The sequence below is a fragment of the Providencia sp. PROV236 genome, from assembly GCF_033676985.1.
GTDB classification, from domain to species: domain Bacteria; phylum Pseudomonadota; class Gammaproteobacteria; order Enterobacterales; family Enterobacteriaceae; genus Providencia; species Providencia manganoxydans.
This window is the reverse complement of the sequence record NZ_CP096297.1, coordinates 4,090,632-4,148,302: the sequence shown is the minus strand read 5'-3', so window position 1 is coordinate 4,148,302 and position 57,671 is coordinate 4,090,632. Positions and strand designations below refer to the sequence as shown.

The following is a 57,671-nucleotide window of genomic DNA, read 5'->3' as shown; positions in this document are numbered from 1 at the left end:
TACTCAAAAATTTCCGATTGGACTTCTTCATATTCAACCCAAGTGGTTGAACGGGTGAAACAATAGATTTCGACAGGTAGTCCATTGGGTGTTGGTGGCATGGTACGTATGACTAAATACATATCGGTTCTGACATCACCGCGCATTTTTATCCAATTCAAAATATATTTTCGAAATAGCTGTAGGTTAGTGACGCCATTATTCATTATCCAGTCATTTATATCACCGATATCACCTCGTTCTTCTAGCATATTTTCTATACTCTGACGTAGCGGAGTGGTATTTTTTAATTCGCTGATCAGATCTTCAGTTGCAAAGCAGATAGATGATTGGTCAATATAAAAGCTGCGCTTAATGCGACGTCCTCCTGAAGAAAACATCGGTTGCCAGTTAGTATATTTTTCGGTCAAAAAATCTTTGGTGGGAATACGTGAAATAGTGTTATCCCAATTTCGAACCGTAATAGTATGTAGTGCTATATCAATGACTTCTCCGCTGATATTACTGCTGGGTAATTCGATCCAATCATACAGTTTTAATACCTTTCCATTTGATACCAAAATATTGGCGACAAACGATAACAGCGTATGCTGAAATACAAACATTAATACTGCCGCGATAGCACCGAAGCTGGAAATGATAATGATTGGAGATTGTTCGGTCATCAATGCGATGATCAAGATAAAGGAAATTATCCAAACGACAATTTTAGCTATTTCAATATAGCCCTTGATCGAATTATTGCGATGTAGCACTTTTTTTGATTGGCGCAGGATAAATACATCTAGCCCATCATTCACTAATGCGGCAACATTAATAATAATCAGCGCCCAACAGATAGTTTTAAAGGTAATGTTCACTTCATCAGAAAATGAAGGCAGCATCTGATTGATATAAAGTACCAACGTCACAGCAACGATCGACGCTATTTTTCGCGCAACTCCATCAATTAATTCATCATCACTTAAATTAGTGAGTAATGGTAATAATCTTCTAGCAAACCGCAAAAAAATCACTTTTCCAACAAACCATGTGAGTAGCAATATGGCCACTAGAAGGGAAGTCATTAAGAAGGTGTTCCCTGATATATAATTATATATTTCAATAATTTGTTCCATAATTTCCTATGTCACCTCTTTATGGTACTAACCGTTCATTGTAAAGCAGATCAAATTAAAAGATTTGATATTAAAAGTGGATCCAGCAGTATCTATTCCGTTATGACTCTTTCTAAACAGTATAGATAAACTAAGGTAAGCTCAAGAAACACGAGTCGCTAAAAAATATGTGCTATTATGTGTTCGATTGTTCTTTGATATTCTTTGTTGTCAAGGTAGAGCGAAAAAGGGTGACAACTAAACACCCTATAATGGTAATTGCTGATCCTACTATCTCATGATAGAGCCATTTTTCTTTGTTGATAAGTTAAGTTAAACGCTATTTTGCGATGTCAAATTGAAGCGAAATTAGTTCCATTATCTTATTGTTAGGGTGAGTTTATTCATTTGAGAATAGGATTACTGATACTGAGTGACTGTAGCGCGAATACCAATAACGTGAAGTCTAGTGGTGATTAAGGTATTGGCCTCACGCAACACGTCGACAATAATTTTTCTATAATTTGAGATTGAAAAGGCACAGATGGTGAGATTGCCATTGGCCTAGCCAAAAATTTTGAGGTGATTGTGCAGCTAACAAGTTTTACGGACTATGGATTACGTGCATTGATATACTTGGCATCGCTCCCTGAGGGGAAAATGACCAGTATCACAGAAGTCACTGAAGTTTATGGTGTCTCGCGTAATCATATGGTTAAGATCATTAATCAGCTCAGTCACCTTGGCTATATTAAAGCAACACGTGGTAAGAATGGCGGGATTACATTAGGCCAAGCAGCAGAAACAATACGCATTGGCGATGTTGTTAGGGCACTTGAACCCTTAACATTAGTTAACTGTAGTGGCGAATTTTGTCATATAACACCAGCCTGTCGATTGAAGGGTGTGCTTCATCAGGCGATACAACAATTTTTACAAGAACTTGATAAACATACGCTGGCTGATATGGTCAAAGACAACAGCCCGCTTTATCAATTACTGCTTGATTAGATAGGCAGTAATAACAAATTCTGATGACAACGGAGGTAACGATGTCACATGATCCTTTTCAGGAAAGAGAAGCAGAAAAATACGAATCCCCTATTCCGAGCCGAGAGTTTATTCTTGAACTCCTGACCAAGCGGACTGCACCCGCAAAACGTGAAGAAATTGCACAGCTATTAAACCTTTCTTCAGAAGAAGAACTCGAAGCCTTGCGCCGCCGCTTGCGGGCAATGGAACGCGATGGACAATTGGTCTTCACTCGCCGTCAATGTTACGCCTTACCAGAGCGCTTAGACCTACTGAAAGGTAAAGTTATTGGTCACCGTGATGGTTATGGTTTTTTGCGCGTTGAAGGTAAAAAAGAAGATTATTATCTCTCACAAGATGAAATGAAACGCGCCCTGCACGGTGATGTCATTTTAGCGCAAGCTTATGGCCAAGATCGTAAAGGGCGTACTGAAGTTCGAGTCGTTCGTGTACTTGAACCACGTAATAATCAAATTGTGGGTCGCTATTTTATTGAATCAGGTATGGGGTTTGTGGTGCCTGATGATAGTCGCTTAAGTTTTGATATTTTAATTCCTAAAGATCAAATTAATGGTGCTCGCATGGGCAATGTAGTGGTGGTTGAACTGGTTTCAAGACCTCAGCGCCGCGCTCAAGCAGTAGGTAACATTATTGAAATTTTAGGTGAAAGCATGGGCACAGGTATGGCGGTTGAAATCGCTTTGCGCACCCATGAAATTCCACACACATGGCCTCCTCAAGTTGAGAAGCAGGTTGCTGATTTAAGCGAACATGTACCTGAGTCAGCTAAAAAAGGTCGAGTCGACCTGCGTGATTTACCATTAGTGACCATTGATGGTGAAGATGCTAGAGACTTTGATGACGCAGTACATTGTGCACCGAAAAAAGGTGGTGGCTGGCGTGTATGGGTCGCGATTGCGGATGTTAGCTATTATGTACGTCAACAAACAGCCCTTGATGATGAAGCTCGAAGCCGTGGTAACTCCGTTTATTTCCCATCACAGGTAGTGCCGATGTTACCAGAGGTACTATCCAATGGCCTCTGCTCATTAAATCCAGGGGTAGATCGCCTGTGTATGGTCTGTGAAATGACCGTATCAGCATCGGGGCGTTTGTCATCCTTTAAATTCTATGAAGCGGTGATGAATTCACATGCAAGGCTGACTTACACAAAAGTTTGGAAAATTTTGCAGGGTGATGAAGAGCTGCGTGAACATTACAAAACATTAGTTCCGCATATCGAGCAGCTACATGCACTGTATAAGACATTAGATGCTGCGCGTATTGAGCGAGGTGCAATTTCGTTTGAATCAGAAGAGGCGAAATTTATTTTTAATGCCGAGCGACGCATTGAACGTATTGAACCTGTCGAGCGTAACGATGCTCACAAGTTAATTGAAGAGTGCATGATTTTAGCCAACATTGCAGCAGCGCGTTTTGTTGAGAAAAATGAAGAACCTGCGCTATATCGTGTGCATGACCGCCCGAAAGAAGAGAGCGTGATGAACCTGCGTTCGGTGTTCAGTGAACTGGGACTCACATTACCGGGTGGCATGAAACCAGAGCCAAAAGATTATGCACAAGTGATGAATGATGTGGCAGAGCGCCCTGATCATGAATTGCTGCAAACGATGATTTTACGCTCCATGAAACAAGCGATTTATGATCCTGAAAATCGTGGCCACTTCGGGCTGGCACTAAAATCCTATGCGCACTTTACATCACCAATTCGTCGTTACCCTGACCTTACTTTGCACAGGGGGATCAAATATTTACTGGCGAAAGAACAGGGGCATTCGGATCATCGTTGGACACCAACAGGTGGCTGGCATTCTGATATGGATAGCATGTTACAACTCGGTGAGCATTGCTCAATGACTGAACGTCGTGCTGATGAAGCTACTCGCGATGTCGCCGATTGGTTAAAATGTGACTTTATGCAGGATCAAGTGGGTCAAGTGTTTACAGGCTTGATCACCAGTGTTACCGGTTTTGGCTTCTTTGTGCGCCTTAATGACTTATTCATTGATGGTTTAGTCCATGTCTCGACATTAGATAACGATTATTATCGCTATGATGCAGTCGGTCAGCGTTTGATTGGTGAATCATCAGGTACCACTTATCGTCTTGGCGATGAAGTGGAAATCCGTGTTGAAGCAGTACACATGGATGAGCGCACCATTGATTTCGCCTTGATCTCAACAACGCGTAAGGCGAAAAATCCGGGCAAAACAGCTCGTGATAAAATGAAAAAAGAAGTTAAAAATGCCACGAAATCAGCGCGTGGTAAGCGTGATGTCAGCAAAGAAAAGAATTTTGAACCTGATTCAGCGTTCCGTCGTTCAGAGAAGAAAGGCAAGAAAACGGATAAAAAAACCGATAAAAAAGCGGATACCAAGGCAAAAGCGAAAAAAGCCTCTGATAAGACGAAGAAGATCACTGCAAAATTAAAAGCAAAACGCGCAGCAAAAAAAGCTGAGAAGCAAGCAGGCTAATATAAGTAAAGGGGGTAGCGTAGGCTACCCCAAACTGTGAGCCAACAAATTAGGTTAGGTGACGTGATGTCACCTTGAATTCCATCAACAAAAAAGATATTTATGAGCGAAATTATTTACGGCATTCATGCGGTGAAAGCCTTACTTGATCGTGATGCGTCACGGATCAAAGAAGTTTATATTTTAAAAGGGCGTGAAGATCGCCGTTTGATGCCGATTATTCATGAAATCGAGGCGCTTGGCATTGTTGTGCAAGTTGCTAATCGCCAATGGATGGATACACAAACGGAAGGGGCCGTGCATCAAGGCATTATTGCAAAGGTGCTGCCGGGTAAACAGTATCAAGAAGGTGATTTACCTGATTTTCTGGAAAGTACAGAAGCGCCATTCTTATTAATTTTAGATGGTGTGACAGATCCCCATAACTTGGGTGCTTGCCTACGTAGTGCCGATGCGGCAGGCGTACATGCGGTGATTGTGCCTAAAGACAAATCCGCACAATTGAACGCAACTGCCAAAAAAGTGGCGTGTGGTGCAGCAGAAAGTGTACCACTGTTCCGTGTGACTAACTTGGCAAGAACATTGCGTTTGTTGCAAGAGTATAATATTTGGATTGTCGGCACTGCTGGCGAAGCAGACCATACGCTTTATCAAAGTAAACTGACAGGGGCAATGGCTCTAGTAATGGGCGCTGAAGGTGAAGGAATGCGTCGTTTAACCCGTGAGCATTGTGATGAGCTAATTAGTATTCCAATGGCGGGCACGGTTTCTTCATTGAATGTCTCTGTAGCGACAGGTGTTTGTTTATTTGAAGCTGTACGTCAGCGCAGTGCAAAATAAATAATTTGCCGCCATCCCTTGAGTTTTTCCTCTGGGATGGGTATAGTTACGCGTCAATTTTTTAGCCGCACTCAATAAGTTCCTTGCCTCCGCGGGCCGCGGTTAACCCTGACAGGAGGCTGAATAATCCGTAAGGAGCAACTACTAATGCGTCATTACGAAATCGTTTTTATGGTCCATCCTGACCAAAGCGAACAGGTTCCGGGTATGATCGAGCGTTACAGTGCTGTTATCACTAACGCACAAGGTCAAATCCACCGTCTAGAAGACTGGGGCCGTCGCCAACTGGCTTACCCAATCAATAAACTGCACAAAGCTCACTATGTTCTGCTGAACGTAGAAGCTCCACAGGAAGCGATTGATGAGCTGGAAACTAACTTCCGCTTCAACGATGCCGTTATCCGCAGCATGGTTATGCGCTTAAAACACGCAGTAACAGAAGCTTCTCCAATGGTTAAAGCTAAAGACGAACGTCGTGGCCGTGACCTGTCTGATGAATATCAGGATGAAGAAGCTGAAGAAGCTGGGGATTCTGAAGAGTAATTGCGCAGGTGTTCACTAATCGTTTGGTGCTCACAGGCACAGTCTGTAAAGCATTGATTCGAAAAGTGAGTCCATCGGGCATCCCTCACTGCCAGTTTGTTTTAGAACATCGTTCGGAACAACAGGAAGCTGGGTTGACTCGGCAAGCATGGTGCAGAATGCCCATAATTGCTAGCGGACAAACCTTACAAGCCCATACTCACAGTATAACGGTCGGCAGTCGGATTACAGTCACTGGTTTTATTAGCACCCACCAAGGGCGCAATGGCCTAAGTAAACTGGTCCTTCATGCCGAGCAGATTGATTTGATAGATTCTGGAGACTAGCCATATGGCACGTTATTTCCGTCGTCGCAAGTTCTGCCGTTTCACAGCGGAAGGCGTTCAAGAGATCGACTATAAAGATATCGCAACGCTGAAAAACTATATCACTGAAAGTGGTAAAATTGTACCAAGCCGTATCACCGGTACTCGTGCAAAATATCAGCGTCAGCTCGCTCGTGCTATCAAGCGCGCTCGCTACCTGTCTCTGTTGCCATATACTGATCGTCATCAGTAATTGGTACAGTCCATTAACGACTTTAAGAGGATAAGGTAATGCAAGTTATTCTGCTTGATAAAGTAGCTAACCTAGGTAGCCTGGGTGATCAGGTTAACGTTAAATCGGGCTATGCTCGTAACTACTTAGTTCCACAGGGCAAAGCTGTTCCTGCAACTAAGAAAAACATCGAATTCTTCGAAGCTCGCCGCGCTGAACTGGAAGCTAAATTAGCTGACGTTCTAGCAGCAGCTCAGGCTCGTGCAGCATCTGTTACTGCACTGGGTTCTGTCACTATCGCTTCTAAAGCGGGTGACGAAGGTAAACTGTTCGGTTCTATCGGTACTCGTGACATCGCTGATGCAGTAACTGCAGCTGGCGTTGCAATCGCGAAAAGCGAAGTTCGCCTGCCAAACGGCGTTCTGCGTACTACTGGTGACCACGAAGTTCACTTCCAGTTACACAGCGATGTTTTTGCAGAGCTGAACGTTATCATCGTTGCTGAGTAATCAATAATGATGGTAGTGCCATGAGTTTACTGATGGCACAAAAAAACACCGGCTGGTCCGGTGTTTTTTATTGTCTGTAATAAATGATTTTCGACTAAAACTAAGGTGTACGGTAGTAACTACCATCGCTTAAACGAGCAAAACTAAAGGTTTTTCCATCTGGAGTGGTGATCTCCAACACCTCTACTTCACCTTTGGCATTCGCTTTTAAGCGAACTTTTTGGCCTTTATGTAAGTTGCTTAAGGGTTTTTCTGCCCCTTCGGCTCGTGCCATGACAAAGGCATCATTAGCCTGCAAATTATTATCACGAAATAGCTGCGCGAGTGTTTTTCCTTTCTGTATTTGATAATTCCGCCACTCATTTGCCGATGGTTGAGATGCTGTCGTCGGCTGCTGCGTTTGTTTTGGTGGTGTCGTTGTCGCTGGTGGAGTGGTATCAACTGGCGCAGGATCCTCTGGAGGCTCTTGAACTATTTCAGGTTCAGTCGGTAAGCCTATTTGTGGTTGATCAGAGTCCCCGTTACTGACAGGCTCTTCTGGTGTTGAGGTGATGATTTCAGGCGTTGTCGGTGGTGGTACAACAATAGGTTGAGGCTGATTTTGCGTAATTTGGCTTTCGGTGTTTTTTTCACCTGTAGGCCAAAATAGTGCCGCTATAATGATAATGGCTAAAATAGCGATACCAATACGATGAAATACCGAAAGTTTAAACATGGCTCCTCCTTGATTGAGGAATAATAGCTGTGAGTTGAATATATTGTTATACGAATACTAGCATTGATTCTTAGTAAATTGATTACTCGATGTTATTTTTCAGAGAACACTTAACTATGCAGCAACATGAAAGATGATGAGCTAATCGTTTAGGTTTACCCATAAGTGTAAGGCTGTTATCCTTGGTTTTTTCTTAAAACCATACAGGTATTTTCATGGCAAACCAAAATTTTGATTCAGTAGAAGCACAAGCAAGCTATGGGATTGGCTTACAAGTGGGCCAACAACTATTAGAGTCAGGCTTAGAAGGCTTAGTGCCTGAAGCGATCCTTGCTGGCTTGACTGATGCACTAGAAGGTAATATGCCTTCAGTTCCTGTTGAAGCACTACATAAAGCGCTACGTGAAATTCATGAACGTGCTGATGCCGTCCGTGTTTCTCGCCAAGAAGCAATGGCAGCCGAAGGCCGTGCGTTCTTAGAAGAAAACCAAAAACGTGAAGGTGTTTCAACCACAGATTCAGGTTTGCAATTCTCTGTTATCAATCAAGGTGAGGGGGCTATCCCGACTCGTAGCGACCGCGTTCGCGTGCACTATACTGGTCGTTTGGTTGATGGCACTGTATTTGATAGCTCAGTACAACGTGGTCAGCCAGCCGAATTCCCTGTTAGTGGCGTGATCCCTGGTTGGATTGAAGCTTTGACTCTGATGCCTGTTGGTTCTAAGTGGGAGCTCTACATTCCTTCTGAACTCGCTTATGGTGAGCGTGGTGCGGGTGCATCTATTCCACCATTTAGCACTTTAGTTTTTGAAGTTGAATTATTAGATATCCTGTAATTCGTTTTATTGCTGGATTAAGAAATAGCGGGTCTAAACACCCGCTATTTTTTTATCTCTACTTTTTGTTGTTTAGGTTTATAGGAAAAAGGTGCATCAATGGCTTATGACTGCTAACCTAGTTTTAACAGTTAGCGGGAGAGAGGTGAATTATGTTAAAACAAATTTGCGAACTGGCTATAGACGCGGGTTCTGCCATCATGAGTTACTATACCGCCGAAGAGCCGCTACAGGTTGAACGGAAAAGTGATGATTCACCTGTAACTGCTGCCGATATTGCTGCTCATAATATTATTACAACAGGATTAACGCAGATCGCGCCTGAAATTCCTCAAATATCAGAAGAAGCACCACCATCGTGGGATGAACGTAAGAATTGGCAACGTTATTGGTTAATTGATCCGTTAGATGGTACCAAAGAATTTATCCACCGTAATGGTGACTTTACCGTTAATATCGCATTGATTCAAAATGGTGTTCCTGTCATGGGCGTGGTTTATGCACCAGCAAAAAACTTACTTTACTATGCTGAAGGTAATCAAGCATGGAAGGAAGAAGGCGGCCATAAGCAATCTATTCATGTCAAAGAGATGACGCCACCTACAATAGTCATTAGCCGTTCCCATCAAGACGGTGAATTACGTGATTACCTCAATCAAATGGGGAGCCATGAAACCGTTACTGTAGGGTCATCATTAAAGTTTTGCTTAGTCGCTGAAGGCAAAGCACAACTTTATCCACGCTTTGGGCCTACCAATATTTGGGATACAGCCGCGGGCCATGCAGTGGCAATTGCTGCGGGAGCGAAAGTGCTAGATTGGAATGGAAAGACATTAGATTATACACCACGTGAATCCTTTTTAAATCCAGGGTTTCGCGTGACATTGTTTTGATGTGGATAAAATAAAGAAGGGTGGAAAAATGATTATTTTCCACCCTTATTGAATTAATTATCCAGTTTTAATACTTTTGCCGTAGCAGCTCGAATATCAAGACAAGCTTTGGCATCAACTTTTAAGTCAATTCCATAAGTTGGAATAATATCTTTCAAGCGTGCTTCCCAGCCATCTGAATTTAATTGCTCTGCAAAGCAGGTTTTCAATACATTCAAGGCGATGAAGGCAGCTGTAGAAGCTCCCGGTGACGCACCCATCAAGACAGTAAATGACTTATCGGCACTGGTGATGAGTTCGGTACCAAATTCTAAAACACCTTTTTTGTCGTGATCTGGTTTAATGATCTGCACGCGCTGGCCTGCGACCACTTCTTTCCAGTCTTCATGCTGCGCTTCTGGGTAGAATTGTTGCAGCATGGCAAATTGGTGAGCAGATGTTTGCAGCACTTGGCCTACTAGGTATTCTGCTAGCGACCAGTTATCTTTTGCAACCGCAAGCATTGGCTCAAGGTTATTCAATTTAACGGATTCGAACAGATCTAAATAGGAACCATGTTTAAGGAATTTACTCGAAAAACCTGCATAAGGTCCAAATAATAGGGAGCGCTTACCACCAATAATACGTGTATCTAAGTGTGGGACAGACATTGGTGGTGAACCTTTATCTGCTTTACCATACACTTTTGCGTGGTGACGAGAGGCAATTTCTTCGTTGTCGCAACGTAGCCAGATACCACTGACTGGGAAACCACCATAGCCTTTGCCTTCAGGGATCCCTGATTTTTGTAGTAATTCGATCGCACGGCCACCTGCACCTACGAACACGAATTTTGCAGAGGTAATGGTTTTTTCATGGGTAAGTAGGTTTTTAACTTCAATATTCCATCTACCATCGGCTGCTTTTTTAACGTCGATGACTTCATGTTTATAGTGAACTGAAAAACCGGATTGTTCGCTGAGTTGCGCCATTAATAAATGCGTTAGTGCACCGTAATCGACATCTGCACCGGTATTAACACGGGTAACGGCAATCGCTTCTTTAGGATCACGGCCTTCCATGATCAGTGGAGCCCACTCATTGATCTGTTTTGGATCATCACTGTATTCCATATTGTGGTAACAGTGGTGAGCAGACATCTGCTGGTAGCGTTGCTTTAAGAATTTTACGTTGTCTTCGCCCCAAACAAAGCTCATATGTGGGCATGGATGAATAAAGTCACGTGGATCTTTAATTTTACCTTTGGTGACGAGATAAGACCAAAGCTGGCGAGAGAGGTCAAATTCAGTATTGACTTCAAGTGCTTTACTGATATCTACCGTACCATCTGGATTCGGTGGCGTGTAATTCATTTCACAGTTAGCGGCGTGGCCTGTACCTGCGTTGTTCCATGGATGAGAACTTTCTTGTGCGCAATCATTGAGTCTTTCAAATACGGCGATGTTGAGTGATGGCTCGAGCTCTTTTAAAAAAGTTCCCAATGTTGCACTCATGATACCGGCACCAATTAGCGCGATATCGACTTGTTCAGAAATAGGCTTACTCATTAAAAACTCCTACTGCTTAGTGGGCTTAAAACACAGTTCAGTGCCTTCTTGATACACAACATAAGCACGGCGCCATGGGTCATCACCGATTAAACGCCATTTGTGGCCAGTGCCTGTATTATCTTGTGCTAATAAAACATCACCGGGTTTGATGATAAATGTTGAACCATCTTTGGTTTCAAATTCTAGCGTACCCGTCAGCGTCAGCACATAACGTGGAACAGGATCTTTGTGCCAATCCCATGATCCGCCTGATGTGGTTTCGCGAAATGAAAGTTCACTCACTGCAATCGCGGGTGTTTCATTGTCACCTCTTGCTTCACCACTTAATTCTATCGTGCCTTCTTCAAAAAGAGAGTTACCATCTTCACCGGTCCACATACGAACACAACGTATCATATTATTAACCCCTTACTTTGTATTTTGCACTATTGAATGGATAAAAAATCGATAAAAGATATTCATAAAAAGACATTTCCTAAATTGGTAAAAGCCAAATGAATATATTTTGTTACCTTTTAAAAGAGATAATTCATTAATACATTGTAACTTATTCTAATTAAAATAAATACTGTAGTAATTAGCGGGATGTTTTTAGAAGATAATGGTAGAAAAAAAAGAAAAATATATATGTTATTGATTCAAAATGATTATTTATCTTGATTGGCATACTTGTAAAAAATGTAACATAATGAAAAATCTATAAATCCAAATAAACATGATTTAATTTTCCTTCTCAATTCGTATCGAGAAGGAAAATAGAGAAATATAAAATGTGATATTAAGTGTTTTTTAATATATTATTTAATGCTACGTGTTGTATGAGCATAATTGTCTTACCATCGACAATTTCACCGTTTTTGATCGCTTGTAATGCTCTGGGAAATTCCCACTCTAATACTTCAATATCTTCCCCTTCATCAGCGAGTCCGCCACCTAAATTTAAGCGATCTTGATCATGGTATTCAGCAATATAAAAATACAGCTTTTCGGTGACTGAGCCGGGGCTCATATAAGCTTCAAAAACTTTTTCGATTTTTTGTACCTTAAAGCCAGTTTCTTCTTCTGCTTCAGCGATAATTCTTTCTTCGGGGGAAGCATTGTCGAGTAACCCAGCAGCAGCTTCGATAAGAAATTGATTGTAGCCGCTGATATATAAAGGAAGCCGAAATTGGCGGATCAGGACAATGGTATTTTTACTGCGATTATAGAGCAAAATGACAGCGCCATTGCCTCTATCATAAGATTCTCGGCTCTGCTCTTGCCAGTTTCCATCGCTACGTTGTAGCTCATAAGTGTATTTCTTGAGGGTGTACCAATTATCAGAGAGTAAAGTTTCACGGATATTGCGCACTTTGGGATGTTTAGCGGACATGATATTACCTTCATAATGGTGGTAATAATTAATCTAACATTATCGTTAGTGCCCGAAAATAAGAGTCTATGACAGTTTGCATGATAAATATTGAGGGGAAAAATGTTAGCGAAAAGGGGGCAAGGCCCCTCTTCGTATTTTTTAAGGTTTATTGAATGATTTGAATTTGCTTAACTTCGACTTCGCGAGAATTCCAATCTTTATCAATTTTACCACGGATTTCTACTTTATCTTTTGGGGTCACATTGAGGCCGTTCCAACGTTTTGGACTAATCTCAAGATTGATAGTGCCTGTGCCATCAGTAAATTCATAATGCTTCTGATCTAACTGTTTTACGATGTTTCCACGTAAAATCACCCAGCTGTCATCTGATAGTTCAAGTGCTTTGGCAACAGTAGTTTCACCGCTATTCGGGCCATTAAAGCCACCTGCTTGAGTGGATGAAGTTTGTTGTGCTGATCCTGGGCCGTCAAATCCACCTGTTGCCGCAAATACAGGTGCAGAAGCAAGAGCAGCGATCATTGCAATAATAGGTAGTTTTTTCATCGTGGTTCTCTCCATTGATTACTTAAATTTGTTGACGGAGGCTATTAAAACAAAAAGTTCTTAACAAGATCTTAAGAAGTCGTAATAAAAGAATAGTTTTTTAATTTAGCTAATTATAGCTAGTCATCGGCCTATTAATTAGATAAATATATTAATATTCGAATGAGGGAGATGGCCATGCGTATTTTGCTGATAGAAGATGACAGGTTAATTGGTGATGGTTTAAAGGTGGGTTTAAGCCAACTTGGCTTCACGATTGACTGGTTTACTGATGGTAAGCAAGGGCAAACGGCATTATTCGATGCACCTTATGATGCCGTGATCTTAGATCTCTCTTTGCCTAGTTTAGATGGTATGGATATTTTAAAACATTGGCGCAAACAAGGCCGAGAGGAACCTGTTTTAATTTTGACCGCAAGGGATGCGTTGGATCAACGCGTACAAGGCCTACAACAAGGGGCCGATGATTATTTGTGTAAACCTTTTGCATTAGTTGAAGTTGCAGCCCGTTTGCAGGCTCTGATCCGTCGGCGTAGTGGTCAATTAACACCGACCTTGAAGCATGGTGATGTTGAATTAGATCCTGTAGCGATGACCGTGACATGTCACGGTGAGTTGGTTGAGCTAAAAAGCAAAGAATTAGCATTATTGTCTCTATTTTTACACCATCCAAATAAAGTATTGTCTCGAGCAGCAATCGAAGAAAAACTGTATAACTGGGATGATGACGTTTCAAGCAACGCAGTCGAAGTCCATATTCATCATTTACGTCGTAAGTTAGGTACAAACTTTATTCGTACAGTCCATGGGGTCGGTTACCGCTTAGGTGAAAATGCATGAAAACTTTTAGCTTGCGCTTAAAATTGACCTTGATGTTATTACTACTTGCGTTAATGACGTGGGGAGTGGCCAGTTTACTGGCGTGGCACCAAACCTATAAGACCATTAATGAGTTATTTGATACTCAGCAGATGGTATTTGCGAAACGTTTATCTGTTCTCCCTTCAGACTTAGATTTTGCTGGCTCTTCATTAGCCAAAACGAAGAAAATATTACGTAAAAACCGTGGTAATCAAGATGATGATGCATTGGCCTTTGCTATTTTTAGCCCACAAGGTGAAATGTTACTGAATGATGGCGACAATGGCCGAAAAATAGCCTTCGACTTTCGTCGTGAAGGTTTTAGCGAAGGCAAAGTGAAGGGCAGCGATGATGAGTGGCGATTTGTTTGGCTAAAATCGTCTGACGGGCAATACATCATTGCGGTAGGGCAAGAATGGGAATATCGGCAAGATCTGGCAAAAGATATTATGGTCGCCCAGTTTTTACCTTGGCTAATAGCATTACCTGTGATGTTAGTTTTATTTTTATGGTTATTGACCCGTGCACTTCGTCCTTTACGCCAAGTGGCTGCCCAGCTCTATCGACGGCAGCCTAATGAGCTCAATGCGGTTAACGTAAAACGATTACCCTCAGAAGTGAAACCGTTGTTAGATGCGCTTAATAGCTTATTTGAGCGCATCCAAATCATGTTTACGCGAGAGCGGCAATTCACCTCTGATGCGGCACATGAATTACGTAGCCCATTGGCAGCGTTGAAAGTGCAAGCCGAGGTGGTGCAAATTGCAGGACAAGATGCGGCGATCCGTCAGCATGCGGTGGCCAATTTATCTGAAGGTATTGATCGAGCAACACGCCTCGTTGACCAATTGCTGACCTTATCCCGTTTAGAATCGTTATCACAGCTTGATGATATCGAGCAGTTACAATGGTCTGCATTAATCGAATCATCAGTACAAGAGGCTGACTCAGAAGCGAAAGCAGCACAAGTCACCGTTGAAGTTTCAGTACTCAATGAACCGCCACCGATTATGGGACAGCGGTTACTGCTAGCCATTTTGCTACGAAATCTTCTTCATAATGCTATTCGTTATGGCAAAACGGGTGGGAGAATAGATATTGAACTGAATTACCGTTATCTTGCCATTAAAGATGATGGGGAGGGGGTCACCAAAGAGGTATTAGCGCGGTTAGGCGAACGCTTCTATCGACCTGCTGGGCAAGAAAAAACAGGAAGCGGTTTAGGCCTCTCTATTGCGAAACGTATTGCGGAGTTACACCATTTAAGACTTGAATTTTCTAATAGAGAAACGGGTGGATTTTGTGTGACGGTCTTTCTGGGAGAAAACAAAAATAGTGTGATATAATATCATACTATAAAATAACATATTGATAATAAACTACACTATAATAACCATATATATGAAATTTAAAAATGAAAACAGAAGAAAAAACAAAAGTTAAAAAAGAAAAACTAAATGAAATAATAAGTAAGTTAAATGAAAGTGATGATTTATATTATTTACAGCTACTATAATAAACAAGAATAGATTATTGTATGAGGCCATAGTGAAAAGACGAAACATAGATAAGTTAAGTAAAGATGATATTGCCAAACTTAGTTTAATCCATTCATCTATTGGAACTGCAGATAGTTTTGACTCATGGTTTGAAGAATCAATAGCAAGTAAAAAAACACCAAGAGTATTAATTTTAATTTTTATAATAAATTACATAACACTTGTTTTTTTTATGGGGGCCCCATTAATTCTATCGCTAATACCTTTAACAATCGCATATTTAGTTCCTGTGATAATATTTACTTTTATAATGTCATTAACAAAAAGAATACCTTTTTTTTTCTATTTAAAGATCAAATTAAAAATTTATTTTTTTTCTTGATTCAATTCAAGAATTAATTTTAATTTAATTATTGAGGTCGTTGCTGCATACAATAACATTGGTTTATTTCCTAGCGCTAATTTTCTTTTATAATTTTCACTAGTCCATTTAACAATTCTAAATCCAACATTATCAGGAAAGTTACGTGCAAAAATTCCCACTTTTCTTAAACCATTGGGAGTCTCCATTGGAAGATTTTTTATTTCAGTTCTTTTTTTTTGGATCAATAATTTTAAATGCAGCAAACCCCACATAGATATTATTAACAAAATCAATATCATAATAAACTTTCTTAGCTGTTATACTATCACCACCTAAAGCGGAAACACTTTGTTCTATTAAAAATTTAGTTGGATCTCCTCCAAGGTTTAATTCACCATCGCTAAGCTCATAGGTAATATCAGAAATACCTTGATATAAACGTCCTCCTCCATAAGCCATACTTATAGTACCTGATGTTTTCATTCCTTTACTTCCAATTTTTTTACCCACATAAAAGGTAAAAGCTCCCATTGTAGTTTGAATTGCACCTCCTAATATGTCTAAACTTTTGTCACTATAAAAAAGCCACCCTTCACCAAAATAAGATCGAGTAGCATCATACAGTTCTTTACTTGCCTTTCTTAGTTGTGAATAAGCTAATTTCTCTGATTCGTATTCCAGCTTAATTTCTTCTGTGTACTTGTAAAGTTCAGGCCAATTTCCTGTTGACCCCATGTTTTCTTTAACCCAATCCCTAGCACCATCTATTCTCTGATATCTAGCTTTGTTATTATATAATGCAATATTAAAATCAGCGCGAATCAATCTGATAACTTCATTAATTTCACTTCTGTAACCTTGTTTACAGTAGGGATCATCAAGAAAATATCTTGCAGACAGTTCTGATATTTTTCTTAACTCATTTGCATACCATTCAAAAGTTTCTTCTGGGGTAGAAAACATTTAGAAAACCCTTTCATCCCATATGCTGTACGAACTGGTTCCTGCAATCACATGTTCCCATGTGACCGACTGAAACTTAATCGATACAGATTCTTCTGGTTGAGCTTGGTTATGACTAACTGAATTAGGGTAAAAGCAATTTAAACTAACAATTGATGCCCCTGTTAATTTTATTTTGTAATATAATTCTAGCCCACCACTCATTGATGTTCTATAGAAAGCAAAGTCACAAGTTAATATTTCGTTAGATACTAAAGATTGCGAGAGTAGTGGGGACGATTTATCTATTGGTTTTCTAATATCGATGGGTTGAAAACTCACATTTTGATCCATTGATAAGTTAGAAGATAGTTCATGAATGAGGATCTCATCTTCATGTCCATTTTGATATTTATTTCCAATTGAATCTATTGTTGAGCACCCCTTTGAGATTAGTCCTTGCTTGTTTCCTTTTAACGTAAGATAGATAATATTCGCCATTTGAGTATTCCTATTATAAAAATTTAATATAAGTTTAGATAATACAACAGCGCAACCCTAAGTTAAATATATAATTAGATTATCGAGCTTAAGAATATTAAATAAAAATGGGGTATATACTCTAAATAATTAGAGATGCAGATAGGCGACAAGTGAAGATAGGCGGGGAGCATAGATAAACTCTATGACTCGACTCGCTGAGTGTAATCAACAACCCTGCAACTTGAAGTATAACGAGTATAGAAAAATAATTCCAAGCTGAGAATATAGGTATTATTACTCAGGAATTGATTAGGGTAATAATAGCTCACCGATATTACCTAGAGTGATGATTTTTTATGGCTCTATTCAGGATAATTATTCATAATGTTGATCATAACGCTTGAGACATAATTCAGAATAACTGTCTGTTTTTGTAATCGACATTTTCAATTTTTATGCTATTCGCTAGTACACAGTTACTGTGTACTAGCGGTTAAGTCATACTAATTAGTTAATTCAGTTTTAATCAGTTCAATCACTTTATTGATTTCAGGGGCTGTGAGTGCGCCATCTTTAAAATAAAGTACATTGCCTTGTTTGTTCAATATGATAATCGCTGAGCTTTCAGGGGCGAGGCTCCAAGCTTGCTTCACAACACCGTCGCTATCGACAATAAATTGTGAGTAAGGAAATTCTTTTTTGCTGTCCTCAACACTATTGCTAACAAACACGCCTGTACCAAAAATAGCATCATCGGCATTAATAATTGAGGTCGTTTGATAACTATCATGTGGGAAGCTGGCTTTTTTGATCGCTTCAATTAATGGTGCATTGAGCTCTTTCGCGGAGGAGCGGCCTGCAATATGCTGAATTGTCCGAACTTTTCCCGGTAACTGTTGGCTTTTCCACTCTTGGTATGAAAATTTCCCTTCTTGGTTTAAGAGCATTTCACCTTTGTCTGTCACAGTAACGGCTGGAACGGGTTGATTGAGCTGGATTTGGCTTGCAAAAGCGGTTGATGATAAAGCCAGTAAGCAAGCAAATAAAAAATTCTTTTTAATCATTATGTTACCTCATTTTTGTGATTGCCTTACATCAAATGGCAATGTGTGACGGTGAAGGTACTAAGTAGTTACTGTTATAGCATAGCTCATCCGATGAGTTGTGAGATGAAAATTAACATTTTTGCAAAATTTAGCATAACTACACAGTTTTTGCGGTTATTGACAGAGAGTTTGCAGTGTCATTTTCTGTAAATGAATTGAATAAAACTGCAATAATCGAACCAAAGTAAACATTGCTGGTCTATTATTAACGAGCGGTATGAGTGAACGAGTATCGTCAGACAAAAGGAAAGGAAAAGTTCTAATGAAAATATTTAACCGTTATAACCCATCCAAAATTGCACTCTACGTTAAAACGCTATTCCGTGGTCGCCTATATATTAAGGATTTTGGCGCTTTTGAATTTAACTATGGCAAGATTTTACCACCTAAGGTGGGTGATAAACGCCATTACAATGTGATGAGTGAGGTGAACAAACAAATTCTTGTTTTGCAAACTGAGTTGGGGTGATTGCTGTTAGTATCAATAGTTATGCTGTGTTGCTATTGAGCTAAAAACAGCGCCACATAAAGTGGCGCGTTAACAAGAAACGGCTTCGCTGTAAGACATTAATCTTTGATATTTTTTGTTGGTTGTTCTGCGTTAGCCGTTTCGGTGTTGTTTTTACCTGCTTGTACGACAACGGGTGCTGGTGGTGTCGTTAGACGAGTCACAAGCAGCTGGTCAATCTTATAGTTATCAATATCGACCACTTCGAATTTATAACCTGCATACTTCACATAGTCCGTACGTTTTGGCATTTTTCTCAGGCGGTACATCATAAACCCTGCGATGGTTTCGTAGTTGCTGAAATCAGGGAAATCATCAATATCAAGAATACGCTGTACATCCTCAATTGGTGTGCCACCTTCGACTAACCATGAGTTCTCGTCACGTGTGACAATTTGTTCTTCTTGTCCGGGGCCGAGTAAGTCACCCATTAATGTGATCATAACGTCATTAATCGTGATCACTCCCATGACCATGGCATATTCATTAAGAATAACCGCAAAATCAACACCATTGGCTTTAAATGCCTCTAGAGTATCAGAAAGCGATAGCGTATCAGGGATCATTAATGCAGGCTGAATATGTACACCATCTTTTAAATTCAGGCTTTGTCCATTTAGTACGCGATTCAGCAGTACTTTTGAGTCAACATAGCCAATCACATGGTCAATGTCACCGTTACATACCAAAAACTTCGAATGAGGCTCTGTTGATATTTTATGTTTGATGCTGTCTTCAGATTCTTGCTTATCAAAGTAAATAATACTTTCACGTGGCGTCATTGCTGAAGGAACTGTACGAGATTCTAATTCAAATACGTTTTCAATCAGCTCATGTTCTTGTTTACGTAATACACCTGCCACTGCACCTGCTTCAACGACCGCAAAAATATCATCAGACGTGATATCTTCATTACGTGCTGTAGGCAATTTGAAAATTTTGAAGATAAGGTTAGCAAGGCCATTAAAAAACCATACAAATGGACTAAGTACTGCGAGGCAAAAGCGCATTGGATTGACAATGTGGACCGCGATCGCTTCTGGTTTTACCATGCCAATACGTTTAGGCGTTAAGTCAGCGACTAAAATGAATAGGCTAGTGACAATGGTGAATGACAGAATAGAGGCGACCTGTTGTGCCCAAACAGGTGATAGGAAGTTAATAAAAATATCCTGTAGTGCGGGAGAAAAGGCGGATTCACCAACAATACCTGCTAAAATGGCGACAGCATTTAGGCCGATTTGTACCACAGTAAAGAATTTACCCGGCATTTCTTGTAATTTGAGAACGCGAGCTGCATTGATATTGCCTTCATCGGCCATCAGTTTCAATTTAATGCGGCGGGAGGCTGCCAGTGAAATTTCTGACAACGAAAAAAATGCGCTAATTGCACATAATAAAAGAACGATCAGTAAACTATTAAGCATAAATTATCCAGATAATACCTTCAGGAACATATGATCCTTGGTAATGTAGGATCCCCTGAAGGTAACTGTCCTTACTACACAGATAAAAGTGGCGCGGAGTGCGCAAAATTTGGTTAGTCACGTTAGTATAGCATTAGGTTAAATTATCTGCCTATACTTGTCATACTTCAAGTTGTAGCGTTGTTGGCTGCACTAAGCTAGCCAAGTCATAGAGTTTATCTATGCTCCTCGCCTATCTTCGCTTGTCGCCTAGCTGCATCTCGAATTATTTAGAGTATAAGTTTATGTTTGGCGGCAAGCAAATCCCAATCCCCCCTAATCCACAGTAGCCCGCTGGATTTTTGTGTAAGTATTGTTGATGATAGTCTTCTGCAAAATAAAACGCATCTAATGGTGCAATTTCAGTGGTGATGGTTCGTGAGTCTTGCTGTGCCTTCATTGCTTGTTGATAGGCATTCAGTGTGGCTTGTGCTTGCTGTTGCTGTGATTCAGAAATTGTGTAGATTGCTGAACGATATTGGGTTCCAATATCGCCACCTTGACGCATGCCTTGGGCAGGATCATGATTCTCCCAAAATAGGGTTAATAAATCAGCGTAGCTAATGACTTGTGGATCAAAGACAACACGGACAATTTCTGTATGGCCAGTTAGGCCAGTGCAAACCTCTTCGTAAGTTGGGTTTGGGGTGATCCCCCCGCTGTAGCCGACAGATGTTGAATATACCCCCGGTTGTTGCCAAAATAGTCGCTCTACACCCCAAAAGCAGCCCATAGCAAAATAAGCCGTTTCAGTATTGTTCGGAATATTATCAATCGAATGATGGTTAACTGCATGATATGGTGAATGAGGGATCGCACATTGTCGACCGGGTAATGCTTGTGAAATACTCACTGGGTGTAATTTATTGGAAGACATAACAGAACCTTATAAGTGATGGTGTGCAATTTAAGTAAAAATACTCATCGTATTTCAAGTTGTAGCGTTGTTGACTACGTTCACTCGTGCCAGTCACAGAGTACTCTATGCTGCTAGCGGCTCGTTCGCGTGTCGGCTAGCTGAAACTTGAATTATTTAGAGTAAATTAGGATAAAAACTTGTATCTAATGTTTATTTTACTCAAAATAAATTGATATTAAGTGTTTAGTCAAACTATCAATGATCTTAGGAGCGGGCGTGTCAAAATACCCTATCATCTGTTTTCTCTGCTTAACGGCGGCTGTGCCTGTAGCGTATGGTGCAAATCTTCGCCTTAATATTGAAGGACTTGAAGGGCAAACAAATCAGAACGTCCGCGTTCAACTTTCCAATATTTCTCAAGATGAAGTGGCTCCTAATGGTCGTTTTCGCGCTCGAGTCACTAAAGCGATCGAAGAAGGGCTAAGACCACTTGGCTATTATGAGCCTAAGATTGAGTTTAGTTATCAAGAAAACAAGCCTCCCGCACGTTCAATATTAACGGCAAAAGTCACGTTAGGTGAACCGGTCACGGTGCAAGGCGTGAAGGTGATATTAGAAGGGGGCGCAAAAACTGACCCCAACTATGCCAAAATGATAAAAAATAATACCCCTAAAATAGGGACTATTCAAAATGATGGCGAATATGAAAGTTTTAAAGGGAAATTTAGCAGTTTAGCTATCCGTGAAGGCTACTTTGATGCCGTTATGGAAAAAAGCCAACTGGGTATTTCATTAGATCATCATGCATCTTATTGGGATTTCGATTTTAATAGTGGTGAACGTTATCGTTTCGGTGCTATTTCCTATGAAGGTTCACAAATTCGCTCTGATTACCTCAACAACTTAGCGCCTTTCAAAGAAGGTGAATACTATACTTCAGAGCAGCTTGCTGAGTTTAACCGTAGACTTGCAGAAACAGGTTGGTTTACCTCCTCAATTGTGACGCCAAATATTGCCAAAGCGCGTGAGAACCATACAGACATCTTACCGATGGAAGGCGTGATGGTTCCTCGGGCAAAAAACTTTGTTGAGTTAGGCGGCGGCTATGCGACAGATGTTGGTCCTCGAGTAAAAGCGACGTGGAATCGGCCATGGGTAAACTCGCGTGGGCAAAGTATTACGTCCAATATTAGTTTATCTCAGCCAGAGCAAATCATTGACGCGAGCTACAAAATCCCCCTAAAAGCGAATCCACTTGAGCAATATTATGCGGTCCAAGGGGGTTATAAGCGCACTGATTTAAACGATACAGAATCAGATACAACGACTTTGAATGTGTCACGTAACTGGGATTATTCAAGTGGTTGGCAGTATGGCGTTAATATGCGTTGGATGCTGAGCCACTTTACGCAGGCCGATGTAACGAATACCACCATGTTACTTTACCCTGGAGCAAATGTAAGTCGAATTCGTCAGCGCGGTGGGGTCATGCCGAGTTGGGGAGATAGCCAACGTTATTCAATCGATTACTCTAATGAAATCTGGGGTTCTGATATCGATTTTCTTGTCTTGCAAACGAAACAAGTGTGGATCCGTTCACCTTGGGAAGGACACCGCTTTGTTGTCAGAGGCAATTTAGGTTGGATAGAAACCAATAACTTTGACAAAGTGCCACCTGATTTACGTTTCTTCGCGGGGGGGGATGGCAGTGTGCGTGGTTATGGCTACCAAAAAATTTCACCAGAAGATAGCAAGGGCAAGCTGACAGGGGCATCAAAACTGGTGGTAGGCTCTATCGAATATGATTACAACTTCACGGGCAATTGGTGGGGAGCAGCCTTCATTGATAGCGGTGAAGCGGTTAATGACATTAAGAAAAGTGATTTTAAAACGGGGGCGGGGATTGGTGTCCGTTGGGTTTCACCAGTAGGGCCAATTAAGTTTGATTTGGCAACCCCGATAGGTGACCCTGATAATAATAAGATTCAATTCTATATCGGCTTGGGGACTGAACTATGAAATGGATGAAGTGGTTTAAATGGATAAGTCTCGCCGTTTTATTAGTACTGGTCTTAGTCTTTGCGGCATTGGGATGGGTACTTGGCACGCAATCAGGCCTACATTTTGCACTAAATAGCGCAACGCGCTTTGTTCCGGGGCTGGAAATCCGTTCTATTGAAGGTGACATTCGCGACTTAACCTTAGCAGGCGTTAAATATCAAATGCCGGGTGTCGATGTGAATGCAGAGAAAATCCATCTTGCTTTACGTTTACGTTGCTTAACTCATCGTGAATTGTGCATTGACGATCTTTCGACTGAGAATGTTGTGGTCGATGTTGATACTTCAAAAATGCCACCTTCGGAAGAAACTCCGCCTTCAGAGCCGTTAACGGAATTGAATGCGCCATTAACTATCAGCCTCAATCAGCTGCAATTAACATCAACTAAAGTGACTGTTGATGGAACGAATATTGATTTAGCGAAGTTCAAAACGGGATTGCATTGGCAGAAAAAAGCACTGACATTAGCCCCGACTGACATTATTGATTTAGCGATTAATTTACCTGTCAGTGAAGAAAAGCAGCCTGAGCAGCCAGTGCCAGAAACCCCTGTGGGTGAAGAGAAGCCGATAGGTGAAACGTTAAAGGCATTGTTTGAAAAACCTTTATTAGCTGAATTGCCTGAGGTCATTTTACCTGTTGATTTGAATGTTGAAGGTATCAATGGCTCGAATCTACAACTTTCTGGTGCAACAGAGGCATCTATCAATGATTTGCGCTTGCAGCTGTCTAATGATGGGCAAAATGTTTTACTGAAACAGTTTACTGTTGATGCACCACAAGGCAATGTTGCTTTGTCAGGTACGGCAACTTTAAAAGATAAGTGGCCTGTATCCCTATCGATTACAGGGGAAAGTCGTCTTGATGACCTAAATGGCCAAAAAATTGATTTATCCTTGAAAGGCGGATTGCTTGAAGAACTAAAATTGGCTTTAAATCTTAGTGGCCCCATTAATGCAACATTGAATGCGGAAACTGACCTTGGTCAAGCCGATCTACCTATTTTACTGACCTTAGAAAGCCAAAAGTTAACATGGCCTTTGGTAGGCGATGCTCAGTATCAACTGGATGGCACGCGTTTACGTTTAAACGGGCGTCCATCTGCCTATGATTTATCACTGCGTTCAGCGATTACAGGTCAAGAAATTCCACCGTCAACTCTGATGTTAGACGCGAAAGGTAATGAAGAGCAAATTAACATTACCCGCCTACGCTTAGCCGCTCTGCAAGGTAATGCAGATATTACGGGGGTGGCAGATTGGAGTAAGGCGATCAGTTGGAATGCAGTGCTGACGCTATCGGGTATTAATACCGCCAAACAATGGCCCGAATGGCCAGCGAAGGTTGATGGTAAGATCGCCACGCGAGGGAGTTTGTATGGCGGTAGCTGGCAAATGCAAATCCCAGATATTTCCCTTGATGGCAATGTGAAAAATAACGTTTTAAAAGCACGTGGCCAAGCTTCAGGTAATGCGGCTGGGCAGTGGGATATACCTGAATTCAAACTTGCCTTAGGCAAAAATCAGTTGGATGTGAAAGGAAATCTTGCTGAGAAATGGAACTTAGATGCGAAAATTAACGCGCCGGGGCTGGATGGTATTCTACCAGGCTTAGGCGGCGTCATTCTTGGTGACATTAAGTTACGAGGCGATCTCACCGCCCCTGAAGTGGTAGCTGATTTAACAGCACGTGGCGTTAGATGGCAAAAAGACCTTGCTATCGATAATGTGGCCATTAAAGGTAATGTTGCTTCTGGCGAGCAAATCAAAGGCGATTTATCCGTTGTTGTACGCCAGTTAAAACAAGGTGACCTTGTGGTCAGCAATTTGACATTAGACGCTAAAGGCAGCGAGAAAAAGCACACTTTAAAATTAGATGTCAAAGGTGAGCCTGTTTCAGGTCATTTAACCTTAGCGGGTGGTTTCGATCGTCAAACAGAGCAATGGAAAGGTAACCTAAGCAATACGCTATTTGAAACCCCTGTTGGTGAATGGCAGCTGAGTAAAGTTATGGCATTGGATTATGCCAATCAAACACAAGAAGTGACGATCGGAACCCATTGCTGGGTCAATACGAATGCACGTCTTTGTGTGCCAAAACCGATCAAAGCTGGAAAAAGTGGTAGTGCTGACATCGTGTTAGAGCGCTTTGATTTGGCGATGTTAAAACCTTTCCTAACCGATGAAACGCGTGTTCAAGGTGTTTTCAGTGGCAAGGCTAACGTAGTATGGAAAGATAATGGCAGCTTGCCACAAGCTAAAATTGATCTGAAAGGTAATGGTGTCAAAGCCGTTCAGCTGGTGGATGGCACGCGTTTACCATTGGAGTTTGAAACACTGACGCTCAGTGCTGCATTACAAAATGGTAAAGCCAATTTGAATTGGTTATTTAAAATTGCTAATAACGGCCAACTGAAAGGTAATATCCAAGTTTCTGACATTGAGAAAAAACGTCAACTTTCAGGTAATGTGGAAATCAACGCTATTACATTAGCCATGATTAAGCCACTGATTGGCGAGAAAGAAGTGGCAAATGGTGACTTAAATGCCAATTTACGCCTCGGTGGTAGCGCCAATAATCCATTGTTGAATGGTAATTTGGCACTTTCTGGATTGGAAGTGAAATCGTCATTAATTCCATTTGATATTAAAAGTGGTAATTTAGGCATTGCTTTTAATGGCACAAGCTCGGTGATGACTGGTCAAATCAATACGCCAGAAGGTTATCTCAACATCAATGGTGATGCGGATTGGCGTAAAGTGGATGCATGGCGAGCCAAGGTGATGGCTGTGGGGAATAACCTGCGTGTCTCTATCCCACCGATGATCAAAGTCGATGTGCAGCCTGATATTGTATTTGAAGCTTCACCTTCACTACTGACGCTAAATGGTAGTGTGAATATCCCATGGGCGCGTATTACCGTACAGGAGATCCCTGAATCAGCGGTAGGGGCATCTTCTGATGTGGTCATGTTAGACAGTGATCTGAAGCCAATTGATGAAACTAGTACGCCAATTCCAATTCAAACTAATTTGGATATTAAAATTGGTAATGATGTGCAATTGGATGCCTTTGGTTTGAAAGCGCGCTTAACGGGTATGCTGAAAGTGTTGCAAAACAAACAAGGCTTGAGTCTCAATGGGCAAATTGATATCCCGTCAGGGCGTTTCCATGCTTACGGCCAAGATTTGCTTGTACGTAAAGGGCAAATTCAGTTCTCTGGGCCACCGGAACAGCCGTTCTTGAATCTAGAGGCTATTCGTAATCCAGATAACACGGCTGATGGTGTTATTGCAGGCGTTAAGGTCACAGGACTTGCAGACAAACCAAAAGTCGAGATATTCTCTGAGCCAGCCAAAACTCAGCAAGAAGCACTATCCTATCTGTTACGCGGAGAAGGATTAGATAGCGGAGATGCTAATGGCTCTCAGATGACCTCAATGCTCATTGGGCTTGGTGTGGCACAAAGTGGACAGCTTGTCGGTAAAATTGGTGAGACATTTGGGGTATCTGATCTGGCGCTCGATACCCAAGGGGTAGGTGATAAATCCCAAGTGGTCGTGAGCGGCAAAATTACTAACGACCTACAAATTAAGTATGGTGTTGGTATATTTGATTCATTGGCAACGCTAACATTACGTTATCGATTAATGCCTAAATTATATTTGGAAGCAGTGTCTGGTGTTAATCAGGCTCTTGATCTCCTTTACCAATTTGAGTTTTAGAATATGCGTGTAATTGTTTATGGCAGTTTAAGGCGCAAGCAGGGAAATCATCACTGGATGACTTATGCTCAATTACTTGGAGAGCATAAGTTAGAAGGCTATGAGCTTTACGATCTTGGGTATTATCCAGCAGTTGTCAAAGGAGATGGGGTGATTGAATGCGAAGTTTACCGTATCAATCCCTCTATTTTGACTGAATTAGATGAGCTAAAGAAAAACTCACAGGACTATGTCCGTGAATTAATTTCTACGCCATATGGTAATGCTTGGATTTACCTCTATCGTCATTCCGTTGACGGCTTGCACCGCATCAAGAGTGGTGATTGGCTAAAACGCCACGAAGAAGAGTAGTGTCAGTAAATGCCGATATCTCATATAGGATATCGGCGTTTTTCAGATATGAAAAAGGCTCTAACAGTCCTGTTAGAGCCTTATATACTCGTCATACTTCAAGTTGCAGCGTTGTTGACCTAGCTTGCTCACGCCAGTCACACCGTTTTCTATGCTGCTAGCGATTTGTTCGCTTGTCGTTGCTGCACCTCGAATTATTTAGAGTATCCCCCCGAAAGGGTTAATTATTTCTTCGCAGCGCGTTCGAAAGAAGCGATGATTTCAGCTTTAGCGGCTGCTGCATTATCCCAACCATCAACTTTAACCCACTTACCTTTTTCGAGATCTTTATAGTGTTCAAAGAAATGTGTGATTTGTGCGCGCAGTAATTCAGGCAGATCGTTCACATCTTTAATGTGATCGTATTCTTTGCTCAGTTTTGTGTGTGGTACTGCAACCAGTTTCGCATCTTCACCTGACTCATCAGTCATTTTCAGTACGCCAACTGGGCGGCAACGGATCACTGAACCCGGTTGTAATGGGTATGGGGTAGGGACTAACACATCAACAGGATCACCGTCTAAAGACAGCGTGTGGTTGATGTAACCATAGTTACATGGATAGAACATCGCGGTAGACATGAAACGATCGACAAACAGAGCGCCAGAGTCTTTATCAACTTCATATTTGATTGGATCTGCGTTAGCAGGGATTTCGATAATAACGTAGATATCTTCTGGCAGTTCTTTACCTGCCGGTACATTGTTCAGGCCCATGGAAAAGTATCCTTTATGTTAAAAACTAATATAGTCATCAATATGTTAAGTCGTAAAAAATACAACTGCTATCATGATTGATACATAACGTGGGGGGTATTATAGCCGTAAAGAGGGGTAAAACTCACTAGTTGGTAGGACATTCATAAAAAAAAGCTGAGAATGCAAAACAAAAAAGGCGAGATTTCCCGCCTTTGCTCAGTGAAACAGATTATTCAGTGTCAGGGAATTCACGCATGAATGATTCTGCTTTTTCAACCATAGACTCAGTTCCAACAAAGAACGGTGCTCGTTGGTGAAGCTCACTTGGGATAATATCTAAGATACGATCACGGCCATTACTCGCTTTACCGCCGGCTTGCTCTGCAAGGAAAGCAATTGGGTTGCACTCGTACAATAGACGAAGTTTACCATTTGGATGACTTGCTGTGCTTGGGTAGATATAAATGCCACCTTTTAGCAAGTTACGATGGAAATCTGCGACTAATGAACCAATGTAACGTGTCGTATATGGACGCCCAGTTGCCTCATCTTGTTCTTGGCAGTACTTAATGTATTTTTTAACCCCCATAGGGAACTTGATATAGTTACCTTCGTTGATTGAATACATTTTTCCTTCTGCTGGAAACATGACTTTCTCATGAGATAGGCAGAATACGCCAAGAGATGGATCATAAGTGAAGGCATGCACGCCACAACCCGTAGTATAAACTAGCATGGTTGATGAGCCATAAACAACATAGCCAGCGGCGACTTGACGATGACCTGGCTGCAAGAAATCAGCTTCAGTCACAGGTTGGCCAATTGGAGTTATACGATGGTAAATTGAGAAGATTGTGCCGACGGAAACGTTTACATCGATATTTGAAGAACCATCCAGTGGATCCATTAAAACGACGTATTTCGCGTTTTCTGCACGGTCACCTTCGAAAATGACAATTTCGTCTTCTTCTTCAGAGGCAATACCGGCAACTTCTCCGCGTGCTTTCAAAGCCGCTTTCAGTTTTTCATTTGCATACAGGTCAAGCTTCATTTGGACTTCACCTTGAACATTCGAAACACCGCTCGTGCCAAGAATGTCTACCAGTCCAGCTTTATTAATATCACGATGGATAATTTTAGCGCCCAGTTTAATCGCTGACAGTAACGCCGTCAGCTCTCCTGTTGCATGAGGAAAATCTTGTTGCTTATCGACGATGAATTCGCCTAATGTTTTCATGACGAAGGTCCTGAATATAATTGACAGAGGTTTGCAGGGAGGGATTGTACCTTACCCTGCGCGTGGAGTTTATCTAAATTAAAAAAAGATTCATAGGTTAATGCATTTATAAACCTGTATTTGATGGGTAGAATAGTGACAAACCTCATGCTATTGGATGGAAAATAATGCACATACATATTTTGGGTATTTGCGGTACGTTTATGGGAAGCTTGGCAATACTGGCTCGTTCACTTGGTCATAAAGTCACGGGCTCTGATGCAAACGTGTACCCTCCTATGAGTACGCTGCTCGAAAAACAAGGTATTGAACTAATTCAAGGTTATGATCCTAGTCAGCTCGAACCCAAACCTGATATGGTGGTTATTGGCAATGCAATGACCCGCGGTAATCCATGCGTAGAAGCTGTATTAGAAAAAGGTTTAACTTATACTTCTGGCCCTCAATGGCTACATGATCATGTGCTACCTGAGCGTTGGGTGCTTGCCGTTGCGGGGACTCATGGTAAAACCACAACCGCGGGTATGTTAGCGTGGATTTTAGAAGATTGTGGCTACAAACCAGGGTTTTTAATTGGTGGTGTACCAGGAAATTTTGAGGTTTCCGCACAATTGGGAGAAAGCCCATTTTTTGTGATAGAAGCTGATGAATATGATTGTGCATTTTTCGATAAACGCTCGAAATTTGTGCATTACAGCCCAAGAACATTGGTGCTCAATAATCTCGAATTCGACCATGCAGATATTTTTGATGACCTTGAAGCGATCCAAAAGCAATTCCATCACTTAGTTCGCATTGTACCAAGTAGTGGCAAAATTTTTATGCCTGATAATGATTCGAACTTAAAGCAAGTAATGGGGATGGGGTGCTGGAGCGAACAAGAACTTGTTGGTGAACATGGTGAGTGGCAAGCTCGTAAATTAAGCCATGATGGCAGCCAATTTGAAGTTTTCTACCAAACTAAAAAAGTGGGTGAAGTAAACTGGTCGCAAGTGGGTAATCACAATATTCATAATGGGTTAATGGCGATTGCCGCCGCGCATCATGTTGGTGTTCCCGCTGAAGAAGCTTGCCGAGCATTGGATAAATTTATCAATGCCCGCCGTCGCTTAGAATTACGTGGTGTTGAAAATGATGTCAGTGTTTATGATGATTTTGCACATCACCCAACGGCGATTTTAGCGACTTTAGAGGCATTACGCAGCAAAGTTGGTGGTACTTCGCGTATTATTGCAGTACTGGAACCTCGCTCTAATACCATGAAGATGGGGATCAACAAAAATGATATCGCGCCAGCGCTTGGGCGTGCTGATGAAGTGTTCTTGTTCCAACCGCCGAATATTCCTTGGATGGTCACTGATATTGCAGAAAATTGCGTTCAACCTGCGCGCTGGAGCTCTGATATTGAAACATTGACTAATATGGTGATCGAAACGGCACAGCCAGGTGATCATATTTTAGTCATGAGCAATGGTGGCTTTGGTGGGATCCATAGTAATTTATTGGCAGAACTAAAAAAGAAAGCCGAATCTGCTCACGAAGAGTAATGCTTTCTCATTAAACCATATTCTAACTAATTGAAGTGCAGCCAACGACACTACGGTTAGAAGTATAACGAATATATTGGCAGCTTAGGCTGCCTTTTTCATTGCTATTGCTAATAAACCGGCTATATAAAGACAGGTCAGCAACAAAATATCCAAGTGAGAAGGCGAGAAGCTCCCGCCTGTAAGAGTATTTTTATTAAAGCTCTTGATCAAACAGAGTGAGAATCGCTTCGTAAAGCTCTTTTGTAGTGAAGTTATTGGCAGGGGTTGAAAAAATGGTATCGTCACCCGCGATACTTCCTAAAATCCCCTCTGCTTTGCCTAAAGAATCTAATAAACGGGCGATAAGTTGTGCTGCGCCTGGACTCGTTCTAATCACAACCACAGAGTGGTTATAGTCGATATCAAGAACAAGATTTTTTAATGGGCTAGTGGCAGTCGGTACGCCCGGCTCCGTTGGTAAGCAATAGACCATTTCCATTTTTGCGTTACGAGTGCGCACAGCACCGAACTTTGTTAGCATTCTGGAAATTTTAGATTGGTTGATATTTTCAAACCCTTGTTCTTGCAGTGCGATCACTATCTCTGCCTGAGAACTAAATTTCTCTTCTTTAAGTAGGGCTTTAAAAGCCTTAACCAAGTCTTCTTGTTTAGACGGTGTACGCATAATTAACCCATCCTTTGACAATAAATTGAGTTGCATTATCCGTAAATGTGAATTTTTATGCAACAAAATTGCGTGATGATGATTTTATATACTGAATTTGCGATGAATTAAATGAACAAAATAGTAATTTATTTTAAGTAGTTACCTATTTTAGTGAGAAAATTTGGCTGATCGCATAGAGAGATAATGCAATTTGCTAATAAAAGGTGTAAATTTTTTGTTAATCACTTTGTGAAGTAAGTCATGATTAGCAGTAAAAACAGTTTATTATGCAAAAATCAATAGTGATAAAAACTATTTGTTAAAAAAGTGCCCGTTATCTCATTAACAGATAAGGATTTTGTTTAGAATAGACAGAATCAATGTGAAAAAATATTTGCGTTAATATGTTTCAGCATCTGTTAATGAATTGTTTTTTATCGGTAATGTACTAAATACATAACAAGATGAATTCATATACTTTTTAAAGTACAAATAAAGGAGTTTCAGAATGAAAGTTGCAGTTCTCGGTGCAGCAGGTGGTATCGGTCAGGCTTTGGCCCTTCTTCTTAAAAATCAGCTCCCAGCAGGTTCAGAACTCTCTCTCTACGACATCGCACCAGTAACTCCAGGTGTCGCCGCAGACCTTAGCCACATTCCTACCGACGTTAAAGTTGTTGGTTTCTCAGGTGAAGATGCAACTCCAGCGCTAGAAGGTGCTGATGTTGTTCTGATCTCGGCAGGTGTCGCACGTAAGCCAGGTATGGATCGTTCAGATCTATTTAATGTTAACGCAGGTATCGTTCGTAATTTAGTGCAACAAATTGCGGTGACTTGCCCGAAAGCATTGATCGGTATTATCACTAACCCAGTTAACACCACGGTTGCTATCGCTGCTGAAGTACTGAAAAAAGCAGGTGTATATGACAAAAACCGTCTATTTGGTGTGACAACACTGGATATTATTCGTTCTAATACTTTCGTTGCTGAACTGAAAGGCAAAAAAACTCACGAGATCGAAGTGCCAGTTATCGGCGGGCACTCTGGCGTGACTATCCTACCTTTATTATCTCAAATCCCTGGTGTGAACTTCACTGATGAAGAAGTCGCTGCATTAACTAAGCGTATTCAAAATGCGGGTACCGAGGTTGTTGAAGCAAAAGCGGGTGGCGGATCTGCAACGTTGTCTATGGGCCAAGCAGCTGCACGTCTTGGTCTATCCCTGATCCGTGGTCTGCAAGGTGAACCTAATGTGATTGAGTGTGTTTACACCGAAGGTGATGGTGAACACGCACGCTTCTTCGCTCAACCAGTTCGCTTAGGTAAAAATGGTATTGAAGAGCATATCTCTTTCGGTAAGTTGAGTGACTTTGAACAAAAAGCACTGAAAGAGATGCTAGAAGTACTGAAAAAAGATATCGAGCTTGGTGAGAAATTCATTAACGGTTAATTACTGTTAATCGCCTCATCATTGTTTGATGAAAACCGCTGATTTGACATTGACTGTCGAACAGCGGTTTTTTTATGTTCTTTCAACTCTGTAACTGTGGCTTATCTCTTACTTTTCTTTCCAACAATTCACCTGTAACTGGATTGAAATAGCGACTTGGCCATATTTCAGAGGGATGGATCTCGAGGAAATTAGCAATAATCCATTCACCTTTTGGCCATGGACGAGATAATGCATTAGCAAGTGTTGATGAACTCAGTCCCGCATGGCGAGAAATCGCGGCTAAAGTTGTGCCTCGCTTACGTAAAGCCGCAATAATATCTGCTGGGTGCCAATCCGATTTCCGTAAAATCATTTTTTAGTCCTTTTTTTACTCAGAATCATGTAGAGTTAGTGGTACATCTAACAGGAGATTGTGATACATTCACTGCAATCGTCCTGTTATTGGAAATAAAATAACAGAAATTTCCCAAAAGTATTTCTAATTTTTTCTGAAAATTCAGTTTTATGAAAGGTATTTTATTTTTGTGAAATATGAGAAAGATTTAGCATTTATATTTGTGAGCTAATATAAGATATTGAAAACAAAAACTAACTATTTTTAGTTATTTGTAAAAATTGGCATATTAACGATTATAGTTAAAAGTATTTGTAATATAGAAGCAACATAAAGAGAAAAAAGATAACTGTCAGTGAGTTTTTAGCCAATTTATTGTTATTAAAAGAAATTAAAATACATTTTACATGTATAACTCATAAACTAACTAATAATTAATTTTCATAAAACAAAAGAGAATAAGGTTATTGAGAAAATAAAAACATTTTTCAGCAATTATTATTAAATTGTACATCGTGACTAGGAGGGTCAGGCATGCAAAAAGAATGGTTAACAGCGAAAGAGTTAGTCGGTTTAAAGGGATTACCAATGACGACTCAAGGTATTAATGCAATGGCGCGTAGAGAAAATTGGCTATGCCGTAAGCGGCGAGGCATCCAAGGTAAAGCACTCGAATATCATATTAATAGTTTACCAGAAGGCTTATTTGAACCTTCCTCTGTTTATGAAGCGCCTATGTCTTATCAAGTAAAGCACCATGACAGTGCATTTATTTGGCAAGAGATTTACAACCAACTTTCAACAGCAGAGCGCGGTAAGATATTGGCATTTATTATGCGTGAAGGCGTAATCGCATTAGTAGATTTAATTAATAAAAAATAATTTACCTGAAAAATGAATTGAAGGTAATTAATGAAGAATATCTATATAACAGAACATTATTCTTGGTTAATAACCGTTAGATATAACAGCCTCAACGGCAGATTTCATAATATAAGTTCGAAAGAGATAATATGAAAAAAATGTGGTTCACTGCGAAAGAATTAGCAGGTTTAGAAGGCTTACCTACCTCTCCTCAAGGCATCAATTTAATGGCAAGAAGAGAAGGGTGGAAAAATCGTCGTAAGCGTGGTGTGCAAGGTAAAGCGGTAGAATATTATCTCGATAGCTTGCCAGGGGAAATACAGAACCAATTGAGTCTTGCTGAACCTACTGTTGGCTATCAAAGCCATAGAATGGATGGCTCTCAAATCTGGACGGAAGCGTATTACCAGCTTACAGAAACCGAACGAGATAAAGTGGTTAAATATATTCTGCGTTACGGTTTGTCATCATTATTGGTTCAGATAGATAAAGAAGAAAAAGGGGAAGAATAGGTTCATTCCCCCTTCAACTCACACCGTTTAGGCTACGAGTGACGTGAAATAGCGACTTCGGCGAGGCTGATAAGCGCATCTTTGTATATTGAATCATCAATGATACTCAAAGCATCAATGGCTTTTTGTGATTCTTGTTGTGCCCGAGTATAGGTATATTCAAGAGAACCACAACGTTTCATGGTTGCAAGCACGGCTTCTAACAGGTGGCGGCCATTACCTTGTTCAATTGCTTGGCGGATCATTGCTGATTCTTCTTCAGTACCATTATTCATGGCATGGAGAAGAGGAAGCGTTGGTTTTCCTTCATCAAGATCGTCGCCCGTATTTTTCCCTAACTGAGTGTTATCTGCATCATAATCGAGTAAATCATCGATTAATTGAAATGCAGTGCCGAGATAGCGGCCATAGTCTTGGAGTGCTTTTTCTTGTTCGGGCGTTGCCGATGCTAAAATAGCAGAAGCATGAGCAGCAGCTTCAAATAAACGCGCTGTTTTACTGTAGATCACCTGCATATAGTTATCTTCAGTAATATTGGGATCGTTGCAGTTCATCAGCTGTAAAACTTCACCTTCAGCGATCACGTTAGTCGCTTCTGACATTAGCTTTAATACACGCATTGAATCCAGATCCGTCATCATTTGAAAGGATCGCGTATAAATAAAGTCTCCGACAAGAACGCTAGCTGCATTTCCAAAGACAGCATTCGCCGTTTGTTTACCCCGCCGCATATCAGATTCATCAACCACATCGTCATGCAATAATGTTGCGGTATGGATAAATTCAATCAAGGCTGCAACTTGGATATGTTTATGCCCTGAATAGCCGAGGGATCGTCCAGCCAATACTGCGATCATCGGGCGGATCCTTTTTCCGCCGCCGCTAACAATGTAATAACCAAGCTGGTTAATTAGCGCAACGTCTGAATTCAATTGACTGAGGATCGCTTCGTTTACCGCTGACATATCCTCGCTAGTCAGTTCAACAATAGATTCTAAATTCATTGTAATTTATTCATATTATTAAATTTTAGCCGCTACCAACTCATAAAAAGGGTGCTGCCATTGGAACAGTTATCTTGTAAGCATAACATTAATATTTCTAAGATAATTAGTTGTAATGCAAAAAATGTTTAAATAAGTAACAATTCGAGTTATTCATCATAAATTAAGGGTTAGTTAGCGCATCGAATAAAAAAGTCGGTTTTTTTGTGATCTAACTGCATTATTGGCTTGTGTTTCGATGCTTTTTTGCGTAGAATTCGCGCCCTATTGTGAATATTTTATAGCGTGCTCTTGCATTAAATTTTTTTAGCGGGTACGCGGAAAGCGGAGTTAATATGTACGCGGTTTTCCAAAGTGGTGGTAAACAACACCGAGTTAGCGAAGGTCAAACTGTCCGCCTAGAGAAGCTGGACATCGCAACAGGTGAAACTGTTGAATTTGATCACGTTCTGATGGTTGCTAACGGCGACGATATCAAAATCGGCGCTCCTGTCGTTGAAGGCGTTAAAGTTAAAGCGGAAGTGGTTGCTCACGGTCGTGGCGATAAAGTTAAAATCGTTAAGTTCCGTCGTCGTAAACACAGCCGTAAACAACAGGGTCACCGTCAGTGGTTCACTGATGTTAAGATCACTGGCATCGCTTAAGATTTAGGAGAGCAGATTAATGGCACACAAAAAGGCTGGCGGCTCGACTCGTAACGGTCGCGATTCAGAAGCAAAACGTCTGGGTGTAAAACGTTTTGGTGGTGAAGCTGTATTAGCAGGTAGCATCATCGTTCGTCAACGTGGTACTAAGTTCCACGCAGGTAACAACGTAGGTTGTGGCCGTGACCACACTCTGTACGCTTTAGCGGACGGTAAAGTTAAATTTGAAGTTAAAGGTCCTAACAATCGTAAATTTATCAGCATCGAAGCTGAATAAGTTTTCTGACTTTTAATTCGAATTAAAGCCCTGCAAAAACTTTTTGCGGGGCTTTTTATATTCAAAATACGCCATCTCTGGGTAATACAGCCATCCAGCATTATAATATGGCTATCAAACGGAGAAAGAATTATGAAATTTGTTGATGAAGCCAAAATATTGGTTGTGGCGGGAGATGGTGGCAATGGTTGTGTCAGCTTCCGCCGTGAAAAATATATTCCAAAAGGCGGGCCTGACGGCGGTGACGGCGGTGACGGCGGTGACGTCTACTTACAAGCAGATGAGAACCTCAATACGCTAATCGATTACCGTTTTGAAAAGTCTTTCCGTGCTGAGCGCGGTCAGAACGGCCAAAGTCGTGAATGTACAGGTAAGCGTGGTCAAGATATCACGATTAAAGTACCTGTAGGAACGCGTGTACGCGATTTAGGTACTGGAGAGATACTTGGAGATATGACGCGTCACGAACAGCGTCATATGGTTGCTAAAGGTGGTTTTCACGGTTTAGGTAATACCCGTTTTAAATCCTCTGTCAACCGTGCTCCACGTCAACGTACCATGGGTACGCCGGGTGAAACGCGCGATTTGATGCTAGAACTGATGCTATTAGCTGATGTAGGGATGTTGGGAATGCCTAATGCAGGCAAATCTACCTTTATTCGCTCAGTATCAGCAGCAAAACCAAAGGTTGCCGATTATCCATTTACAACACTTGTGCCTAGCTTAGGCGTGGTACGTATGGATAACGAAAAAAGCTTTGTGGTTGCAGATATCCCTGGTTTGATTGAAGGGGCCGCAGAAGGTGCAGGTTTAGGGATCCGTTTCCTTAAACACTTAGAGCGCTGTCGGGTGTTATTGCACCTAATCGACATTTGCCCAATTGACGAGTCTGATCCTGTTGAAAACGCCAAGATCATTGTTAGCGAACTTGAAAAATACAGCGAAAAACTTGCAGAGAAACCACGTTGGTTAGTCTTTAATAAAGTGGATATTCTCGGCGCTGAAGAGTCTGCTATACGTGCGGCTGAAATTGCTAAAGCAATGGGCTGGGAAGATAAATACTATATGATCTCTGCGGTAAATCACGAAGGTGTCAAAGCACTGTGCTGGGACATTATGGAGTTTATGGAAACTCAACCTCGTGATATGGCAGTGACAGAAGACGAGAAACAACCTGAAAAAGTTCAATTTATGTGGGATGACTATCATAAAGAGCAGCTCGAAGGTGCAGAAGATCTCGACGATGATTGGGATGACGACTGGGATGATGAAGACGACGAAGGCGTTGAAATCATCTATCAAAAGTAATCGAACGATCTAAACTCCCATAAGATGGGACTCAGATTGCGGACAAAGCCCTAGCTTTTTAGTTAGGGCTTTTATCTAGCTAAGCTAGTATAAATAGTGCTCTAACCGATGCGTTAAAAAAACGCTCACCTCAGCAGTATCAGTTCGAAGCAAGTGGCTTTGCGAAGATCATCTGATTGGTAAAGTCGATATCATCATATAGGATCCGTCATGCTTCAATGGATCTAAAGCTTATTATTCTAACCATTCAAAAATGTATTGATATTTTATTAACAAAAAGAGATAAAACCCCCGCGGACGGGGGAGTTAAAGGTTTCTCAATAGCTATTAGGCGAGCATTCATTAATGGCGATTACGGACAATTTGATATCGACGAGTTAAATACTCAATTGGTACGCTCCAGATATGGACTAACCGGCAGAACGGGAACAGTAAGAAAATTGTCATTCCTAAGAAAATGTGTAATTTAAATACCCATGCAACACCTTCAAGGTTTGCTGAAGCACCGCCATGGAATGTCACAATTGATTGTGCCCAAGCAACTAGCTTCATCATTTCACTGCCATCCATATGTTGAGCAGAGAATGGGATCGTGAGCAGACCTAACGCAACCTGAATAACTAAAAGCGTTAAAATCATAATGTCACCAAATGAAGATGTCGCTCTAATTCGTGGATTGGTTAAACGACGTTTTAATAGCATCACACCACCGATTAACATTAATACTCCACAAGTACCGCCTCCGACCATGGCCATGATCTGCTTATATTCAATGGGCAAGAAAGATTCATACATCCAATGTGGCGTTAACATGCCCAAAAAGTGACCTACAAAAACGCCGATGATCCCGATATGAAACAAGTTAGAAGCAAGTCGCATGTTTTTTTTATCTAACATCTGGCTAGAACCGGCACGCCACGTATATTGACCATAGTCGTAACGTAACCAACTACCGATAATAAAAACAGCAGCGGCAATATAGGGATAGATATCAAAAAATAACATATTGATGTAATTCATTTTTGTGCTCCCGTACCCAACGAATTCCCCACGTTGAAATATTGAACTTTGGTCTCTTGTGCAAAGCGACGCTGGTGTTGGATAATTTTGTTATTGCCACATTGCGCACCTTCTCCAAGAAAGGTCACTTGCTCTTCTTCCCATACAGCATCTAATGCAGCAGGAGTATCATCTAAAGGCTCTTTCTCTACCTGAGCGGCCAATTGTGATGCATCTAATTCACTTTGTGAGAGACAAAGCAACACATCAAACAGTGTATGATAATCACTACCTCGTTGTTTTAAACGCTCAGCCAACAGGGCCAAAATAGGGGCAATGTTATTTAATCCTTCAATGCATTCAGTAGTAGATAGCAGTGTTAAATATTCAAGATAAGTCGGTAAATAGTCTGGAAGCTCACGACTGCTTAACGTGATCCCAGCTTGTTGATATTGATTTAACAGATCAACCATTGCCTGACCTCGGGAGCGAGATTCACCATGAACGTGCTCAAATAACAATAACGATCTTGCTCTACCTCGATCAAAAAGTTCACTGTAGTGAGATTGCGCATCTAATAACTCTTGTTGTGTTAATCGGTGAATAAAGGCCATTAATTTCGCAACTTGAGTTACAGGAAGTTCATCAGCTTCCTGTAATGCATCAATAAGTTCACTTCGGTTATCCCACAGCTCCTGAGTGGGATAATCTAAGAGATGAGAAATAACTTTCAGAGCGATCATTATATTTTCTCCTCTGAACGGCGTTGGTCTTGAGGTGTTTTTGATGTGATATCAATGGCATCAATACGATGACTATTAAACAGATTAAATTTGCTATCGCTACCATGACAACCATCACCAAAGCTAAAACCACAGCCATTCCGCTCAGGGAAGGCTTCTCTGGCTAATTCACGGTGGCTTGATGGGATCACAAAGCGATCTTCATAATTAGCGATAGCCAGATAGCGATACATCTCTTGCGCCTGTGCTTCGGTTAATCCAACTTGCTCTAATGCGCTTAGATCTGTTTTTCCTTCAACGGTTTCAGCGCGTTTGTAATGACGCATTGCTAACATACGTTTTAAGGCTAATAAAACAGGAGCAGTATCACCGGCAGTCAGTAAGTTTGCTAAATACTGAACAGGAATTCGTAAACTTTCTACATCAGGCAGCACACCAGTATGTGGTAATACACCTGCATCTGCTGCCGATTGGATTGGCGATAGAGGTGGTACATACCACACCATGGGTAAAGTGCGATATTCAGGGTGTAATGGTAAAGCCAACTTCCAATCCACCGCCATTTTATAGACAGGCGAACGTTGTGCGGCATCAATTACACTGAGTGGAATACCTTGCTCTTCTGCTGCTTTAATTACTTCAGGATCGAAAGGATCTAAGAAGATATCTAATTGGCTTTGATAGAGATCTGTTTCGTTATCAGCACTGGCTGCTTGTGAGATTTTATCAGCGTCATACAGCATCACACCTAGATAACGAATACGCCCCACACAGGTTTCAGAACACAAGGTTGGTTGACCTGCTTCAATGCGTGGATAGCAGAAAATACATTTTTCTGACTTACCACTTTTCCAGTTAAAGTAGATTTTTTTGTATGGGCATCCGGTTAAACACATGCGCCAACCACGGCATTTATCTTGATCTATCAATACAATGCCATCTTCGGCGCGTTTATAAATTGCGCCACTTGGGCAGGTTGCAACACAAGCAGGGTTTAAGCAGTGTTCACATAAACGTGGTAAATACATCATGAATGTATTTTCAAACTGCCCATACATTTCTTTTTGCATATGGGCGAAGTTTTTATCTGCTGCACGTTTACTAAATTCCCCCCCTAAATCATCTTCCCAGTTTGGCCCATTTTCGATTTTCGTCATACGCTGACCGGTGATCAACGAACGAGGGCGAGCTGTCGGTAAAGAGCCTTCAGGAGCATTTTTTAAATGTTCATAGTCATAATCAAAGGGCTCATAGTAATCGTCTAAGGCCGGTACATCTGGGTTAGCAAAAATTTTAGATAATAGACCAACACGGTTCCCCATTCTTGGTACTAACTTACCTTTAATATTTTTGATCCAGCCGCCTTTCCACTTTTCTTGATCTTCCCAGTTTTGCGGATAGCCTATACCCGGCTTTGTTTCAACGTTATTGAACCATGCATATTCAACACCTTCGCGACTAGTCCAAACATTTTTACAGGTCACTGAACAGGTATGACAGCCGATACATTTGTCGAGGTTCAGTACCATGCCGACTTGTGAACGAATTTTCATTATGCCTTCTCCTGTCCATTCAGGGTTTGTTGATAAGCATCCCCTTCACCATCGAGCCAATCAACCCGTTTCATTTTACGCACAACAACAAACTCATCACGGTTAGAGCCCACAGTACCGTAGTAGTTAAAGCTATAAGCTAGCTGAGCGTATCCACCAATCATATGCGTTGGTTTAGGGCAAACACGGGTCACTGAGTTATGAATACCACCACGCATTCCTGTGATTTCAGAGCCCGGCAGGTTAATTTGACGCTCTTGTGCGTGATACATATAAATCATGCCGTCTGGAATACGTTGACTGACAATCGCTCTCGCAGTCAGTGCCCCATTACTGTTATAGGCTTCAACCCAATCGTTATCGCTAATTCCCATCTCTTTGGCATCATCTTCACTTAACCACACCACAGGCCCTCCACGGCCTAGCGTTAACATGAGTAAGTTATCGCTATAGGTTGAGTGGATCCCCCATTTCTGGTGAGGAGTAAGGAAATTGAGTGCTTTTTCAGGGAAACCATTAGGTTTCTTACCTTTAACTGCATCAATAGCTTTAGTATCAATTGGTGGGCGATAAACCACTAAACTTTCGCCATAAGCACGCATCCACTCGTGATCTTGATATAGCTGTTGACGGCCACTCAAAGTACGCCAAGGGATCATCTCGTGAACGTTGGTATAGCAGGCATTATAAGAAACATGTTCATCTTCAAGACCCGACCATGTTGGGCTTGAAATGATCTTACGAGGCTGAGCAACGATATCGCGGAAACGAATTTTTTCATCTTCTTTGACTGTTGCTAAATGAGTGTGGTCACGTCCTGTGACTTTACTCAGTGCATCCCATGCTTTTACCGCCACTTGACCGTTAGTTTCAGGCGCTAAAGAGAGAATAACTTCTGCCGCATCAATTGCGGTCTCAATGACAGGGCGTCCTTTTGCTGTACCGTCATGACGAACACGATTGAGTTTTTTCAGGAAATCGACTTCTGTTTGTGTATTCCAGCTGATCCCTTTACCACCATTGCCCAGTTTATCCATGAGAGGTCCTAATGACGTAAATCGGGCATAGGTGTTCGGGTAATCACGCTCTACTGAAATAAGGTGCGGTGCTGTTTTCCCTGGAATAAGATCACATTCACCTTTTTTCCAATCTTTCACATCAAAAGGTTGTGCCATTTCAGCCGCAGAGTCATGCTGGATCGGTAATGTCACCAAGTCAGTTTCGACACCTAAATGACCAACGCAAAGTTTAGAGAAGGTTTTAGCGATGCCTTTATAAATCTCCCAGTCCGTTTTAGATTCCCAAGCAGGATCAACCGCAGCCGTTAATGGATGAATAAAGGGATGCATATCCGAGGTATTCATATCATCTTTTTCATACCAAGTTGCGGTTGGTAAAACGATATCGGAGAATAAGCAGGTGCTCGACATACGGAAATCTAATGTCACCACTAAATCAACTTTACCTTCGCCGCCATTATCTTGCCATTCGACCTCTTGTGGTTTGACTTGGCCTTGTTCACCTAAATCTTTCCCTTGTAAGCCGTTCTCTGTGCCCAACAGATATTTCAATAAATATTCATGCCCTTTACCAGCCGAGCCTAATAGGTTAGAACGCCAGATAAATAAATTGCGAGGGAAGTTTTGAGGGTTATCAGGTTGCTCTGATGCAAAGCGAATTTCACCTGATTTTAATGCATTAACAGTGTAGTCAGCTGCACTGATCCCCGCTTCTTGTGCTTTTTGGGCAATAGTCAGAGGATTGACATTTAATTGAGGAGCTGATGGCAGCCATCCCATGCGTTCTGAACGCACATTCATATCAATCAAACTACCGCTAAAGCGTGATTTATCGGCTAATGGCGATAATAACTCTGTTGGCGACACCGTTTCATAACGCCACTGACTTGAGTGGTTATAGAAAAATGATGTACTGTTCATATGACGAGGAGGGCGTTGCCAATCAAGGCCAAAGGCTAATGGCAACCAACCTGTTTGTGGACGCAGTTTTTCTTGTCCAACATAGTGTGCCCAGCCACCACCACTTTGACCGACACAACCGCAGAAAATCAGCATATTGATAATGCCACGATAGGTCATATCCATGTGATACCAATGGTTAATACCTGCACCGACAATCACCATTGAACGACCATGTGTTTTTTCTGCATTATCAGCAAATTCACGCGCAATACGAATAATATCTTGGCGATTTACCCCTGTGACTTTCTCAGCCCATGCGGGTGAGTATGCTTTGATTTCATCATAATTTGAGGCGCAGTTTTCATCATTTAAACCGCGATCAACACCATAGTTAGCTAATAATAAATCATAAACAGTTGTCACGTATTTTTCTTCGCCATTCGCAAGTGTAATGCGTTTAGCTGGAAGCTTATGAACTATCACATCATCAAGGGCAACACCTTCAAAGTACTCACTTTTGATCCCACCAAAGTAAGGGAATGCAACGTCTACAACATCATCATGGTTATTTAAAAGCCCCAATTGTAAGATGATCTCTTCGCCAGTTTTGCCGTCTTTAGGTTCAAGATTCCATTTAGCGGCACCTTCCCAACGAAAACCCATTGAGCCTTGAGGCACAACCAATTGCTGTGTTTTTTCATCAATGGCAATGGTTTTCCATTCAGGATTTTTCTCTTGATCAAGATTGTTGACTAGATCCGCAGCACGCAACATACGACCCGCCACTAACTTGCCAGAATCGTGTTTGTCTAACATCACCAACATTGGCATATCAGTGTATGTACGCACATAGTTACTAAAATATTCAGCTTGGCGTTGAACATGGAATTCGTTAAGAATAACGTGTCCCATCGCCATAGCCATTGCACTATCAGTGCCTTGTTTTGGGTTTAACCATTGGTCACAAAGTTTCGCAATTTCTGCGTAATCGGGGGTGACCGCGACGGTTTTAGTGCCTTTATAACGCACTTCGGTAAAAAAGTGGGCATCAGGGGTTCGTGTTTGCGGTACGTTAGAGCCCCACGCAATCAGATAAGAAGAGTTATACCAGTCGGCTGATTCAGGAACGTCTGTTTGCTCTCCCCAAGTCATTGGCGATGCTGGCGGTAAATCACAATACCAATCATAGAAACTTAAACATGCACCACCAATAAGAGATAAATAGCGCGCCCCTGCGGCGTATGAGACCATTGACATCGCTGGAATGGGGGAAAAACCGATAATACGATCAGGGCCAAATTCTTTTGCAGTAAACACGTTAGAAGCAGCAATGATTTCATTTACTTCAGACCATGATGAACGTACGAATCCACCACGCCCACGCGCTTGTTTATAGCTTTTTGTTTTTTCTGGTGAACTGACAATTGAAGCCCAAGCATCAACAGGATCGCTATATTGTGCCTTTGCTTCACGCCATAATTTAATCAGACGCTTACGTACCATCGGGTATTTAACGCGGTTCGCACTATATAAATACCATGAATAACTGGCACCACGAGGACAACCACGTGGTTCATGATCCGGTAAATCAGGGCGTGTACGTGGATAGTCAGTTTGCTGAGTTTCCCATGTCACTAGCCCATTTTTGACATAAATTTTCCAGCTGCAAGAGCCAGTACAGTTGACACCATGAGTAGAGCGGACAATTTTGTCGTGTTGCCAACGACTACGGTAACCATCTTCCCAGTCACGGTTAACATTCAGCTCTTGGCCATGATCCCCTGAAAAGGTATCACCAAGCTGCTTAAAATAGCGGAATCTATCGAGAAACTTACTCATCAGATACTCTCCCAATGCGCGTGAGCGCTCTCACATTGCGTATAATTCGTCATTATTGTTTATTGTGTTTACGTCCATAGACCAACCAAGTGATCAAGACGCAAGTGATATAAAATAGAACAAAGATTTTCATTGCACCGGCAGGCGAGCCAGTCATAGCTAGCGATGTACCGAAGGCTTTAGGAATAAAAAAGCCACCGATGGCACCAATTGCAGAGATAAAGCCAAGTGCAGCAGCGCTTTCAGTGACCGCTTCTTTTTGAGCAGCTTCATCGGAGGCGCCTTGTGCTTTCATACGGTCAATGGTGATTTTTCTAAACACCACAGCAATCATTTGGAATGTCGAACCACTACCTAAACCGGCTGTTAAAAACAACACCATAAAGACGCCATAGAACGCGATAAATGAGCCACCAGCATCATTTTCAGGTAGTGTTAAAAAGAGAAGGGCTGAGAAAATCGCCATAATAATGAAGTTAATCAGCGTGACTCTAATACCGCCAAATTTATCAGACAATATCCCACCCACGGGGCGAGCTAAGGCGCCTAATAAAGGGCCAAAGAATGCATAATGTAAGATAACGATATCTGGAAATTGGGTTTTAGATAACATCGCAAAACCCGCTGAAAAACCGATAAATGAACCAAAAGAACAGAGATATAAAATACTTAATAACCAGAGATGCCCACGTTTTAAAACAGGCAGTTGCTGCCTTAAAGAGGCTTTGTTAGCAGCAAGGTCATTCATACCGAACCATGCGGCAAATGTTAGGATAAGTAAGAAAGGCACCCAAATCCACGCTGCATTTTCTAGCCATAAACGTGAACCATCTGGTTGAACAACACCGGGGCCACTAAACATAGCAAAAACACCAGCACTAATGACTAATGGTGCAACTAATTGCATGACACTAACGCCAAGGTTGCCTAATCCGCCATTTAACCCTAATGCACCGCCTTGGCGCGCTTTAGGGAAGAAAAAGCTGATATTGGCCATACTTGAAGCAAAGTTCGCACCTGCAAAACCACATAATAGTGAAATCACAATAAAAGTTGAGTAAGAGGTTGTGGTGTCTTGCACAGCAAAACCGAGCCAAACACAAGGAATGATCAGAAATACAGTACTGATTGCTGTCCAGCGACGGCCACCAAAAATAGGGATAACGAATGAGTAAGGAACCCGTAAAATTGCACCAGAAACAGAAGGCAGTGCAGTCAACATAAACAACTGGTCGGTGGTAAAGTTAAAACCTACTTTGTTTAAATTTATTGCAACAGCACTAAAAAGCATCCATACACAGAATGATAAGAGTAAACAAGGAACAGAAATCCATAAATTGCGTGAAGCGATCTTTTGACCAGTCTTTTCCCAAAAAGCATTATTTTCAGGATCCCAATTTTCGATCACCCCTTTACGCATTTTTTCTGGGTGTTGAGTGAGTGCCATAACAACCTCGATTAACGGTTAAATTGGCACCTTTGTACGATTAGAATTGTTGATAAGTCATGATCTGCGTCAAGCAAACATTTGTTTGCTTTTTAAGCTAAGCGGGCTTTTGATACCTAAGTATTAATAGGCTTAATATTATTTATTTTTTAAATTAATAGGTTAAGGAAAATCATTCTAATTTAGCAGGGAAATTACCTCAGCTAGCTATTTGGAGGTAACGCTTTAGTGGTATATGGTATTTTATGCATTTTTAAGACACGTGGCTTAGGAATACATTTAGTCGAAAAATAACAATGAATGCACTCAAAAGAGGTTTAAAGAAAGTGCTTATTCACTGTTGAGACAGCGCAAAGATGATTTGATTGTGACCTACGATCGCTGAAATAAAAAGCCCCCATACTAAAAATAGGGGGCTCGTTATCAGTCTGAGCCCACCATGTGAGCTTTTTGTTGTTTGAATAGCCTTAAACGATCAATTCTTTTGATAAAGATCTTTATATAGCCTACTTTCAAAACGTACTAATGGCGCTCGTCGGGTCCGTTGTTGATTTTGAGGTACGGCATAGGCTGAAATATATTGCACAAAAGCAACACGTTGGCCACTTGCTGTTGTGATAAAGCCTGCTAGGTTATACACGCCTTGTAGCGCACCAGTTTTAGCAGAGACTTTGCCATTAACACCGGCTTCATCTAAACCACCACGATAGCGTAATGTTCCGTCATGGCCAGCAAGAGGAAGCATCGAAATAAAGTCAAGCTGCTGATCGTTTTTGGCGATAAACTGCAACACTTCCATCATGGTTGCGGGGGTAATGAGGTTATGACGAGATAAGCCTGATCCGTCGACCATCACGGTATTCGCCAAATCAATCCCTGCTTTTTGTTTCAAAACTTGCCGCACTGCATCGGATCCAGAGCGCCATGTGCCCGGTACGCCATAATAATCTCGGCCGATAGTTCTAAAAACAGTGTCTGCGATCATGTTGTCAGATTTTTTCAACATAACTTTCAGTAAGTCATGTAATGGCTTCGATTCTGTTTTGACCAACACCTGTGATTGAGCCGTTGGGAAGGTGCGTTTTTTCACATGGCCTGTAATTTCAATACCTGCATTGAGTAATTCGTTTTTAACAATCGAACCTGAATAGCTGGCACCATTTTGTACTGCAAAAGCAAGAGGTAATGGTTCACTACGTTGAGATAAGCAGCCTGTCAACGTGTAGCGATTTAATTCACCTGGAACGACATCAAGTTCACAATAGCGCCCTTCAGGAGCCCCTTTAGCAATCGTTTTTACTTCACTAAACATATTGACGGGATAGAAGCTAGCCGACTTGATATAGGCCATATCCCCCACTTTTTCGGCTGGATAAAGAGACACAGAAAAGCAGTTGCGGTCAATAATCGCCGCCGCTGGTGGTGCGCTAAAGCATTGAGTCATGTCATTCCATACCCAACCTGGCGCCTTATCATGGCTGGTAAATGCGGAAATATCGACGATCAAGTCGCCATCGACTTTATGAATGCCCACTTGTTTTAACGCGTTAACCATATTGCGTATTTGTTGGCGAGTGAGGGTAGGATCACCGCTGAAACGGATCACCAGATCGCCTGTTAATGTATTATTATTTAGTTTCGCATCCGTCTCGAAGTTAGTGACGAAGCGATAATCAGGCCCCAGTTGCAAAAGAGCAGCTAGCGCAGTGACCACTTTTTGTGTACTGGCAGGTAGTGCCATTTGCTGCGCATTGTAATCAATAATGGGGGTGTCACTACCGACTTTCTGCGCAACCAGAGCGAGGTTAGTACCATCAGGTAGATATTGCTTATAATCATCAATCGGAATAGCAAGCGCTTGCCCAACTGTAAAAGTGAGTCCTAAAGTGATGATCCATTTTCTGGTGAGTGTTAATAACGACATAAATTTCACGCATTAGGGTAGACATACTGTACATACTAAAGTGTAATGCCTGAAAAAGTAAACGATGACCGACTATTAAGTCTACGTTAGAATGGTTACCATTGTGATAAGATAAGTGTGTGAATGCATTTTCAAAACGCATTTACGGCCTGTGTATTGTTTGGACACCCCCTTATGTTGTAGGGTGTTTAGTGTACTGTTGTTACAAAAATCAGGAAGATACTTATTTTTAGATAGGATTGAAACAGAGGTATTTATCAATGAAACAGATTCCAATGACGGTATTTGGTGCAGATAAACTTAGAGAAGAGCTTGAGTATCTTAAATCTGTCCGCCGCCCGGAAATTATTGCATCGATTGCAGAAGCACGTGAACACGGTGACCTGAAAGAGAACGCAGAATATCACGCCGCTCGTGAACAACAGGGGTTCTGTGAAGGCCGAATTCAAGAAATTGAATCGAAACTTTCGCATGCTCAAGTGATTGATGTGACTAAAATGGCAAATAACGGTCGTGTCATTTTTGGTGCAACAGTCAGCGTTTTGAATGTCGATACCGATGAAGAATTGACTTATCGTATTGTTGGGGATGATGAAGCAGATATTAAGGTTAATCTGATTTCTGTTAACTCTCCGATTGCTCGTGGTTTGGTAGGTAAAGAAGTTGATGACGTTGTTGTTATCAAAACACCAGGCGGCGATGTAGAGTTCGAAATTCTTAAAGTTGAGTATATCTAATTCCTATTTCCCTGAATTGGTTATATTATTTTACGGTATTAGCGAAAAAGGCCGCTAGCGGCCTTTTTCTTCATATAGAAGCTGCCTTTAATGGCATTTTTATATAAATTAAGTGTAATTATTTAGGTAAAATAATTTTCCGCTCAGCTGATGGGCGGTAAAGAACAAGTATCTTGCCTATAATTTGTACATTTGCAGCACCTGTTTCGCGAACAATCGCTTCAGCGATCAAGTTTTTAGTTTCACGGTCTTCGCCTGCGATTTTGATTTTGATAAGCTCATGGTGAGCTAATGAAAGCTCAATCTCAGCTAAAACACCTTCAGTTAAACCATTGTTGCCAATCATAACAACAGGGTTTAAGTGATGAGCTAAGCTTTTCAGGTGCTGAATTTGTTTTTTATTAAGATTCATCGATTTTTTACTTCTTTAGTATTGAAAATGGCTTATTCTACCGCCATCTGATATCTATCACCATCAATTAATCTCTATCGGGTGGTAAAGAAGTGACAATAAATACCCAGAAGATTCAGGTCACATGTAAGTCAAAGCGTTAATAAGCATGTTGTTTGGAGAACTTTGGGGATAGATGTGTTTCTATGAGTATAGTTGGAAAATGCAATGGCCAATAAAAAACGTTCTGCAAGCTCCAGCCGTTGGTTGCAAGAACATTTTAGTGATAAATATGTTCAGCAAGCACAAAAGAAAGGGCTTCGTTCGCGTGCATGGTTTAAACTGGATGAAATCCAGCAAGGTGATAAAATTTTTAAACCAGGTATGACCGTTGTTGATTTGGGTGCAGCACCCGGAGGTTGGTCACAGTATGTTGTCAGCCAAATAGGCCAAAATGGTCGGGTGATTGCATGTGATATTTTACCTATGGATCCTATTGTTGGCGTCGATTTCCTGCAAGGTGATTTTCGCGATGAGGCAGTGCTAGCAGCGTTGTTGGAACGAGTTGGTGATAAAAAAGTTCAGGTGGTCATGTCTGACATGGCGCCGAATATGAGCGGGACGCCTGCGGTCGATATACCTCGATCAATGTATCTGGTTGAGTTAGCTTTGGATATGTGCCGTGCAGTATTGGCCCCTGGGGGAAGTTTTATTGTCAAAGTGTTTCAGGGAGAAGGCTTTGATGAGTACCTAAGGGATATCCGTTCCCTATTTACGAAGGTAAAAGTTCGTAAACCCGAATCTTCGCGGGCACGATCGCGTGAAGTATACATTGTAGCGGCAGGGCTAAAACTGTAGTACCCTGAGCGTTATTTGTTAACACAGTTGTAATATGAGGTTAATCCCTTGAGTGACATGGCGAAAAACCTGATTCTCTGGTTAGTCATCGCAGTTGTTCTGATGTCCTTGTTCCAGAGTTTTGGCCCAAGCGATTCGAATAGTCGCAGAGTTGATTATTCTACGTTTATCAATGAGTTAGCCCAGGATCAGGTACGTGAAGTTCGTATCACAGGTCGTGAATTAAACGTCAGAAAGGCGGATAATAGCCGCTATACAACTTATCTTCCTATGCAGGATGAGAAGCTGTTAGATACCATGCTTAACAAGCATGTAACTGTCGTTGGTGAACCACCAGAAGAACCTAGCTTACTGACATCTATTTTTATTTCCTGGTTCCCAATGCTTCTGTTGATTGGTGTCTGGATCTTCTTTATGCGCCAAATGCAAGGTGGTGGCGGTAAAGGAGCAATGTCATTCGGTAAAAGCAAAGCGCGGATGCTGACTGAAGACCAGATCAAAACAACTTTTGCTGATGTGGCTGGTTGTGATGAGGCAAAAGAAGAAGTTGGCGAAATCGTTGAGTTCTTACGTGAACCTGCGCGTTTCCAAAAACTGGGTGGTAAAATTCCTAAAGGCGTCCTAATGGTAGGGCCTCCGGGTACAGGTAAAACATTGCTTGCTAAAGCGATCGCTGGTGAAGCAAAAGTACCATTTTTTACTATTTCAGGTTCTGACTTCGTTGAAATGTTTGTCGGTGTTGGTGCATCTCGTGTTCGTGATATGTTCGAACAAGCGAAAAAAGCAGCGCCTTGCATTATCTTTATCGATGAGATTGATGCGGTCGGTCGTCAACGTGGCGCAGGTTTAGGCGGCGGTCACGATGAACGCGAGCAAACATTGAACCAAATGTTGGTTGAAATGGATGGTTTTGAAGGCAATGAAGGTATTATCGTCATTGCAGCGACTAACCGTGCAGATGTTCTTGACCCTGCATTATTACGTCCAGGTCGTTTCGACCGTCAAGTTGTGGTTGGTTTACCTGACGTACGTGGTCGTGAGCAAATCCTGAAAGTTCATATGCGTCGTGTGCCGATTGATCCAAACGTAGATACGTTTATTTTGGCGCGTGCAACACCGGGCTTCTCGGGTGCTGAATTGGCTAACTTAGTCAACGAAGCTGCATTGTTTGCCGCTCGTGCTAATAAGCGTGTTGTTTCAATGGTTGAGTTTGAAAAAGCACGTGACAAGATTTGGATGGGTGCTGAACGTCGTTCTCTGATGATGACTGAAGAGCAAAAAGAGTCGACGGCTTATCATGAAGCAGGTCATATGATCGTTGGTCATTTGATGCCTGAGCATGATCCTGTACACAAAGTTACCATTGTTCCTCGTGGACAAGCGCTGGGTGTTGCTTTCTTCTTGCCTGAAGGTGATGAAGTGAGTCGTAGCCGCTTGAAACTTGAAGGTATGATTGCAACTGCTTACGCAGGTCGTATTTCGGAAGAATTGATCTATGGTCCTGATAAAGTCACTACAGGTGCTTCATCGGATATTCAATTTGCTACGAATACCGCACGTAACATGGTAACTCAATGGGGCTTCTCAGACCGTTTAGGCCCAATGCAGTATTCTAAAGAAGAAGGTCCTGCATTCTTAGGCCGTTCTTCAGGTAATGGTTCAGGTATTTCTGATGAAACAGCACGTATTGTTGATGAAGAAATCAAAATTATCCTAGACCGCTGCTATCAGCTCGCTTATAAAACGCTGACTGACAATATTGATATTTTGCATGCAACTAAAGATGCATTATTGAAATATGAAACGATTGATATGCCTCAGATTGATGATCTGATGAATAGACGTCCAGTGCGTGAGCCAGCAGGCTGGGATGAAGACAAAAAAGTGAGTAATGTAACAGGTTCGTTTGGTACAGGTTTTGGTGGTTCAAAAACTGAAGCAAATACTGATACTTCTCCGTCTGAAGAACCAAAAGATAATACTGATGAATCTAATTCATCAAACAATACAAACGATAATAAACCACAGTAAGTTATTGTTTGACACGTAATCTCAAACCCCAGTTTACTGGGGTTTTTTACATTGAGGCACAATAATAATGAAAATCAGCGCTAGAGGTTGTGAACTTGATTTATCAACACCTAAAGTGATGGGGATTTTGAATGTTACTCCTGATTCATTTTCAGATGGTGGCACCCATAATCGTTATCATGATGCAATTGAGCACGTTGCTAGAATGGTCAAGGAAGGCGCAACCATTATTGATATTGGTGGTGAATCAACGCGCCCCGGAGCCGCTGACGTTTCAGTTAATGAAGAGCTAGAGCGTGTTATTCCAATTGTCGAAGCCATTGCACAACGTTTTGACGTATGGATTTCTGTTGATACTTCAAAAGCAGAAGTTATGTCAGAAGCGGCTAAAGCTGGTATGCATCTGATCAATGATATTCGTTCATTACATGAAAAGGGTAGCCTAGAAGTTGCGGCAAAGACAGGCTTGCCAGTCTGTCTTATGCATATGCAAGGTCAACCACGAACGATGCAAGAAGCGCCTAATTATGAAAATGTCGTACGAGAAGTGAAAGATCACTTTCATTCAGAAATTGAGCGCTGTGTCGCAGCAGGGATCCATCGACAACAGATAATACTTGATCCAGGTTTTGGTTTTGGTAAGAACTTAGCGCATAATTACCAACTATTAGGAAATTTAGATCAGTTTCATGATTTCGGATTACCGCTATTGGCAGGTATGTCACGTAAATCTATGATTGGAAACTTATTGAATGTTCCACCTCAAGAACGGCTTGCGGGCAGCATTACTTGTGCGACCATTGCATTGATGCAAGGAGCGCAAATTATTCGTGTCCATGATGTTAAAGAGACAGTTGATGCAATGAAGATCGTTCAGATGACTCTGTCAGAAAAGGAAAAGTTAGCGTATGAGTAACCGTAAATATTTTGGTACCGATGGTATTCGTGGCAAGGTGGGCGATAGCCCAATCACACCTGATTTTGTTTTGAAATTAGGTTGGGCAGCAGGAAAAGTGCTGGCACGTCATGGTTCGCGAAAAATTATCATTGGTAAAGATACGCGTATCTCTGGCTACATGTTGGAGTCATCATTAGAGGCGGGTTTGGCTGCTGCGGGGCTATCAGCCTCTTTCACAGGTCCAATGCCAACCCCAGCCGTTGCTTATTTGACTCGCACCTTCCGTGCAGAAGCAGGGATTGTTATTTCAGCGTCACATAACCCTTATGATGATAATGGGATTAAATTCTTCTCAATCGATGGTACGAAATTACCTGACGAAGTTGAAGAAGCTATTGAAGCTGAAATGGAAAAACCGATTACTTGCGTTGAATCGGCAGAACTTGGCCGTGCAAACCGTATTGTCGATGCGGCAGGTCGCTATATTGAATTTTGTAAAGGTACATTCCCAAGTGAACAAAGCCTTTCTAGTCTAAAAGTGGTTATCGATTGTGCAAATGGAGCTACTTACCATATTGCACCGAACGTTTTCCGCGAATTAGGGGCAGAAGTTATTGCTATTGGTTGCGAACCTAACGGTATCAATATCAATGAAAAATGTGGTGCAACAGATGTACGCATGCTGCAAGAGCGCGTAATCGCAGAAAAAGCCGATGTTGGCCTAGCATTTGACGGTGATGGTGACCGTTTAATTATGGTTGATCACCAAGGTAATAAGGTTGATGGCGACCAAATCCTCTATATCATTGCTCGCGAAGCATTGCGTCAAGGTCAACTCAAAGGCGGCGTGATCGGGACGCTAATGAGTAACATGGGTCTCGAAATCGCACTAAAACAATTGGGTATTCCATTTGAGCGAGCAAAAGTTGGTGACCGTTATGTTCTTGAGAAGCTGCAAGAAAAAGGTTGGCGCATGGGGGCAGAAAACTCAGGTCACATCATCTTATTAGATAAGACGACAACCGGTGACGGTATTGTTGCTGGTTTGCAAGTTCTGAGTGCGATGGTCCGTAATCAAATGAGTCTACATGATCTGTGTAGCGGCATGAAATTATTGCCACAAGTACTCGTTAACGTACGTTTCGCAGGTACACATGATCCTCTACAAAGTGAGGCAGTATTAGCGGCGAATGAGCAAGTTGAAAAAGAACTTGCGGGTAAAGGTCGTGTATTGCTCAGAAAATCAGGTACTGAGCCTTTGATCCGTGTCATGGTCGAAGGGGAAAACGAAGCGGATGTATTGGCGATGGCTAATCGTATTGCTGATGCAGTGAAAGCGGCTGGCTGATAAAATTTATTAGTGATTGCTGTTTTAAAAACAGACTTGTTGCTGAGTTGAAAGCTGTGCTGTCAGTTATTTTACTCAATTGTTGTTTTTTTCTGCAAATGAGCTCAGGAAATAAAATTTGGCTTGCTTGTCGGCTCAGCATTAGTTAGTATTCGCACCTGCTCATTCCCGCAAAGGTCATTCTTCAAGGGCAATAGAGCAGGTGTGCAGTAATAAAGGTCATAGATACTATGAACCGCAACTGAATAGGTAACTCAAATGTACATAGCTCTTTTAATTATTTTCTTGCTAGCAGCAATCGGCCTAATTGGTCTGATCATGTTACAGCAAGGTAAAGGTGCTGACATGGGTGCATCATTCGGTGCGGGTGCTTCTGCAACACTGTTTGGTTCATCGGGTTCAGGTAACTTCATGACCCGTATGACTGGGATCTTGGCTGCTGTGTTTTTCATTATCAGTTTGATTCTTGGCAATATGACTGCCAACAAATACGGAACTGGTAGTAAGTGGGAAAACATTAGTGAACCTGCTAAAGTCGAGCAACCAACAGACGTTCCGGCAGCACCAGCTACACCAACGAGCGACATTCCTCGTTAAGTGTTAAAGATCCCGGATGAAGGCATTTAAGCCATCATCAAAGAAGTAAAGAATTTGAGGTTATTGTTTGTTATAAACGGATAACCTCGCCTCAGTGCCGAGGTGGTGAAATTGGTATACACGCTACCTTGAGGTGGTAGTGCCTACAAAACGGGCGTACGGGTTCAAGTCCCGTCCTCGGCACCATTATTTAAGATGACTTGTGATCTATGAGTTATCTGTGTAGAATATGTCACGTTTTCGAACGCGGGGTGGAGCAGCTTGGTAGCTCGTCGGGCTCATAACCCGAAGGTCGTCGGTTCAAATCCGGCCCCCGCAACCAATTCTTAGTCAGCATATCTTTTCAGATGTATTTATCGTAAATTCTCATCGATTTATTTAGATTTTAAAGATATACTAAGAAGATGGTGAACCCGTTGGCACTACAGGGTCCAGTTTCATAAAGCCCCGAAATTTCGGGGTTTTTTGTTATTTGACAATCGAATTAACTGGGCTTTTATAGCCCTTTTTTTATGTCTGGGGGTGGGCTTGTCCACATTAGAGCAAAAATTAACAGAGATGATTTCAGCACCGGTGGAAGCACTTGGCTTTGAATTTGTAGGCTTAGAGTTTGTCCGCGCGCGTACATCGACATTGCGTGTTTTCATTGATAGTGAAGAAGGCATCACCGTTGATGATTGTGCTGATGTCAGCCATCAGGTGAGTGCAGTATTGGATGTCGAAGATCCAATTTCTGTCATTTATAACCTAGAAATTTCGTCACCAGGGCTAGAACGCCCACTGTTCACTGTCGCCCACTATGAGCGTTTTGTCGGTGAAGAGGTGGCTCTGACTTTGCGCATTGCGATGCAGAACCGCCGGAGATGGCAAGGTATTATTAAAGCTGTCGAAGGTGAAATGATAACGGTTACTGTGGATGGTAAGGATGAAGTGTTCGCCCTTGGCAACATCCAGAAAGCTAACTTGGTACCCCACTTTTAATTAAGTTCAATGAGGCAACTAGGATGAACAAAGAAATTCTGGCTGTTGTTGAAGCGGTTTCTAACGAAAAATCCCTCCCTCGTGAAAAAATCTTCGAGGCTCTGGAAACGGCACTGGCGACAGCAACCAAAAAGAAATATGAGCAAGAGATCGATGTTCGTGTCGAAATCGACCGTAAATCAGGTGACTTTGATACGTTCCGCCGTTGGTTGATCGTTGATGAAGTGACTATGCCAACACGTGAAATCACGTTAGAAGCGGCACAATATGAAAATCCAGAGTTGAAACTGGGTGAGTATGTTGAAGATCAAATTGAATCAGTTGTTTTTGACCGTATTACCACGCAAACGGCGAAACAAGTTATCGTTCAAAAAGTTCGCGAAGCTGAACGTGCGATGGTTGTTGACCAATTCCGTGAGCAACAAGGTGAAATCATCACTGCTCAAGTGAAGAAAGTGAATCGTGAAAATATCACGTTAGATCTTGGTAACAATGCTGAAGCCGTTATTTTACGTGAAGACATGTTACCACGTGAAAACTTCCGTCCAGGTGACCGCATCCGCGGAGTCCTGTATGATGTTCGTCCTGAAGCACGCGGTGCGCAGCTTTTTGTTACTCGTTCTCGTCCTGAAATGCTGGTTGAATTATTCCGCATTGAAGTACCTGAAATTGGTGAAGAGATCATCGAAATCAAAGCTGCTGCTCGTGATCCAGGTTCTCGCGCTAAGATCGCAGTAAAAACTAACGATAAGCGTATTGACCCAGTTGGTGCTTGCGTAGGTATGCGCGGTGCACGGGTTCAAGCCGTTTCTAGTGAATTAGGCGGCGAGCGAATTGATATTGTGTTATGGGATGATAACCCTGCTCAATTCGTTATTAATGCAATGGCTCCGGCTGATGTGGCATCTATTGTCGTCGATGAAGACAAATGTACGATGGATGTTGCCGTAGAAAGTAGTAACTTGGCTCAAGCGATTGGCCGTAATGGTCAAAACGTTCGCTTAGCGGCACAATTACTGAAAAAACACCGTGGTGATGACAAATGGGAACTGAATGTCATGACCGCAGAAGAGCTGAATGCAAAACATCAGGCAGAAGCACATGCTTCTATTGACACATTCACCAAGCATCTTGATATTGATGAAGAGTTCGCCACTGCACTTGTTGAAGAAGGCTTCTCGACGTTAGAAGAACTGGCCTACGTGCCTATTAAAGAGCTTCTGGAAATTGACGGTCTCGACTCCGATACTGTTGAAGTTCTACGTGAAAGAGCAAAAGCGGCCCTCACTACGATTGAATTGGCTCAAAAAGAGAGCCTAGGTGATAATCAGCCAGCAGAAGATTTATTGAATCTGGAAGGTATGGATAATACTCTAGCTTATAATTTAGCTACTCATGGTATCTGTACACTGGAAGATCTTGCTGAGCAGGGCATCGACGACCTGATTGATATTGAAGGTCTGGATGGTGAGAAAGCAGGAGCACTCATCATGGCTGCACGTAATATTTGCTGGTTCGGTAACGATGCGTAAACACTGTAGCAGGAAGGAACGGCATGACAGAAACTGTAAAATCATTGGCAGCAGAAATTCAAACCACAGTTGAGCGCCTGGTACAGCAATTTGCTGAAGCAGGGATCAAAAAAGGTG

The 57,671-nt window shown here is 41.7% G+C and carries 55 protein-coding genes and 2 tRNA genes (2 of these 57 cut by a window edge); 33 read left to right on the top strand and 24 right to left on the bottom strand.

The features are described 5' to 3' along the window. A protein-coding gene (locus tag M1E96_RS19240; RefSeq protein WP_319067353.1) for a mechanosensitive ion channel family protein crosses the window boundary here: on the bottom strand, window positions 1-1,118 show its 5' portion. Its footprint begins 85 nt before the window's first position; only the first 1,118 of its 1,203 coding nucleotides appear in the window; it begins with the start codon at window positions 1,116-1,118; its stop codon lies off the left edge, out of view. Window positions 1,119-1,685: 567 nt separating this feature from the next. Between M1E96_RS19240 and nsrR the strand changes: the two genes are divergently transcribed. From nsrR to rplI, 7 genes are all read left to right on the top strand, one after another. Further along, entirely contained in the window at window positions 1,686-2,108 is a 423-nt protein-coding gene (gene nsrR, locus M1E96_RS19235; RefSeq protein WP_070925675.1) for a nitric oxide-sensing transcriptional repressor NsrR, read from the top strand. A 41-nt stretch (window positions 2,109-2,149) separates the two neighbouring features. Continuing rightward, window positions 2,150-4,624 (top strand): ribonuclease R, encoded by a 2,475-nt coding sequence (gene rnr, locus M1E96_RS19230; protein WP_283125995.1) that lies wholly within the window; start codon window positions 2,150-2,152, stop codon window positions 4,622-4,624. A 102-nt stretch (window positions 4,625-4,726) separates the two neighbouring features. After that, window positions 4,727-5,464, top strand: coding sequence for a 23S rRNA (guanosine(2251)-2'-O)-methyltransferase RlmB (gene rlmB / locus M1E96_RS19225; RefSeq protein ID WP_140181087.1), 738 nt, complete (start codon window positions 4,727-4,729; stop codon window positions 5,462-5,464). 147 nt (window positions 5,465-5,611) lie between these two features. Further along, window positions 5,612-6,007, top strand: a complete 396-nt coding sequence (gene rpsF / locus M1E96_RS19220; protein WP_070925646.1) for a 30S ribosomal protein S6 — start codon at window positions 5,612-5,614, stop codon at window positions 6,005-6,007. 8 nt (window positions 6,008-6,015) lie between these two features. Further along, complete coding sequence (priB, locus tag M1E96_RS19215) at window positions 6,016-6,333, top strand: primosomal replication protein N (protein ID WP_070925644.1); 318 nt, start codon at window positions 6,016-6,018, stop codon at window positions 6,331-6,333. 4 nt (window positions 6,334-6,337) lie between these two features. Next, a complete protein-coding gene (gene rpsR / locus M1E96_RS19210) occupies window positions 6,338-6,565 on the top strand; it encodes a 30S ribosomal protein S18 (protein ID WP_000135199.1) in 228 nt (75 codons plus the stop codon). A gap of 38 nt (window positions 6,566-6,603) precedes the next feature. Continuing rightward, the gene (gene rplI, locus M1E96_RS19205; protein ID WP_070925642.1) at window positions 6,604-7,053 is read left to right on the top strand and encodes a 50S ribosomal protein L9; all 450 of its coding nucleotides are present in this window, start codon (window positions 6,604-6,606) and stop codon (window positions 7,051-7,053) included. Window positions 7,054-7,153: 100 nt separating this feature from the next. On the opposite strand, the gene M1E96_RS19200 is transcribed toward rplI, so the two are convergent. Continuing rightward, window positions 7,154-7,768 (bottom strand): LysM-like peptidoglycan-binding domain-containing protein, encoded by a 615-nt coding sequence (locus tag M1E96_RS19200; protein ID WP_319067349.1) that lies wholly within the window; start codon window positions 7,766-7,768, stop codon window positions 7,154-7,156. A 215-nt stretch (window positions 7,769-7,983) separates the two neighbouring features. Between M1E96_RS19200 and M1E96_RS19195 the strand changes: the two genes are divergently transcribed. Then, a complete protein-coding gene (locus tag M1E96_RS19195; RefSeq protein ID WP_070925638.1) occupies window positions 7,984-8,604 on the top strand; it encodes an FKBP-type peptidyl-prolyl cis-trans isomerase in 621 nt (206 codons plus the stop codon). A gap of 152 nt (window positions 8,605-8,756) precedes the next feature. Continuing rightward, a complete protein-coding gene (gene cysQ / locus M1E96_RS19190) occupies window positions 8,757-9,497 on the top strand; it encodes a 3'(2'),5'-bisphosphate nucleotidase CysQ (protein WP_070925636.1) in 741 nt (246 codons plus the stop codon). A gap of 53 nt (window positions 9,498-9,550) precedes the next feature. On the opposite strand, the gene mqo is transcribed toward cysQ, so the two are convergent. The 4 genes from mqo to M1E96_RS19170 all read right to left on the bottom strand — a co-directional run bounded on the left by mqo (window position 9,551) and on the right by M1E96_RS19170 (window position 12,966). Next, window positions 9,551-11,044: a malate dehydrogenase (quinone) gene (gene mqo, locus M1E96_RS19185; RefSeq protein ID WP_140181083.1), complete on the bottom strand. Its 1,494-nt coding sequence runs from the start codon at window positions 11,042-11,044 to the stop codon at window positions 9,551-9,553. Window positions 11,045-11,053: 9 nt separating this feature from the next. Continuing rightward, window positions 11,054-11,443 carry a hypothetical protein gene (locus tag M1E96_RS19180; protein WP_070925632.1) on the bottom strand — a complete coding sequence of 130 codons (390 nt, stop codon included), beginning with the start codon at window positions 11,441-11,443 and terminating at the stop codon, window positions 11,054-11,056. A gap of 382 nt (window positions 11,444-11,825) precedes the next feature. Beyond that, the gene (locus M1E96_RS19175; RefSeq protein WP_283125985.1) at window positions 11,826-12,419 is read right to left on the bottom strand and encodes an NUDIX domain-containing protein; all 594 of its coding nucleotides are present in this window, start codon (window positions 12,417-12,419) and stop codon (window positions 11,826-11,828) included. A gap of 148 nt (window positions 12,420-12,567) precedes the next feature. Beyond that, window positions 12,568-12,966: a YgiW/YdeI family stress tolerance OB fold protein gene (locus M1E96_RS19170; RefSeq protein ID WP_319067346.1), complete on the bottom strand. Its 399-nt coding sequence runs from the start codon at window positions 12,964-12,966 to the stop codon at window positions 12,568-12,570. Window positions 12,967-13,143: 177 nt separating this feature from the next. Between M1E96_RS19170 and qseB the strand changes: the two genes are divergently transcribed. Together qseB and qseC are read left to right on the top strand one after the other, a co-directional pair. Next, the gene (qseB, locus tag M1E96_RS19165; protein ID WP_140181079.1) at window positions 13,144-13,806 is read left to right on the top strand and encodes a quorum sensing response regulator transcription factor QseB; all 663 of its coding nucleotides are present in this window, start codon (window positions 13,144-13,146) and stop codon (window positions 13,804-13,806) included. Continuing rightward, complete coding sequence (gene qseC, locus M1E96_RS19160) at window positions 13,803-15,173, top strand: quorum sensing histidine kinase QseC (protein ID WP_070925626.1); 1,371 nt, start codon at window positions 13,803-13,805, stop codon at window positions 15,171-15,173. The genes qseB and qseC overlap by 4 nt, the downstream gene beginning before the upstream one ends. Window positions 15,174-15,692: 519 nt before the next feature. Here the strand turns inward: qseC and M1E96_RS19155 are convergent. The 4 genes from M1E96_RS19155 to M1E96_RS19140 all read right to left on the bottom strand — a co-directional run bounded on the left by M1E96_RS19155 (window position 15,693) and on the right by M1E96_RS19140 (window position 18,179). Beyond that, window positions 15,693-15,896, bottom strand: a complete 204-nt coding sequence (locus M1E96_RS19155) for a hypothetical protein (RefSeq protein ID WP_337979630.1) — start codon at window positions 15,894-15,896, stop codon at window positions 15,693-15,695. A 16-nt stretch (window positions 15,897-15,912) separates the two neighbouring features. Next, on the bottom strand, window positions 15,913-16,653 hold the full coding sequence (locus M1E96_RS19150; protein ID WP_337979629.1) for a hypothetical protein: 741 nt from the start codon (window positions 16,651-16,653) through the stop codon (window positions 15,913-15,915). After that, window positions 16,654-17,133: an Hcp family type VI secretion system effector gene (locus tag M1E96_RS19145; RefSeq protein ID WP_070925621.1), complete on the bottom strand. Its 480-nt coding sequence runs from the start codon at window positions 17,131-17,133 to the stop codon at window positions 16,654-16,656. A 485-nt stretch (window positions 17,134-17,618) separates the two neighbouring features. Continuing rightward, window positions 17,619-18,179 (bottom strand): YtfJ family protein, encoded by a 561-nt coding sequence (locus M1E96_RS19140; RefSeq protein WP_070925619.1) that lies wholly within the window; start codon window positions 18,177-18,179, stop codon window positions 17,619-17,621. A gap of 304 nt (window positions 18,180-18,483) precedes the next feature. Here M1E96_RS19140 and M1E96_RS19135 point away from each other — a divergent pair, with 304 nt between their 5' ends. Further along, window positions 18,484-18,690, top strand: a complete 207-nt coding sequence (locus M1E96_RS19135) for a DUF1107 domain-containing protein (protein WP_070925618.1) — start codon at window positions 18,484-18,486, stop codon at window positions 18,688-18,690. Window positions 18,691-18,788: 98 nt separating this feature from the next. Here M1E96_RS19135 and M1E96_RS19130 read toward each other — a convergent pair whose 3' ends face one another. Both M1E96_RS19130 and msrA read right to left on the bottom strand, forming a co-directional pair. Continuing rightward, window positions 18,789-20,156: a hemolysin family protein gene (locus M1E96_RS19130; protein WP_070925616.1), complete on the bottom strand. Its 1,368-nt coding sequence runs from the start codon at window positions 20,154-20,156 to the stop codon at window positions 18,789-18,791. Window positions 20,157-20,421: 265 nt separating this feature from the next. Further along, on the bottom strand, window positions 20,422-21,072 hold the full coding sequence (gene msrA, locus M1E96_RS19125; RefSeq protein WP_283125981.1) for a peptide-methionine (S)-S-oxide reductase MsrA: 651 nt from the start codon (window positions 21,070-21,072) through the stop codon (window positions 20,422-20,424). A gap of 258 nt (window positions 21,073-21,330) precedes the next feature. Between msrA and M1E96_RS19120 the strand changes: the two genes are divergently transcribed. The 3 genes from M1E96_RS19120 to M1E96_RS19110 are packed head-to-tail and all read left to right on the top strand — an operon-like array spanning window position 21,331 to window position 27,191. Beyond that, the gene (locus tag M1E96_RS19120) at window positions 21,331-23,073 is read left to right on the top strand and encodes an autotransporter assembly complex family protein (protein WP_070925613.1); all 1,743 of its coding nucleotides are present in this window, start codon (window positions 21,331-21,333) and stop codon (window positions 23,071-23,073) included. After that, window positions 23,070-26,840, top strand: coding sequence for a translocation/assembly module TamB domain-containing protein (locus M1E96_RS19115; RefSeq protein WP_070925610.1), 3,771 nt, complete (start codon window positions 23,070-23,072; stop codon window positions 26,838-26,840). The genes M1E96_RS19120 and M1E96_RS19115 overlap by 4 nt, the downstream gene beginning before the upstream one ends. A gap of 3 nt (window positions 26,841-26,843) precedes the next feature. After that, window positions 26,844-27,191 carry a gamma-glutamylcyclotransferase gene (locus tag M1E96_RS19110; RefSeq protein ID WP_070925608.1) on the top strand — a complete coding sequence of 116 codons (348 nt, stop codon included), beginning with the start codon at window positions 26,844-26,846 and terminating at the stop codon, window positions 27,189-27,191. Between the two features lie 224 nt (window positions 27,192-27,415). Here the strand turns inward: M1E96_RS19110 and ppa are convergent, their stop codons facing one another. After that, entirely contained in the window at window positions 27,416-27,946 is a 531-nt protein-coding gene (gene ppa / locus M1E96_RS19105; protein WP_070925606.1) for an inorganic diphosphatase, read from the bottom strand. 211 nt (window positions 27,947-28,157) lie between these two features. Next, complete coding sequence (fbp, locus tag M1E96_RS19100) at window positions 28,158-29,165, bottom strand: class 1 fructose-bisphosphatase (protein WP_140181069.1); 1,008 nt, start codon at window positions 29,163-29,165, stop codon at window positions 28,158-28,160. A gap of 167 nt (window positions 29,166-29,332) precedes the next feature. Between fbp and mpl the strand changes: the two genes are divergently transcribed. Further along, on the top strand, window positions 29,333-30,712 hold the full coding sequence (mpl, locus tag M1E96_RS19095; protein WP_349485529.1) for a UDP-N-acetylmuramate:L-alanyl-gamma-D-glutamyl-meso-diaminopimelate ligase: 1,380 nt from the start codon (window positions 29,333-29,335) through the stop codon (window positions 30,710-30,712). A gap of 196 nt (window positions 30,713-30,908) precedes the next feature. Here the strand turns inward: mpl and argR are convergent, their stop codons facing one another. Beyond that, window positions 30,909-31,379: a transcriptional regulator ArgR gene (gene argR / locus M1E96_RS19090; protein WP_070925602.1), complete on the bottom strand. Its 471-nt coding sequence runs from the start codon at window positions 31,377-31,379 to the stop codon at window positions 30,909-30,911. 490 nt (window positions 31,380-31,869) lie between these two features. Here argR and mdh point away from each other — a divergent pair, with 490 nt between their 5' ends. Beyond that, the gene (gene mdh / locus M1E96_RS19085) at window positions 31,870-32,808 is read left to right on the top strand and encodes a malate dehydrogenase (RefSeq protein WP_140181067.1); all 939 of its coding nucleotides are present in this window, start codon (window positions 31,870-31,872) and stop codon (window positions 32,806-32,808) included. A gap of 82 nt (window positions 32,809-32,890) precedes the next feature. On the opposite strand, the gene M1E96_RS19080 is transcribed toward mdh, so the two are convergent. Then, window positions 32,891-33,163, bottom strand: coding sequence for a helix-turn-helix transcriptional regulator (locus M1E96_RS19080; RefSeq protein ID WP_070925600.1), 273 nt, complete (start codon window positions 33,161-33,163; stop codon window positions 32,891-32,893). A gap of 516 nt (window positions 33,164-33,679) precedes the next feature. Between M1E96_RS19080 and M1E96_RS19075 the strand changes: the two genes are divergently transcribed. Together M1E96_RS19075 and M1E96_RS19070 are read left to right on the top strand one after the other, a co-directional pair. After that, complete coding sequence (locus M1E96_RS19075) at window positions 33,680-34,027, top strand: DNA-binding protein (RefSeq protein ID WP_319067335.1); 348 nt, start codon at window positions 33,680-33,682, stop codon at window positions 34,025-34,027. A gap of 131 nt (window positions 34,028-34,158) precedes the next feature. Next, on the top strand, window positions 34,159-34,521 hold the full coding sequence (locus M1E96_RS19070) for a DNA-binding protein (protein WP_070925597.1): 363 nt from the start codon (window positions 34,159-34,161) through the stop codon (window positions 34,519-34,521). A gap of 32 nt (window positions 34,522-34,553) precedes the next feature. On the opposite strand, the gene ispB is transcribed toward M1E96_RS19070, so the two are convergent. Then, window positions 34,554-35,525, bottom strand: a complete 972-nt coding sequence (gene ispB, locus M1E96_RS19065; protein WP_319067334.1) for an octaprenyl diphosphate synthase — start codon at window positions 35,523-35,525, stop codon at window positions 34,554-34,556. 335 nt (window positions 35,526-35,860) lie between these two features. On the opposite strand from ispB, the gene rplU reads away from it, so the two are divergent. The 3 genes from rplU to cgtA all read left to right on the top strand — a co-directional run bounded on the left by rplU (window position 35,861) and on the right by cgtA (window position 37,754). Further along, entirely contained in the window at window positions 35,861-36,169 is a 309-nt protein-coding gene (gene rplU / locus M1E96_RS19060) for a 50S ribosomal protein L21 (RefSeq protein WP_004915752.1), read from the top strand. 19 nt (window positions 36,170-36,188) lie between these two features. Then, a complete protein-coding gene (gene rpmA, locus M1E96_RS19055; RefSeq protein WP_070925593.1) occupies window positions 36,189-36,446 on the top strand; it encodes a 50S ribosomal protein L27 in 258 nt (85 codons plus the stop codon). Window positions 36,447-36,578: 132 nt separating this feature from the next. Next, window positions 36,579-37,754, top strand: a complete 1,176-nt coding sequence (cgtA, locus tag M1E96_RS19050; protein ID WP_369427287.1) for an Obg family GTPase CgtA — start codon at window positions 36,579-36,581, stop codon at window positions 37,752-37,754. Between the two features lie 342 nt (window positions 37,755-38,096). Here cgtA and narI read toward each other — a convergent pair whose 3' ends face one another. From narI to dacB, 6 genes are all read right to left on the bottom strand, one after another. Next, on the bottom strand, window positions 38,097-38,774 hold the full coding sequence (narI, locus tag M1E96_RS19045; RefSeq protein WP_070925589.1) for a respiratory nitrate reductase subunit gamma: 678 nt from the start codon (window positions 38,772-38,774) through the stop codon (window positions 38,097-38,099). After that, on the bottom strand, window positions 38,771-39,496 hold the full coding sequence (narJ, locus tag M1E96_RS19040) for a nitrate reductase molybdenum cofactor assembly chaperone (RefSeq protein WP_319067330.1): 726 nt from the start codon (window positions 39,494-39,496) through the stop codon (window positions 38,771-38,773). The genes narI and narJ overlap by 4 nt, the downstream gene beginning before the upstream one ends. Then, on the bottom strand, window positions 39,496-41,049 hold the full coding sequence (narH, locus tag M1E96_RS19035; RefSeq protein WP_140181065.1) for a nitrate reductase subunit beta: 1,554 nt from the start codon (window positions 41,047-41,049) through the stop codon (window positions 39,496-39,498). The genes narJ and narH overlap by 1 nt, the downstream gene beginning before the upstream one ends. Continuing rightward, window positions 41,049-44,810, bottom strand: a complete 3,762-nt coding sequence (locus tag M1E96_RS19030) for a nitrate reductase subunit alpha (protein WP_319067329.1) — start codon at window positions 44,808-44,810, stop codon at window positions 41,049-41,051. Before M1E96_RS19030 ends, narH begins: the two co-directional genes overlap by 1 nt. A gap of 52 nt (window positions 44,811-44,862) precedes the next feature. Next, the gene (locus M1E96_RS19025; RefSeq protein ID WP_070925583.1) at window positions 44,863-46,257 is read right to left on the bottom strand and encodes a NarK family nitrate/nitrite MFS transporter; all 1,395 of its coding nucleotides are present in this window, start codon (window positions 46,255-46,257) and stop codon (window positions 44,863-44,865) included. 475 nt (window positions 46,258-46,732) lie between these two features. Beyond that, window positions 46,733-48,181 carry a serine-type D-Ala-D-Ala carboxypeptidase gene (gene dacB / locus M1E96_RS19020; protein WP_140181059.1) on the bottom strand — a complete coding sequence of 483 codons (1,449 nt, stop codon included), beginning with the start codon at window positions 48,179-48,181 and terminating at the stop codon, window positions 46,733-46,735. A gap of 260 nt (window positions 48,182-48,441) precedes the next feature. On the opposite strand from dacB, the gene greA reads away from it, so the two are divergent. Then, window positions 48,442-48,918 carry a transcription elongation factor GreA gene (gene greA / locus M1E96_RS19015; RefSeq protein WP_070925581.1) on the top strand — a complete coding sequence of 159 codons (477 nt, stop codon included), beginning with the start codon at window positions 48,442-48,444 and terminating at the stop codon, window positions 48,916-48,918. Between the two features lie 118 nt (window positions 48,919-49,036). Here the strand turns inward: greA and yhbY are convergent, their stop codons facing one another. Next, window positions 49,037-49,330, bottom strand: coding sequence for a ribosome assembly RNA-binding protein YhbY (yhbY, locus tag M1E96_RS19010; RefSeq protein ID WP_070925580.1), 294 nt, complete (start codon window positions 49,328-49,330; stop codon window positions 49,037-49,039). Between the two features lie 207 nt (window positions 49,331-49,537). Here yhbY and rlmE point away from each other — a divergent pair, with 207 nt between their 5' ends. From rlmE to infB, 10 genes are all read left to right on the top strand, one after another. Next, window positions 49,538-50,167, top strand: a complete 630-nt coding sequence (gene rlmE / locus M1E96_RS19005; protein WP_369427286.1) for a 23S rRNA (uridine(2552)-2'-O)-methyltransferase RlmE — start codon at window positions 49,538-49,540, stop codon at window positions 50,165-50,167. Between the two features lie 57 nt (window positions 50,168-50,224). Next, window positions 50,225-52,198, top strand: a complete 1,974-nt coding sequence (gene ftsH, locus M1E96_RS19000) for an ATP-dependent zinc metalloprotease FtsH (RefSeq protein WP_070925578.1) — start codon at window positions 50,225-50,227, stop codon at window positions 52,196-52,198. Between the two features lie 67 nt (window positions 52,199-52,265). Next, a complete protein-coding gene (gene folP, locus M1E96_RS18995) occupies window positions 52,266-53,114 on the top strand; it encodes a dihydropteroate synthase (RefSeq protein ID WP_349485528.1) in 849 nt (282 codons plus the stop codon). Further along, the gene (gene glmM / locus M1E96_RS18990) at window positions 53,107-54,444 is read left to right on the top strand and encodes a phosphoglucosamine mutase (protein WP_070925576.1); all 1,338 of its coding nucleotides are present in this window, start codon (window positions 53,107-53,109) and stop codon (window positions 54,442-54,444) included. Before folP ends, glmM begins: the two co-directional genes overlap by 8 nt. A 258-nt stretch (window positions 54,445-54,702) precedes the next feature. Further along, window positions 54,703-55,041, top strand: coding sequence for a preprotein translocase subunit SecG (gene secG, locus M1E96_RS18985; protein WP_070925575.1), 339 nt, complete (start codon window positions 54,703-54,705; stop codon window positions 55,039-55,041). 96 nt (window positions 55,042-55,137) lie between these two features. Then, window positions 55,138-55,227 (top strand) — tRNA-Leu (locus M1E96_RS18980). Between the two features lie 59 nt (window positions 55,228-55,286). After that, window positions 55,287-55,363: transfer RNA gene (locus tag M1E96_RS18975), tRNA-Met, on the top strand. 206 nt (window positions 55,364-55,569) lie between these two features. After that, window positions 55,570-56,022 carry a ribosome maturation factor RimP gene (gene rimP, locus M1E96_RS18970; RefSeq protein WP_070925574.1) on the top strand — a complete coding sequence of 151 codons (453 nt, stop codon included), beginning with the start codon at window positions 55,570-55,572 and terminating at the stop codon, window positions 56,020-56,022. 23 nt (window positions 56,023-56,045) lie between these two features. Further along, on the top strand, window positions 56,046-57,554 hold the full coding sequence (gene nusA / locus M1E96_RS18965) for a transcription termination factor NusA (RefSeq protein ID WP_070925573.1): 1,509 nt from the start codon (window positions 56,046-56,048) through the stop codon (window positions 57,552-57,554). A 23-nt stretch (window positions 57,555-57,577) separates the two neighbouring features. Further along, window positions 57,578-57,671: the 5' end (the start) of a translation initiation factor IF-2 gene (gene infB, locus M1E96_RS18960; RefSeq protein WP_319067326.1), read on the top strand. Its footprint extends 2,639 nt past the window's final position; the window shows 94 of its 2,733 coding nt (coding positions 1-94); its start codon is at window positions 57,578-57,580; the stop codon falls past the right edge of the window.

What these genes read in the sequence shown, in the direction of transcription:
- rnr (WP_283125995.1), top strand. Translation starts at nt 2,150, where the DNA reads ATGTCACATGATCCTTTTCAGGAAAGAGAAGCAGAAAAATACGAATCC.
- rlmB (WP_140181087.1), top strand. Translation starts at nt 4,727, where the DNA reads ATGAGCGAAATTATTTACGGCATTCATGCGGTGAAAGCCTTACTTGAT.
- rpsF (WP_070925646.1), top strand. Translation starts at nt 5,612, where the DNA reads ATGCGTCATTACGAAATCGTTTTTATGGTCCATCCTGACCAAAGCGAA.
- rpsR (WP_000135199.1), top strand. Translation starts at nt 6,338, where the DNA reads ATGGCACGTTATTTCCGTCGTCGCAAGTTCTGCCGTTTCACAGCGGAA.
- rplI (WP_070925642.1), top strand. Translation starts at nt 6,604, where the DNA reads ATGCAAGTTATTCTGCTTGATAAAGTAGCTAACCTAGGTAGCCTGGGT.
- M1E96_RS19200 (WP_319067349.1), bottom strand. Translation starts at nt 7,768, where the DNA reads ATGTTTAAACTTTCGGTATTTCATCGTATTGGTATCGCTATTTTAGCC.
- M1E96_RS19195 (WP_070925638.1), top strand. Translation starts at nt 7,984, where the DNA reads ATGGCAAACCAAAATTTTGATTCAGTAGAAGCACAAGCAAGCTATGGG.
- cysQ (WP_070925636.1), top strand. Translation starts at nt 8,757, where the DNA reads ATGTTAAAACAAATTTGCGAACTGGCTATAGACGCGGGTTCTGCCATC.
- mqo (WP_140181083.1), bottom strand. Translation starts at nt 11,044, where the DNA reads ATGAGTAAGCCTATTTCTGAACAAGTCGATATCGCGCTAATTGGTGCC.
- M1E96_RS19180 (WP_070925632.1), bottom strand. Translation starts at nt 11,443, where the DNA reads ATGATACGTTGTGTTCGTATGTGGACCGGTGAAGATGGTAACTCTCTT.
- M1E96_RS19175 (WP_283125985.1), bottom strand. Translation starts at nt 12,419, where the DNA reads ATGTCCGCTAAACATCCCAAAGTGCGCAATATCCGTGAAACTTTACTC.
- M1E96_RS19170 (WP_319067346.1), bottom strand. Translation starts at nt 12,966, where the DNA reads ATGAAAAAACTACCTATTATTGCAATGATCGCTGCTCTTGCTTCTGCA.
- qseB (WP_140181079.1), top strand. Translation starts at nt 13,144, where the DNA reads ATGCGTATTTTGCTGATAGAAGATGACAGGTTAATTGGTGATGGTTTA.
- qseC (WP_070925626.1), top strand. Translation starts at nt 13,803, where the DNA reads ATGAAAACTTTTAGCTTGCGCTTAAAATTGACCTTGATGTTATTACTA.
- M1E96_RS19155 (WP_337979630.1), bottom strand. Translation starts at nt 15,896, where the DNA reads ATGGAGACTCCCAATGGTTTAAGAAAAGTGGGAATTTTTGCACGTAAC.
- M1E96_RS19150 (WP_337979629.1), bottom strand. Translation starts at nt 16,653, where the DNA reads ATGTTTTCTACCCCAGAAGAAACTTTTGAATGGTATGCAAATGAGTTA.
- M1E96_RS19145 (WP_070925621.1), bottom strand. Translation starts at nt 17,133, where the DNA reads ATGGCGAATATTATCTATCTTACGTTAAAAGGAAACAAGCAAGGACTA.
- M1E96_RS19140 (WP_070925619.1), bottom strand. Translation starts at nt 18,179, where the DNA reads ATGATTAAAAAGAATTTTTTATTTGCTTGCTTACTGGCTTTATCATCA.
- M1E96_RS19135 (WP_070925618.1), top strand. Translation starts at nt 18,484, where the DNA reads ATGAAAATATTTAACCGTTATAACCCATCCAAAATTGCACTCTACGTT.
- M1E96_RS19130 (WP_070925616.1), bottom strand. Translation starts at nt 20,156, where the DNA reads ATGCTTAATAGTTTACTGATCGTTCTTTTATTATGTGCAATTAGCGCA.
- msrA (WP_283125981.1), bottom strand. Translation starts at nt 21,072, where the DNA reads ATGTCTTCCAATAAATTACACCCAGTGAGTATTTCACAAGCATTACCC.
- M1E96_RS19115 (WP_070925610.1), top strand. Translation starts at nt 23,070, where the DNA reads ATGAAATGGATGAAGTGGTTTAAATGGATAAGTCTCGCCGTTTTATTA.
- M1E96_RS19110 (WP_070925608.1), top strand. Translation starts at nt 26,844, where the DNA reads ATGCGTGTAATTGTTTATGGCAGTTTAAGGCGCAAGCAGGGAAATCAT.
- ppa (WP_070925606.1), bottom strand. Translation starts at nt 27,946, where the DNA reads ATGGGCCTGAACAATGTACCGGCAGGTAAAGAACTGCCAGAAGATATC.
- fbp (WP_140181069.1), bottom strand. Translation starts at nt 29,165, where the DNA reads ATGAAAACATTAGGCGAATTCATCGTCGATAAGCAACAAGATTTTCCT.
- mpl (WP_349485529.1), top strand. Translation starts at nt 29,333, where the DNA reads ATGCACATACATATTTTGGGTATTTGCGGTACGTTTATGGGAAGCTTG.
- argR (WP_070925602.1), bottom strand. Translation starts at nt 31,379, where the DNA reads ATGCGTACACCGTCTAAACAAGAAGACTTGGTTAAGGCTTTTAAAGCC.
- mdh (WP_140181067.1), top strand. Translation starts at nt 31,870, where the DNA reads ATGAAAGTTGCAGTTCTCGGTGCAGCAGGTGGTATCGGTCAGGCTTTG.
- M1E96_RS19080 (WP_070925600.1), bottom strand. Translation starts at nt 33,163, where the DNA reads ATGATTTTACGGAAATCGGATTGGCACCCAGCAGATATTATTGCGGCT.
- M1E96_RS19075 (WP_319067335.1), top strand. Translation starts at nt 33,680, where the DNA reads ATGCAAAAAGAATGGTTAACAGCGAAAGAGTTAGTCGGTTTAAAGGGA.
- M1E96_RS19070 (WP_070925597.1), top strand. Translation starts at nt 34,159, where the DNA reads ATGAAAAAAATGTGGTTCACTGCGAAAGAATTAGCAGGTTTAGAAGGC.
- ispB (WP_319067334.1), bottom strand. Translation starts at nt 35,525, where the DNA reads ATGAATTTAGAATCTATTGTTGAACTGACTAGCGAGGATATGTCAGCG.
- rplU (WP_004915752.1), top strand. Translation starts at nt 35,861, where the DNA reads ATGTACGCGGTTTTCCAAAGTGGTGGTAAACAACACCGAGTTAGCGAA.
- rpmA (WP_070925593.1), top strand. Translation starts at nt 36,189, where the DNA reads ATGGCACACAAAAAGGCTGGCGGCTCGACTCGTAACGGTCGCGATTCA.
- cgtA (WP_369427287.1), top strand. Translation starts at nt 36,579, where the DNA reads ATGAAATTTGTTGATGAAGCCAAAATATTGGTTGTGGCGGGAGATGGT.
- narI (WP_070925589.1), bottom strand. Translation starts at nt 38,774, where the DNA reads ATGAATTACATCAATATGTTATTTTTTGATATCTATCCCTATATTGCC.
- narJ (WP_319067330.1), bottom strand. Translation starts at nt 39,496, where the DNA reads ATGATCGCTCTGAAAGTTATTTCTCATCTCTTAGATTATCCCACTCAG.
- narH (WP_140181065.1), bottom strand. Translation starts at nt 41,049, where the DNA reads ATGAAAATTCGTTCACAAGTCGGCATGGTACTGAACCTCGACAAATGT.
- M1E96_RS19030 (WP_319067329.1), bottom strand. Translation starts at nt 44,810, where the DNA reads ATGAGTAAGTTTCTCGATAGATTCCGCTATTTTAAGCAGCTTGGTGAT.
- M1E96_RS19025 (WP_070925583.1), bottom strand. Translation starts at nt 46,257, where the DNA reads ATGGCACTCACTCAACACCCAGAAAAAATGCGTAAAGGGGTGATCGAA.
- dacB (WP_140181059.1), bottom strand. Translation starts at nt 48,181, where the DNA reads ATGTCGTTATTAACACTCACCAGAAAATGGATCATCACTTTAGGACTC.
- greA (WP_070925581.1), top strand. Translation starts at nt 48,442, where the DNA reads ATGAAACAGATTCCAATGACGGTATTTGGTGCAGATAAACTTAGAGAA.
- yhbY (WP_070925580.1), bottom strand. Translation starts at nt 49,330, where the DNA reads ATGAATCTTAATAAAAAACAAATTCAGCACCTGAAAAGCTTAGCTCAT.
- rlmE (WP_369427286.1), top strand. Translation starts at nt 49,538, where the DNA reads ATGGCCAATAAAAAACGTTCTGCAAGCTCCAGCCGTTGGTTGCAAGAA.
- ftsH (WP_070925578.1), top strand. Translation starts at nt 50,225, where the DNA reads ATGGCGAAAAACCTGATTCTCTGGTTAGTCATCGCAGTTGTTCTGATG.
- folP (WP_349485528.1), top strand. Translation starts at nt 52,266, where the DNA reads ATGAAAATCAGCGCTAGAGGTTGTGAACTTGATTTATCAACACCTAAA.
- glmM (WP_070925576.1), top strand. Translation starts at nt 53,107, where the DNA reads ATGAGTAACCGTAAATATTTTGGTACCGATGGTATTCGTGGCAAGGTG.
- secG (WP_070925575.1), top strand. Translation starts at nt 54,703, where the DNA reads ATGTACATAGCTCTTTTAATTATTTTCTTGCTAGCAGCAATCGGCCTA.
- nusA (WP_070925573.1), top strand. Translation starts at nt 56,046, where the DNA reads ATGAACAAAGAAATTCTGGCTGTTGTTGAAGCGGTTTCTAACGAAAAA.